The following is a 56,942-nucleotide window of genomic DNA, read 5'->3' as shown; positions in this document are numbered from 1 at the left end:
CATCCTCGGTGCCGAATCTAGTAACTCTTCGTCCGTTATGCACCTACACCGGGCGACGGCACCGGATTACGGTTGCTCTTCGGTACGTACTGGGAATGGAGGCACGCCCCGTTGATGGCCGCACATGCCGCCGCCCCCTTGGATTGGTTGATTGTCGGCTCCGGTTTCGGCGGCAGCGTCGCCGCGCTGCGGCTCGCCGAGAAGGGTTACGAGGTGGCGGTGCTCGAGCAGGGCCGCCAGTTCGACGACACTGACTTCGCCCGTACGGCCTTCGATGTCCGCCGATTGTTGTGGGCTCCGAGCCTGGGGCTAAAGGGAATCCTCGCGTTGACCCCACTGCGGCACGTGTCGGTGCTCAGCGGCGTCGGTGTCGGCGGGGGATCGCTCGTGTACGGCAATACGCTCTACGTTCCGCATTCCGACGCCTTCTACCGTCATCCCCAGTGGGCGAGTCTCGCAGACTGGCGCGCAGTGTTGGCACCACACTTCGCGACCGCTCAACGGATGTTGGGTGCCGTCACGTGTGTGTCGGAGGGACCTAGTGAACGGATGATGCGCACCGTTGCAGCCGAACTCGGTGTCGCCGACGCGTACCACCCGACCGAGGTCGGTGTGTTCCTCGGAACGCCAGGGATTGTCGTCGCGGACCCGTACTTCGGCGGGGCCGGCCCCGACCGCAGCGGATGCATCCGCTGCGGACAGTGCATGCTGGGCTGCCGGCACGGCGCCAAGAACACACTCGTGAAGAATTATCTCCATCTTGCGCAGAAGAAGGGCGCCCGGATCCGCGCCGAACGCACCGTCACCGACATCGCCCCGGCGGGTCGCGCCGACGGAGCCGACGGCTACATCGTGACGAGCGTGCGGACCGGGCGATGGCTGCGCAAGGATCGCCGTTGTGACCACGCGGCCGGAGTGGTCCTCGCGGGTGGGGCGCTGGGAACGACGCGTCTACTCCACACGCTGCGCGATTCCGGGTCGCTTCCCCGGCTGTCGCCACGAATCGGAGATATCGTTCGCACCAACAGTGAAGCGATCGTCGCCGCAACGGCATTTGAACGCAACGCCGATCTGCGGGCGGACCTCGCCATCACCTCCAGCGTGCACCCCGACGAGCAGACCCATTTCACCAACAACACCTACGGCCTTGGCGGCGATCTGCTCGGCCTGATCTTCGGACCCATGACCGAGGGCCGGGGCCGAGCAGGAAAATTCCTGTGGAAGATCGTGCGGCAACCTCAACGCTGGTTGGACCCCGCGCGTACCAGGGGATGGTCACGTCGAACTGTCATCTTCACCGTCATGCAGAGCGTTGACTCGTCGCTCCGCCTGAGACCGGCGCGTTGGGGCAGAAGGCTGGTCACCGAACCCGCCGACGGGCCGGCTCCGAGCAGCTATCTACCCATCGCCAACGAGGTCGCGCGGCGCGCGGCACGCATCATCGGCGGCTATCCGCAGTCCTCCATTTCAGAGTCGCTTTTCGACGCGCCTACCACGGCGCACATCCTGGGTGGTGCCGTCATCGGATCGACGCCAGACGACGGCGTGGTGGACCGGTATCGGCGGGCGTTTGGGTACGCCAACTTGCTGATCACCGATGGATCGACGATGCCGGCCAATGTAGGAGTCAATCCCAGCCTCACCATCACCGCGATGGCGGAAGAGGCACTCAGCCACGTGCCGCCGAAGGCAGGAGCCCGCTCGTGAACCGTTTCGGTCCCGGCCACCATTGCGTCATCACCGGTGGATCGTCAGGCCTCGGGCTTGAGCTTGCCCGCCAACTCGCCCCCCGCGGCGTCGCGGTCACGCTGGTGGCGCGCAACGAATCTCGGCTCGCCGAGGCCGCGGACGCCGTACGGCGCGAAACCCCCGACGCGCAGGTCCGAGCGCTCAGCCTCGATGTCACCGACCCCGACGTCACCCGCTCGGCCTTCGCCGACCTCGCATCTTCGACCGGCGGCATCGACACCCTGATCAATTCTGCGGGCATCCTCATCGAGGGCTATGCCGCGCAGTTGACCATCGAAGATTTCCACAGCGTGATGAACGTCAACTTCTTCGGCACCGTCAACGCGTGCAAGGCAGCTCTCGCAACCTTCGATGGGCACCCCGGGACTATCGTGAACGTGTCATCAGTTGCTGGACTCATCGGTGTATTCGGTTACACCGCATATTGTTCCAGCAAGCATGCCATCGCGGGTTACACTCGTGCCCTCGCGTTCGAGGTCGAGCCCGAGGGTGTTCGCGTCAGTCTGGTCTGTCCCGGCGAGTTCGACTCACCGATGGTCGACTCGCTTGACGCCAGCCGTACCCCCGAGAACCGGGAACACACCCTCACCATTCCGAAACTATCAGTGGCACAAGTCGCGTCGGAAACGATCGCCGGCGTGGCCGCCGGGCGCAGGTTGATCGTCCCGGGCCGGCTAACCCGGGCTGCGGTCCTGGCCAACCGGTTCCTACCTGGCGTCGTCGCGGCTACGGCGCGCAGGCGGATCGCACACGTATACGTCGGCCGCGGGAAGGCTTCATGAAGCAACCGCCGATCGACCTCACCGGTGCCGTGATCGTCATCACCGGCGCTGCAGGTGGTATAGGGTCGGCCGTCGGCGCGTCGCTCCATCAGCGCGGCGCCTGCGTCGTCCTGGTCGACCGCCACCAAGACGCAGTCGACTGCGTCGCGGACGGCCTCGGCCCGGCGCGAACGTTGGCCCTTGCCGCGGATGTCACCGACAAATCGGCGCTCGACGACGTATTCGCGGCCGCCCGTGACCGTTTCACCCGCGTGGACGTGGCCTTCGCCAATGCCGGCATCTCGAGCGGAAACACCGCGCACACCGCGAATTCCGTGCCGGACGGCGTGTTCGAACAGGTGATCGCCGTGAACCTCGTCGGGGTCTGGAACACTGTGCGGGCTGCACTCCCGGCCATTCTCGAATCCCGCGGCCACGTGCTGATCACCTCGTCCACCTACGCCTACGTCAATGGCGTGGCCAACATCCCGTACGCCGCGTCGAAGGCAGCCGTGGAACAGCTCGGCCGATCGCTGAGAGTGGAGTTGGCCGGCCGCGGGGCGAGCGCCGGCGTGCTCTACCCGGGTTGGGTGGCCACACCCATCGCCGACGTGGCGTTCGGTGCTGACGACCTTGCGACCAGGTTGGTTGCGCACGCGTTCCCGGCGCCGCTGCATCGGCCGGTGTCGCCCGTCGCGGTGGCGCGGGCTGTCACGCGGGGTATTGAGCGCCGCTCGCCCAGCATTCAGGTACCGAAGCGATGGAGGACGTTCTCAGCGCTGCGCGGCGTCCTCAATCCGTTGATCGACAGCAAGCTCGCCCGCGACGACACATTTCAAAACCTGTTGCGTGGCATGGAATTGCGATGATCGGGCCATCCTTACCACTGCCAACCTGCTTCACGACGGTCAACGGGTAGGTAGTGGAGTTCGTGGTGGAAGTGCGGGATGCGGTGCCCGCGGATGCACTGGCGGTGGCGGAGACGCACGTCCGTTCCTGGCAGGTCGGCTATGCGGGATGGATCTCCCAGAAATACCTTGATGCCCTGCGGGCGGATGAGCGAGCCGGCCGCTACCGGTTTGAGCGGATGGATCAAGTGAACGGCCCCTACACGCTGGTCGCTGTGGAGCGGAGCGTTGTGTGTGGGCACGTCACGATCGGTCGCCTTCGGGAACACAATAGCGGTGATTGTGGCGAGATTTGGTCGCTTTACGTCGATCCCGCGCGCTGGGGGTCCGGCGTGGGAAGCGCACTCCTGGCGGCCGCCTGCAAGGCTTTGGGTCAGGCGGGCTATGGCGTGGCCTATCTGTGGGTGTCGTCGACCAATGCCGGTGCACGCCGCTTCTACGCGCGGGCCGGCTGGACTATCGAGGGGCGCGAACGAACGGATTTTGTTGGCGGCAAGTATCTCTGCGAGGTCAGGTACAAGTTTGATTTGTCTGGTGAGCTGACGGTTTCCGTCTGATGGTCGTGCCCACCGCACACCAGCATGCGAATCAGCAGTCGGCGCAAAAGCGAATGAACCCGAATCCTCGCACCACGCACCATGCCAGATGGGGCGCCGGTGACGCCAACCGTTGTGGCAACGCGTCGAGCCGGCAGAGAACATCCCCTTGGTTATTCGTCCGTGAACGCAGACGTCAACTCATACAGCGAGTCAAGCTGCAGGTCAGCCACATTGGATGGCGGACGCTGAGAGTGGAGGTACCCCCAGGGGCCTCGGCGAATCAGCGCTGTACGCAGGCCCGCGTCGTGGGCGGGAAGGATGTCGTTGTCGAGGCGATCGCCGATGTACATGATTTCAGGCGCTGAGAGTTGCGCTGCGCTGATGACCCGCCGGAAAAAGTCCGGTGAGGGTTTCACAACGCCCCACTCTGCCGATGAGGCCACGAAATCGACGCTGAACCCGAGGCCGGCGAGTTTGGTGACGATGTTGCGGGGCTGGTTGCCGGCAACGCCGACTATGAACCCGGCGGTTCTGGCCGCGCGCACGCAATCGAGGGCGTCGGGATAGAGGTCAGCGGCGGTGACGTCTGGATGTGTTGAGGGAGGATCGACTCCGAGGATGGGCCATGCCGAACGGTGGTCTTCGCCGCGTTCGATCAAGGCGCCGATGACACCCATCAATGCGAACGGTGTGACGCCGGCGTTGAGCGCGAACTCGGTCCACATGCGTGATTCATCGATGAGGGTTTCGCCGATGTCGAAGACGAGTGCACGCAGCCCTTCTGGCAGCTTCACGCAGTTCACGCCGTCGCCATCGTCGTGTGAGACGGGGTCTGGGTCACGAGGGTGCGTCCTGGCGGGGGTCCGGTATCGCCCGAATGGCGAGAAATCCCGTGGGTTCGCGGTGCAGGCGGTCGTACTTGTCCCGGTCGATGGCAGCCGCCGTCGGGACGGGACGCGGTTCGAGCAGTCGCTCGATGAGAAAGCCTGCTTGGTGGAGTTCGTCGCAGGTCTGCTCGAGTGGCGAAAGCCAATAGCGCACCCGCCATCCGCGGCTCCACGTTTCATCGATGACGCGTGGTCGGAAGTAGTTCCCGCCGTGGCGGAGCCAGTCACCGGTGGGGTGCATCCGTGACAGCACGAGTGCACCGTCGGGGCGAAGAACGCGTCGGAACTCACGCAGTGCGCCGAGCCTGTCGTCGACGTACTCCAACGCCAACGCGAACAACACGCGGTCCACGGAGTGGTCGGCGAGCCACTCGAGGGGATAGGCGAGGTCGTGGATCCTGAAAGTTCCTGTGGGTACTCGTTGCTGGGCCAGCTCGACCATGCGCGGACTCTGATCGAACCCGATCACATGTGCGCCCCGGACAGTCAATTCGTCGGCGTAAAGCCCGGGTCCGCACGCCGCGTCCAGGATCGTCGCGCTTTCGACGTCGCCGAGCAGACCCAGGCACGCAGGACGGTCGTAGTGTGCGTTGAACAGGCCGGCCTGAGCATGGGTGAGGTAGTCATCGGCGAAGACGTCGTACTGGGGATGGTTTCCCACGGCTTCGGTCATCACGCCATTATCGAACAGGCTTACCCGCGGTTGGCGCACCCATGGCGGGTTTAGTTCCTGGATTTCCTGAGTCCTGTCAGTCCGACGACCTGCTGGCAACGCGGGTCAAGATGTCTATGACGGCGGCGATGGCGGGGCGTTGTGCGGTGCCGGTGCGGGTGATCGCGTCGATGCGGCGCGCCACATTGATGCCGTCGACGGGTTTGCGGATGAGTTCTCGAACCGTGGGTGCGTAGCGGGGAAGCAGCGCAATGCCGACCCCGGAAAGCACCAGTTCTTCGACGACGCGAAAGTCATTGATGCGTTGAATGATCCGTGGCTGCACCCCTGAGATGGTGGCGAGGGAGCGCAACACGTCGTCGACCATGCGCCCGATCTCCACGCTGATCCAGGGGCAGTGCGCAAGCTCATGCAAGGCGATGGAGTCGTTGGCGGCCAGATGGTGATCCGGCCGCAGAAGTAGGTCCAGTGGTTCACGCAGCAGAAAGGTCGAGTTGTATCTGGGACCCCACGTGGTGGTGTCGCGTTCGTCGCGGTCGATCACAACAACATCGTGCTCGGCGAGAAGTTCGGGTGTTCGGGCCGCGGAGTGGTCGATATCGCGGGCGATCACCTCCACACCGATTTGGGACGTCTCGGCGATGAGGCCCGGGAGGAGCATCGCCGCTGCAGAGGGAACTATCGCCACCCGCACGGCGCCACGCGGGGTAGTCCGGAAGGCTTCCATCTCGGCGGTCGCGCGGTCCAGTGCGGCGAGAATGTCATCGGCGCGTGTCACGAGTGCCTTACCTGCTTCGGTGAGGCGCACACGTCGGCCGTGGGGTTCGAGCAGCTGCACGCCTGCCTCTCGCTGAAGTCGTTTGAGCTGCTGGGATACCGCCGAAGTCGTCAAAGACAGTGCCTCCGCAGTGGCGTGCACGGTGCCGTGCTCGGCGAAGTTGCGCAGCAGTCGCAGGCGTTCCACATCCATGAAGTGAATGCTAAACAAATCGTCAACAAAGCGTTGCTTGTGTGAACAGTCGTTGTGAGTCCATGCTGGGAACATTCAAAAGGGCAACGCTGCGCCACCGTGAAGCCTTCGAAATACCAGATGGGGCAGTCCTATTCGGCCATCCAGCTGGGGAGCGGCAATGGTCGATGCGGTTGTTGCGATGAGCCTGGCGTCGTCAAGCCGGAAGGAGTCAACGGTGGGGGTAGTGGCGATCAGCGTTGCGGCGCTGCTGTGGGTATGGGCGATCGGCGACGTGTTGGCCATTGAGGCCGAGCATCTGCACTCCGGTGAGAAAGCGGCGTGGGTCGCGACAGTGATGCTGCTATCCGTCGCTGGTGCGATGGCATGGCTGCTGGTCGGACGCCACGCGACACGGACCAGACCTACAACCGACAGACCCCCTGAAATCGATGGTTGGCCTTCTGTGTCTTGCGCGAGGCTTCGGGGTCGCGGTCATCAATGCCTCCGGAACGGCTAGTCGATTTCGGCGCAGTCCAGTGGTGTGGTTGGTGTCAACGATTCCGGCAGAGTCCGGTGGCGCGGACGCCGAGTGGCGGCTGGCTGGCCGCTCGTATTTCGGTTAGGTCGCTAATTGGCGGCTGCCATATCGGGGAGCGCCGTGCTGGCGTACGTATGTCCGCTATATGCGGTCACGGGTGACTACCATGCCGTCATGGAGGTGTTTCGGTACACGTCTTGGGCCGCTGCGGGTCTCGGCTTGCTTCTGGCCATTTGTGGATGTTCCGGAGATACGAATGTTCCGCTGGCCCAGCCTCGTCTGACGCCGACTGCCGTGAGCCCGCCGCTATCGAAGGATTCGGTGGGGGACTGGAACTTAACCGTGTCTGTGGGGGTGTTGAAGTGCTATTCCGAAGACGGCATGGTGACGTTCACTGCAGACGGCGTCGAGTACGGTCTCAGTCTGACGGCAATTCGGTTTGGTGGCTACCCGGACATTCACGAAATTATGCCGCGGCCCACGCCCGGGTGGGTTGAGGTCAATGGCCAGACGCAACCAATGATGGTCCAGAGCGAAATTCCAGCAGGGCTCCTCAGGCGATCCTTGTCGTTGTGCGGATGACTGCCCGGCATGCGCATCGGACCAGTTTGCCGACGGCTGATGAGTCGACAAGTTGATTCACGAAATCTCCAGTCGGGGGACACCGATGACGCGATGGCGGCTAGTGGATGCCGACCCACGTTTGTCTGGCAACTCGGTGGAGGTTGACGCGGCCAACCTGTTCTTCCAGCTGATCGCCTCGAGGTGCGAAATCGGCTCGATCATGGTGACCTCCAATCTGCCGTTCGGGCGCTGGGGCGAATCGTTCTCCGACGATGTGGTCGTGAGGTGAGCCCCCTGTAGTGGTCCAGTCGTTGTGGGACTCTGTTGTCCGAGTGTTCGGGCAGGAAGAATCACCGACGACATGGCAATGAACAAGCGCCGGCGGCACACCCCGGATCAGATCATCCGCAAGCTCGCCGAGGGCAACAAGCTGCTCGGGACCGGCCAGGAGCTGGCCGCGGTGTGCCGGCACCTGCAGGTCACCGAGTCCACGTGGCACCGCTGGGTGGCCCAGTACGGCGGCATGAAGGCCAACGAGGCCAAACGACTCAAGGAACTCGAAGCTGAGAACGCCCGGCTCAAGAAGTTGGTCGCCAATCAGGCCCTCGACATCGACATGCTCAAGGAGATTTCGTCGGGAAACTTCTAACCCCGAACCGCAAGCGTAGTGCCGTCATTGCGCTGCGTGAGCGGTTCGGGGTGTCTGAGCGCCGGGCCTGCACGGTCGTCGGCTTGCACCGCTCCACGATGCGGTTGACGCCGGCGGCGGTGACCACGGAGGAGGCTGAGCTGCGGGCGTGGCTGCGCCGGTTCTCGGTCGACCGGCCGCGGTGGGGCTGGCGGCGGGCGGCGAAGATGGCCCGTCGGGCGGGCTGGGAGGTCAACAACAAGCGCGTCCGCCGGTTGTGGCGCGAGGAGGGCCTGCGGGTGGGATTTTCCTGGCCACGGCGGGAACTTCTGCTTGGCCACTGACAACACTCGGGTAGTCCACTACTCGTGCCATGAGCGAGAAACCAATCAACTATTGAACTGTCCGCACACAGCCCGTGCGGCGACACCTATGGGGGCAGAAAACCTTTGCCCTCAGATTTCCGCTGGGACCTGAGTTTCAATTCAAGGAGAAGCCAATCATGAGCGATGCCAACCCGACCGATCAGCGGCTCGACAGCATCAAGAGGAAGATCGAGGCCACGCCCGAAACCGTCTTCACCATCCAAGGGCCGTTAGTAGCCGGAACATCTCAGTTGACGGATGAGGATATCGAGGTGGTGACCATCAAGGTGCGTGTGCCGTCTTCTGCTCTGCTCGAGAACATCTCCATCTCGAGGCGTAGCGCAAATACCGAGCAAGATAACTACGGGCCGGTGTTGGGCAACAACGAGGGACCAGACCATCTGCATCGCAAGGACGTGACCGACACCATTTAGTCGGCCGCACTCCATCCAGCCATTTATCCGCTGGACGTCGGCACGAACCGCCTGGGCGATGAAGACTGTCCCGGCGGACGGCCGTCACCTCCAGTCTCCCTCAGATCGCCTCGGCGCCTTGACATCGAACACCACAGGACGGCGGCAATGAACATAGTTCACGATTTGGCGCGCCTCATCGCACCAGTCGACCCAGCGACATTCAAGCGCAATTATTGGGAGCAGAAACCGCTCGTCATCCGACGCCAGGATCGCGACTACTATCAGAATCTACTGTCGCTGGCAGACGTCGACCGTTTGTTGACGACATCGAGTATTCGCGCGCCGGGCGTGAGGATATTGCACGACGGCAAGGAGGCCCCACTATCCGACCTCAACGGCCATGGCCGACCGTCGGGGATCGAAGCGGTTTTTGACCACTACCGCCGCGGGGCGACGATTGCGTTGAACTTCCTGCAGGAACGCTCATCTGAACTGATGGAACTCTGCCAGTTCCTGGCTTCCGAGTTCTCGGCGAACGTGCAGGTGAATGTCTATTTGACGCCGCCGAACGAACAAGGACTCGAAACGCACTACGACACCCATGATGTCTTCGTACTGCAGGTTGAGGGCGTCAAGCACTGGCGCCTGTACAAGGACCAGATTCGTCTTCCGCTGGCTGGCCAGCCGCACCGTAAGGACGAGGCTGGGCCCTGGGAACTGTTGGAGGAGTTCGATTTACATCCCGGTGATGCGATCTACATACCGCGAGGATTCGGTCATGACGCGGTTGCGCTTGGCGCGACATCGGTTCACATGACAGTAGGGGTCATGCCGGTCACCTGGGCGACGGTGCTCATCCAAGCCATGGAGGACGCCGCCGAGGGAAACCCCACATTCAGGCAGTCGTTGCCGCCCGGGTTCGTCCACGACGCGCAGATACGAAAAGCAGCCGAACTCCGCTTGCTCGAACTCGTGGATAACTTCGGGCGGGGCCTGCGTCCGGCGCCGATCATCGCCAATGCGGCCGAGATCGCGCTACAGAGCATCAGACCGGCCCTGCGAGGGCACCTTCTGGATCTGAATATTGCCCCAACTGTGGACGGCGAAACGCGGCTAATCCGGCGGGCAGGAATCGACGTGACCCTCGGTACTGACGATGACAAGGTGTCTCTGCGCTTCCATGGCAAAGTGATCCGGCTTCCATCGGTAGCCGAACTGGACCTGAAGTTCGTCATTTCACGCGACGGTGAGTTCACCGCCGCGCATCTGCCGGGTGATCTTGACGATGCCAGCCGACTGACGCTTGTCCGGCGCCTCATCACCGAAGGTCTGGTCACGGTCTGTTCAAGTTCTTGAGGGGGCATCAGCTGGTTCGGCTGTTCGCATGGGCCGGCTCAAGTGCCGTCATCCCAATCGCCCTGTCGCGTAGGAATACCGGACATTCTTCATCGTTCACCGGCAGGCTACGTGATGAACTTCTCAGCTCCTGGCGCTTCGATGCGCTGCTGGAAGCCCGGGTGATCATCGAGGACTGGCGCCGAGACTACAACGCCAACCGACCCCACTCCGCCCACGGTGATCTCACCCCCGCCGAGTTTGCCTTACAGTGGGCCACGACCCACCAACCGAAAGTCGCATAGCAACTGGACCACCAAACGGGTCCCCCTCAGTCGCCGCTGCCATGATCGACAGGCTCATGCACCATGCCGAAGTGCTTACCCTGATCGGGGATTCCTACCGCACTCGAACTCGCCGCGAACTCCTCGGCAAGAACCTAACGAACAACAGCTAAGTAGCTAGCCGCTGTGTTCAGCGAGGACAACGTGCAGCAAACCGGGAAACCGTTCTTCAAGTGCCTCCCGCCGAAGTGTCGGATAACGAGCAGTGCCTACTGACCAACACTCAGTGATACCTGAAGCCACCAACTGCTTCAGATGATAAGAGCACGTCGAGGCCGGAAGGCCGACAAGCTGCGCAATCTCCCCACTGGTCCGCTGAGATCCGTCCGCCAGAAGGGCGACAATCTGGAGTCGCGCTGGTTCGCCCAGAGTGCGCATCACCGTTGCGAGATCAAGCACGGGCGGCGGAGTGCCTCGTTGTCGCTGCGTCAACGTCACAGAGCCATGCTACCTTGCTGCAATACTTCCAAAGTATTGGAAGTATCGTTGCACCTCACTCTGAAGGAGGGTGTCATTGCGTTCCGTTCGACTAAGCCGCCGCGGCTCGATTGCCAACTTGGTAGTCGTTTCCGAGTCTGAACCCGAGCCTCAGCGCGGCGAAGTTCTGATCCGAATCCGCGCAGTGGCATTGAACTATCGTGACTTGGCGATGATTTACGGGCGATACTTCCCCGATGCCCCGGACGGACTGATCCCCGTATCTGACGCTGTCGGCGAGGTCGTTGCGTTGGGGCCTGAGGTAACACGATTCAGCGCCGGGGACCGAGTACTGAACGTCTTCAACCCCAAATGGTTTGCCGGACCCTACCCAGGCACCCTGCAGCATGAGTACGGGACCGCGGTCGACGGATGGTTGACCGAATACAAGGTTGTTTCCGAGGAAAGCCTGGAGTTGGCGCCCTCCGCACTGAACGATGCGCAGGCGGCAACGTTGTCCTGTGCTGGCGTGACGGCCTGGACCGCGCTGACCGGGCCGAATCCCATCACCGCCACCGATACCATCCTCACGCAGGGGACCGGCGGAGTCTCACTGTTTGCAGTCCAGATCGCAAAAGCTATCGGCGCCAAGGTAATTTCCACTACTTCAACACCAGAAAAGGCGGAATTACTACGCACCCTGGGCGCCGATGAAGTACTCAACTACCTGGACAACCCTCAGTGGTCCACCGCCGTGCGCTCTGCTACCGGCGGTCGCGGAGTCGATCGCATCATCGAAGTGGGCGGAGCAGCGACGATGCGCGAGTCTCTCAGATGTGGCCACGACGCCACCGAGATCGACTTGATCGGGTTTCTCGGTCAAGGAAACTGGGGTCTGCAGTTCGCTGAGTTCTTCGACGGATCATACGAATGGATTCGACGGATACGCGTTGGCAGCAGGCAAGACACTCGCTCATTCCTGAAGCTACTCCAGGTCAACACATTCAAACCCGTGATCGACTCGACGTTCGCCTTCGAAGGATTCGCAGAAGCGTTTCATCGACTGGACAACCGCACCAACATTGGCAAGGTGATCATCGCCATGCCGTAAATCCTCCCGATGGTCAACAATCGGCAGGGTTCACAGTCGACAACAACCTAAAGTGGGCGGGTCAATTCTTGAGACCCACAGAGGGTCAATTTTTGAGAGACCGTTGACACGGAGTCTTCAAGATCGACGACCACCGCGATGCGGTCAGTCGAGGTAATTCGTTCGACGTCACCGATGCCGCACGCGAGCTCAAGGTCAGGATGGGCTGTGACCGCGGCGCGGTAGTGCACGAGACAGCCGGCCGACTCTGCCGGGGAAGTCACCCTGCCCGGCGACCGGGGAGGCGGTTTGATTCTGGACCGCTGTTTGGCGACAGTGAAGTCGTGGCTGATGGTTTCACGGTGCGAGCGTTATCCATCGAAGGTGAGCGGGTGCGTTTACGCAAGGCACGCGACAGTGACGCCGACGGGTTCATTGAGACCCAGGTCGATGAGCGGGTACGTCGCTTTCTTGGTGGTCCGCGCCTTGAACGCGATGTCAGAGCCGCTTTTGGGGCCGCAGGTGCTGCGGCACTGCTATCTGGCGCAGGTTGTTACGTGGTGGCACTCAAGGACTCCGATGACATGTTGGGCACGATGGTGCTCAATCGGCATGCGCTCGAGGTTCCAGGCCTCCTCGAAAAGGGAGGCGACGAGTTGGAGTTGGCGTATGTGTTCCGGCGGCATGCGTGGGGTCAGGGCTACGCCTTCGAGTCTGCGCGCATGCTGCTGAAGTGCGCCGCGTCGGAGCTCCCCGATCAACCGGTCGTGGTCGTCACTCAAACTGCCAATCATGCGTCGCTACGCCTCGCGGATCGGCTGGGGTTCAACGTCGTTGGTACTTTCGAGCAGTGGGGATCTGAGCAGACGTTGGCGACTGCCCGTCTGCACGCGTTCAAGGATGGGTGAGCGAAGCAAGGTCGACGCGTGAATTGCGGGTGAGTGAGATCAACGGGACGACCCCTGGCCGGCCTGCATTTTGCGGCTCGCAACGGGGGCATCTCTGAAGCAGGTAAACATGGGCATCGAGATCATGTGGTGACGTCGACGGAAGGCCTGGGTGCGTCGAAGAAGGTGCGCAGAGCGGCTTCGTCTCCGTCGATGTCGACGAGGGCGCGGATATCGTCGAGGGCCAGAACGCCGGCCGAGAGTCCAAGCACAAGTGCCCCGTCGGCGGTGAGCGTGGCGTCGAGCTTCCGGCCGTCGGGTCGGCTGACCTCGACGCCGGCAGCAGTTGCTTGGAGTTGGACCACCACGCCGTCAACCGCGACTCCCACGGCCACGTCCTGACGGGCAGGCACACGGCCTTCGAACAGCGCGGGGAGTGCCACGAAAAGCCCTGTGGCGCGGAAGTCGTCTCCTTCGGGTCCCCGAATCATCAGCGGTGTCGACCAGCGGATCAGCCCATTGATCGGCTGGCGCAACTGGGCACCCCATGGAGTGAGCGCGTAGGTGATCGCGCTGCTGTCCTCGGACAAGCGCCGCTCGATGACACCGGCGGTTTCCAGGTCGCGCAGCCGGTCGGTCAGCAGGTTGGTCGCGATGCCCGACAGGCCTTCGCGTAGCTCGCCGTAGCGCGCGGGCCCGATCAGGAGTTCGCGGACGATCAGCAGATTCCATCGGTCGCCCACGACATCCAGGGCTCGTGCGAGTCCGCAGTATTGGCCGTAGTCTCGACTCATTCCTACCTACTTGCTATTTTAAAGTTCGCTTGATTATATCATCTTAAGGGGGTGGACATGACCGTCAGGGAACGACCCGCGTGGGTGGACGACGAATTGTTCCCGTTCGAAAGTCGATTCATCGACATCGACGGGCACCGCGTGCACTACGTCGACGAAGGATCAGGACACACGTTGCTGTTCCTGCACGGCAACCCAACCTGGTCGTTTCTGTGGCGCGACACGATCCGTGCGCTTCGAGATGATTTCCGATGTATTGCCCTGGACTATCCCGGTTTCGGGCTGTCCACGCCGAAGCCCGGTTACCGGTACCTGCCCGAAGAACACGTCGACGTGGTCACCGGACTGGTGGACGTACTCGGATTAGAGGCCCTTACCTTGGTCGGGCAGGACTGGGGAGGCCCGATCGGCCTGGCGGCCGCGCTGCGACGACCGGGCACTGTCGAGCGCCTGGTGCTGGCCAATACGTGGGCATGGCCCGTCAACGGCGATCTCTACTACGAAGCCTTTTCGCGTATCGGCGGCAGCCTTCCGACGCGGTTCCTGGTTCAACGCTTCAACCTTTTAGTCAACGTGTTCATCCCGACAGGCCATCGAAGACGAAAGCCGACGGCACAGGAGATGGCGCACTACCGATTGGCTCTGGGCACGCCTGAGCGACGACAGGCCTGCGCCGTACTTCCCGGTCGAATCCTGGAGAGTCGCGGGCTTCTCGCTGAGGTCGAGGCCGGCCTTGTCGACCTCGCGCACCTGCCGACGCTGATCGTGTGGGGTGATGCCGACATAGCTTTCCGCGCGCAGGAGCGTCGGCGGCTGCAAGCCGCGTTCCCTGCGCACGAGACCGTCGTCGTCGCAGGCGCCGGCACGTACGTGGAGTCCGATGCCCCGGCAGAGTTTGTCGCAGCGATCCGCCGATGGCACAGCCCATCGGGGGCGTAGTGGCCCACGACGAGGCCGAATCAGTGCAGATCGCGTTCGGACTCGCCATCGACCATCCCGAATCCCTAGCCGGCGTACAGCATTCATTGTGCTACTCCGCTGCCGGTCGAGTGATTCAACACCGGCGTGCGACGGATGTGGCGTTGCGTAACTCCTGGCTCGAGTAATGCGGCGCACTACCAGCAAGATTCGACCAGACGGTTCAGTCCCGCAGGTACATCGAGGCCGGAGAGGATCGCCCGGAGTACGAAGCCGCGGACGTTCCTTCGGCATCCCGCCACCGAATACTAGATGCTCGTCAAGAGCGCGCCTGCGCTATTGAGTGAGGTGGCGCCAACGTTGACGCCGAGAAACAACATCGATCTGTTGCCGGTGACGTTGGCGTTGCGTCTTGCTAGGGCGCGCCGAACGGCGATACGGAATTGGTGCGGCACGTTGACCGGCAGAATGTCGGTGGTGCGTGCGAAGGTGCAGGAATGACCACTTTCGTCATCGATGCGCCGGTAGCCATCGACCTTGCCCGCGGTGGAGTGACGATTCCAGCTCAGCACAGCCTCACGGCTCCCACGCTGCTGCGATCGCAGGTGCTTGCGCTGGTGTACGGAGCGGCGCGGCGCGGCGAGATCGATGAACGGGCGGGTCGCAAAATCCTCAACGATATTCGAAGGCTGCGGATTCGGTTCCTCGGCGACCGATCGCTGGAGGACCACGCATGGCGGGTAGCCGCCAAGCTGAATTGGCCCGACATCGGTCAAGCCGAATACATCGCGCTGACCCAACTGCAGGCTGACGCGTTGGTTACCTCAGACGACGAACTCGCGTCTGCGGCGAGGGAATTCGTCACGACGGCATCCATGGACGATATCCTGCGGCCGTAGATCAACGACCAGATTCAACTCGATCGACTCTGGCGTACGGCGAAGCAGGTCTTCGGGATGGCGCGCGCGGTGTACTGCGTCTTCCCCTCGTCAGAACGCCGAGCCGTTCAGCACGGTGAAGTTTCCACTGATGTCGGTCGCGATCACGAACTTGCCGTCCGCGCTCACCGCCACTTGCTGGTAGTCGCTGCCTGAGTTGTTGATGGTGATGTTGGTGGCGACCGGTGTCGGGTGGGCCACCCGCGTGTCGATGACGTACAGCGCGCCATGGGTGACGACGAAAGCGCGAGTTCCGTCCGCTGTTGTCGCAACGGAGTGCGCGAGGTCACCCAAGCTGAAATAGGTGACTGTCGGTGTGGCCGTGGTGGTGTCGATCATGGCGAGTGTGTTCACGTTGTCGTGCTGGGTGACGAAGGCCCGGCTGCCGTTCTGGCTCAGTGCCATGAAGCCGACGTTGTCGTAGGAGTCGAAATAGCCGGGAACCTGGACCACGGTCGGGCTCGACCCGGTGGTCTTGATGATCGACACGGTTCCGTTCCCGCTGTAGACCACGGCGGTCGAGCCATCGGCACTCACCTTGATCGCCTTCGGTCCGCCCGCGACAGCGACCGTCTGTATTCCACCCGACTTGTCGACGATCGACACGGTGTTGGCCGAGGAGTTGGTGATGAAAGCGCGGCTGCCGGTACTGCTTACCGCCACCGCTCCCGGATTTCCACCGACGACAACGGTCTTCACGACGGGGGTTTTGCCGCTGTTGTCGATGATGGAGACCGTACCGCTGGAGGTGTTGGCCACGTAGGCGGTGCGACCGTCGGCGCTGGTCCCGACACCGGTCGGATTGCCACCGACGGCGATGGTCGTCACGATCGGGGCAATGGCAGTGTTGAAGATGAGCGAGACTGTGCCACTTGAGGAATTGGTGACATAGGCGGTGCCGCCATCGGAGCTGACGGCCACGCCCGTCGGGTTGCTGCCGACGCTCACCGTGGTGATTGTCGGTGTCGGCGCCGACCGGGTGTCGATGATCTTCAGTTGACCGTTGGCGATGACGTAGGCGTAGTTGGCGTTGCCGCTCACTGCGAGGTTGCCCGGCGTGGATCCCAGGCCGACCGAAGAGGTGGAGCCGTAGTGATAGCTGCTTCCGGCGACGATGCCGACGCTGGTGAAGGCCTGTTGCATGGCCGTCATCTGCTTGGTGGTGAAGCCCATCGACTTGGCCGTGGCGAGCACGGCGAACCGGGCATCGACGAAGGTGGCCCCGGGGGACAGGTTGTACAGCGACTTGTAGAACAGTGTCGCCCATTTGTCGCGGGTGACGCCGGTGGTGCCGGCGTCGGTCATCATCTTCTCGGCGGCGAAGCTGAAGATGGTGCTGTCGTCGTAATAGTTGTCGCTGGTGTGGAATTCGCTGTAGTTTTCGTGGTTCTCACCGTAGATCTGGTGATGTGTGACGCCGTCGACGACGCCGGTGTGAGGGTTGAAGGCGAGTGACGGGTCGGCCGTGTAGCGGATTCCGCAACCGAAACTGCTTGACCGGTAAGAGCATCCGGAGATGTCTTCGCCGATGATGTAGCGGTCCGCACCGGTCTTGCCTTCGATGAGGCTGCCCAGAATATCGGCATAGGCCTCGCTGAGCGCCTTGGATTCGAAGCTCGGTCCCAGGCCTGCGCCGGCGCCCACGATCGATCTGACGACGGCGTGGGTGTATTCGTGTGCGGCGATGTCGAGCGCGGCTTCTGAACCGTCGCTGAACACCAGTTGCACGTAGAGCTTGTTCTGCTTGTCTTGCAGGACCGCGCTCCATGCCAGGATGTCGAGACGGTCGACGACGGCGACTCTGATCGGCATGTTGTCGAAGCCGTTGAATCCGAGTGCGTATTTGTAGTAGTCGTAGATGGTTTCGATGTTGGCGTGCGCGGAGATGGTCGACGATATCCAGTTGCCGGGTGCACCGCGCACGATGTCGAGATCGAGGGTGCCTTTGGCGTCCGCCTTCTGCAGGGCGTCATAGGTGTGCGAACCGTACGTCGTGATGTTGCGCGACGTATCGATGAGTCGGTAACTCAAGGTGCCCGCCGGCAGGCTGGCGTCGTGAACGACTTTGAGGATCCGCCGCTTGCCGAGCTCATCGTTGGCGTACATGCTGGCGGCGACGTCGGCACCGTCGAATGGGTCTTCGACGGTGAGGATCGTCGACGCGTGCGCTCCGCTGGCGGCGATGTAGTACGTCTGGTCAACGTAGGGAAGGTCGGGGCCGTCCTCCGCGAACGCCTGGGCGTTGGTCACTGCGACCTGCCAGGCCAGGGTCGGGGGCAGGCTGGCATCCACGGCGTAGATGACCAGTCCGGTGTGGTAGGTCAGGGATGCCGCGAGGGCGGCCGTGGTGGCGGCGTCGAGTTGGTTGCCGAGACCGCTGAGGATGGCGGCTTTGACGACGTCGTTGGCCTGGGTGGCCACGTTGATCCCAGCGGCTGGGGTGGTGTTGGTGGTGGATACCGCGGAGTCGAAGGTGCTGAAGACTCCCGTGACGTGTCCATCGGCATCAGTGGACAGGGTGATCTGGTTGCCCAGTACGGGGACGCCGTTGACCGTCTGAGTCAGCCGGTAGTAGGTCTGGGCGGCTTCGCCTGTGGCGGAGATGGTTTGGCTGGTGATGTTTACGGCGGTAGCGAACCCGGGTGGGGCGCCGAGTAACTTGGCGACCTGGTTGAGTGCGGCGGCGGCATCGGCGCTGCTGTGCACGACGGTCCCGGTGAAGGCGCCGTAGATGGTGCGCACGGTACCGTCATAATTCTCGCTGACGTCGACATCGCCACTGGCGATGAGGTCTTTGAGTTCGGCGGCCTGCAGCGTTCCGCCGGCCGCCGGCGCCAGGGCGAGAACGGGTGCGGCGATGTCGACGGGCGCGCCGTCCTGGCCGTCGGAGGCGTTGATCGTGAATCCGACGGTATCGGCGCCCGGTGTGGACCAGGCGTGCAGCCGCGTTCGGGTGGTCGGGGTGAAGGTGAAGGCACCTGTGCCGGCATTCAGCGTGACGGTGCCGACGGCCGGATCCATGCCGGCATCCAGGCTGTAGGTCAGCGCGCTGCCGTCGGTGTCGGTGACGTGAACGTGGCCGCTCACCGTTCCCGTGGTGTTGTCCACGGTGATGTCATACGGTGATCCGTCGGCCACGGGCACCCGGTTGCCGGTGGCGGCGGGCACGATGCCGACTTTCACGGTGGTGACGGTCTGGCCGCCGTACGCGTCGACCACGGTGACGCTGAAGGAGTCGGTCTTGGCTGCAGTGGTGGCTTTCGCGGCGCCGGCAGCTTCGCGGGCCGCAGCAGTGGGGGTGTAGGTGAAGGTGTTGTCGGCGTTGACGACAACGGTGCCTTTCGGCGTCGTCGGCGCGGCGTGCAGGCTGACGGTGTCGCCGTCGAGGTCGGTGGCGGTGATCGTGCCGCTGACCCGGCCGGTGACCGGATTGGTCGATAGGTTGCTGGCTTTGGCATTGGTCGGTGCAGCGTTCTTGGCACCGACGGTGACGGTGACGGGAATGGTGATGGTCTCACCGCGCCCGTCGGAAGCGGTGATGGTGAAGGAATCCGATTTGTCGGATGCGGGGGCGCCGAGCGCTGCTGCGGCGTGGCGGGCCTCGGCGCTGGGAGTGAAGGTGAAGGTTCCCTTCGCGTTGACCACGACGATGCCCTTACCGGTCACCGATGTGCCGCTGTAGGTGAGGGTGTCGCGATCGGTGTCGCCGGCGATCACGGTTCCGGTGACCACCCCGGAACTTCTGTTGGGTGCGCCGACCTTGACCGTGCTGAGGGTCGGGGCGTGGTTAGGGGTGAGCAATACCTTGACCGTCGTGGTGGTGCTGGCACCGAATCCGTCTGACACGGTGACGGTGAAGGTGTCGGCCTTGCTGGCGGCGCTGGCCGTCGGGGTGATGGCGGCGGCACGGGCCGCGTCGGTCGGGGTGTAGGTGAAGGTGCCGTCGGCGTAGAGGTTGACGGTGCCCTTGGACGGCGGCGTGGAGGTGAACGCGAGGATGTCGGCGTCGCTGTCGGTGGCATCGATGGCACCGGTGATCACCCCGGTGTCATTGTTGGTGTTGAGGATGGTGGCCTTGGCGCCCGCGGGTGCGCTGTTCCTGGGGCTGATGGTGACGGTGATCGGGACATCGATGACGCCGCCATGGTTGTCGCTGACCGTGATGGTGAAGTGATCGGCTTTGTCGGCGGCCGTGGCGTCGAGTGCTGCGGCGGCATGCCGGGCCGCGGCGGTCGGGGTGTAGGTGAAGCCACCCTTCGCGGTGACGGTCACGTTGCCTTTGGCTGCGGTGCTGACGGTGAAGGTCAGGGTGTCTTTGTCCTGGTCGGTCACGGTGACGGCACCGGTGACCACCCCGGTGGTCGAATTCGGCTTGCCGACAGTGTGTTTCTCGGTGGGGTCGGCGTTGGTGGGCACGATGTCGACGGTGATGTCGCGGTAGAGGATGCCGCGCCGGCCGTCGTCGACGCTGATGGTGAAGGTGTCGGTGGTGGCTCCGCTTCCGGCGGCGGCGTGTCGCGCCGCGGCGGTAGGGGTGTAGGTGAAAGTGCCGTCGGCGTTGAGTGTGACGGTGCCGTTGACAGGTTTGGTTGCGGTATAGGTGAGCGGGTCACCGTCGGGGTCGGTGACGGTGAGGCTGCCGGCGACCGTACCGCTGGCGGTCGGCGTGAGGATCGTCTGTGCATCGAGGCTGGGGAACAGGTTGGGTGGAGTCAGTGAGATGAATTGCAGCCCAGCGCTGGTGAGGGTGTAGGCCTGTTGCCCGTCCGGGGAGAGCACGAAGGTCGGGGAGCTGCCCTGGTAATTCGGGTCGGCGGTGAAGTCGCTGTACTGGGTGAAGGTGGCGGCGTCGAAGGAGGAGACGTGTCCGTCGTCCGACTTGACCAGCAGCAAGGAGCCATCTTTGGTCAGCGTGAGGGCATTCGGCGTCACGCCGACGTCGGTTGACCCCACGACGCGGTACTTGCCGGTCTCTACGACATACACAGTGGAATCTGAGCCTGCGACATACAGTTTGGAGGCGTCCGGGCTGACGGTGATCGCGGTGGCGTGTTCGCCCACTCCGCTGATGAGCGTGCCCTTGCCGGCGTTCGAGGCGAAGACGTACACCGCATTGGGTGCGGGGGTGCTCTGATTATTGAGTCCATAGGACACCACGTAGATCTTCTTGCCATCAGGGGCGACCGTGAGGGTGAGCGGGCCGACGCCGACGTTGGTGACGGTGCCGGTCACCTTGTAGCTGCTGGTGGAGATCTTGCTGATGGTGCCGCCCACTGGATTGCCGTTCTTGTCCAGGGCGGGACTGCCGTCGGCGTTCACCGACGCTGATCCGACGTAGGCGGTCTTGCCGTCGACACCGATGGCCACCGAGAGCGGCTGTTTCCCGGCCAGGGTGAGCGTGCGACTGATGGTGCCGGTGGCGGTGTCGATCACCAAGACTTTGTTATCCGTGTAGGACGCGGCGAACAGTTGCTTGCCGTCAGGGGTGACGGCGATACCGGCCACGCCGGCAGGCACGGTGATGGAGGCCAGTGTGGTGCCGTGAATGGTGTCGATGACCGCGATGGACGAACCGGCCGGGTTGCTCACGTAGGCCCGGGTGTTGGTGACGGCGATACCCCAAGGCGTGGATCCGGTTCCGATGTTGCCCGCGCCCGTGATGTGGATGGGGTCGATCGGGATGCTGACCTGCACCGGCACGGTGGTTTTACCGTCGGAGACGGTGACGGTGAAGCCGGCCGTGGTGGCGGTCGAGTCCAGGCCGGCCAGGACCCGCTGCGCGACGGTGGGGGTGTAGGTGAAGGTGCCGGTGGTCTTGTTGAACGTCAATGTGCCGCCGGTAGGCCCACTGATCAGGCTGTAGGTGAGTTTCTTGCCGGTGGCGTCGGTGACGGTGCCGGTCACCGCTCCGGTGACGGGATTGGGCGCGCCGAGGATGGGGGCCGGGATGGCGCGCGGCGCGCCGGTGGCGACCGAGATGACCTGCAGCATGCCATCATCGGCGAGGTAGGTGAGTTCTTTGCCGTCCGGGGACAGCGCGGCCGCGGGGTAGTAGCCGACCGTGCTCACCCCGGCCGCCACGACGCTGATCGGAGTGAAGGCGCCGGAGGTGGTTTCGTAGACGACGACGGCATTGAGGTCGGTGTTGACGGCCAACAGCACTGATCCATCGCCGTTCAAGGTGATACTTCCCAGTGCGCCATCGGAATTGGAGAAGCTGGTGAGCAGGTTGTCGGTCGCGGTGTTGAACACCAGGACCGAGCCGGCATCGACATCGTTGACATAGAGCCGTTTGCCGTCCGGACTGACCGCCGATTCCACGTAGTAGATCCCCTGCGTGACGAGGGTGGCGGTTTTGGCCGAGCCGGTGAAGGTGAACAGGGCGCTGGGGGCGGCATCACCCTCCTGGGCGGGCGCCAGATCGGTGATGACGTAGACCTTCTTGCTGTCCGGGGTGACGACCAGACTGTAGAAGGAGGTGACGTCGAAATTGTCGTCGAACACGACGGTGGCGCCGGGCAGTGCCACCGAGCCGGTCACCTTGTCGGTGGCGGTGGCGATCTTGGTGACCGTCGCGACGGGGGTGGCGCCGGTCTCGTCATCGGTCAACGCGTACAGCGTCTTTCCGTCCGGGCTGACGGTTATCAGGTCGTAGTAGCGGTCCGGGGTCTGGATGTAGGAGGTGATGGCATTGGTGGCGGTGTTGACGACGGTGATGGCGTCGAGCTCTGCCGTCGCGACATAGAGCTTCTTGCCGTCAGGAGTCAGGGCGGTGCCGACGGCTTGGCTGTCCAGGGTGATCGAGCCGATCACGGTGTGGTGCTGGGTGTCGATGACGGTGATGGTGTTGTCGCCGGTGTTGCTCACGTAGGCACGGGTATTGGACACCACCAGCCCTGACCCGCTACCACCGATGTGGAAGGCGCCGGCGTCGGCGATCGATACCGTCGAGATGGGAACATTGAGTTCGGCGTTGGTGGTGTTCACGCCGTCAGAGACGGCCACCGTGAAACCGATAGTGGTCGGGCCGGTGCCCAAGCCTGCCAGTATCCGCTGCGCGGCGGTGGGGGTGTAGGTGAACGCGGCGGTCTTGGTGTCGAACGACAATCCGGCCGGGGCGGGACCGACGACCGCGTAGGTCAGCTTCTGCTTCTCGGGGTCGGTTGCGGTGATCTTCCCGGTCACCGCGCCGGTATCGGAATTGGGTGTGCTCACTGTGGTCGTGACGGCAGGCGGCAGATTCACTGGTGGTGCAACGGCATTGGAGACCGATGTTGTCATCGGCTGCGAGGTCAGGGTCTGCGCCATCAACGGTGCCTCGTTCCCGGTGTCCGAACCGATCTCGCGGCGCGCGGCCGCCAGTAGCACCCATTCGGCCGGGTTCTGCACCGGCACATCGGTGCCGGGCGTCGCCGATGGCCCCGACACCGTCGCAACCGCGGCTCCGCTCGCGTCGGCACTCGCCGACGCCTTCACCTCAGGGGTCGGATCCGGTGTCACCGTCTGGATGGACACCGTGCTGTCGGTGGGCGAGGTGCTGTTCGATGGCTTGGGGGCAAGCGTGGTGTGGCGGGTGGGAGCGGCATCGGCGCTCGGTTCAGGCTTGGGCGGCGCCGATGCGATATCGGGCGTCGACACCCTGAGCGAGGTGGTCGCCGGAGTGTGCGCCGGCTTACGCTTGGGCGCTCGTGCTGGGGTGATCTTGGACCCAGTCGCGGGCGAGCTCGCCGACTTCGGTGCGGAACCGGCCGGCTCCGTCGGTTCCGACGTGCCAGATGTGGTGGTCGCCGCGGTACCGGAATCCTTCGATTCCCCGGTGACCGGCGCGCCGCCGGGGGTCTCGGAATGCGTGCCGGCGGGCGAGCTCGAGGACGTCGAGTCGGTGTCGCCGGGATCAGCCCACGCCACCCCGGGGACAGACGCGACCGCCGTCCCGATCCCGAGGGCTACTGCCAGCGCGCCGACACGGCCGATGTACCTGGAAGATCCCATGACGCCACCCCTCTTGGCGAGCGCGGTGTGACGCGCCGCCCCCAAGGGGAAGCAGCGGCAAGCCGGCCCCGACTTTCACAACGTTTATGAGTCAGGAGCACCGGCTGTGCATTGCTTGGGTATCACCTGATAACCCGCCGAACATAGCAGAGAAAATACGGATGTATTGGGCCAAATCACGTGCAGAATCCGATTGCCGAACTCGCAGCGGCCTGCGTGTAATCCGTTCGTATGACACGCAATGAGTTCGCATGGGACTGGTGCCACCGGCGCGGGGAACCGATGTCACGCAGACGCGAAACCTGCCACCACGGCCGAGCAGAACGCCGGAAGATCCTGCGGGGAGCGGCTGGAGATCAGATTGCCGTCGATGACGACCTCCCGGTCGACCACGTTGGCGCCGGCGTTCACCAGATCGGTGCGCGGGCCGGCATACGACGTCAGCGTCCGGCCCTTGGCGACACCCGCCTCGATCAGGGTCCACGGGGCATGGCAGATCGCGGCGACGGGCTTGCCCGAGGCCACGAAATCGCGCACGAAGCGCACCACGTTGTCGTCGCTGCGCAGTTTGTCGGCGTTGACGGTGCCACCGGGAATCAACAGCGCGTCGAACTGCTCCGGGTCGGCGTCGGCGACCAGACCGTCCACGGCGGAATCGCCCGCGGGTTCCAGATCATGGTCGCGCAGCGAGATCGAGCCGGCCTGCAGGGACAACAGCTGCGTCGAGGCGCCTTCGGCCTCCACGGCAGCGCGGGGCTCGAGCAGTTCGCGCGGCTCGACAGATACGTCATGACGATTCGGCGTCGGCGCGTTCCTCCTGCAGCCGATCCTTACTGCGGAGCAGCCGCAGCAGCGTCACCAGCAGCAGGCCGCCCACCACATTGCCCACCACCGTGTAACCGAACCAGCGCAACCAATCGACGTAGGAGAACGTGGTGTCGCCGGTGATCAGTGCGCCGAAGATGAGCAACGAATCCAGGATGGAGTGGAACATCTGCAGACCGGCAAGCAGGAATGCACCCGCAACCGCGGCGGCGATCTTGCCGAAGATGGCATCTGTGCCGTGCTGCATCCGGGTCATCAGGGTGATGACCATCCCGCCGAGCAGGGACAGCGTCACCGTCTCGGCCGACAGGGGAGCGGCCAGGTAATGCGTCGCCGATTCCACCGCCTGGCCGTGCAGTTTCGGAAACGCCGTCATGATCAGCCACATCAGCACCCATCCACCGACGAGGTTGGCGCTCAACGTGCCGCCCCACAACTTCAGCAGCTGACCCACGCTGGCGCGCTTGGCGGCCACCGTGGTGACCGGCACCAGAAACCCTTCGGTGAACAATTCGCTACGGCCCAGCAGCAGGGCCAGGAAGCCGATCGAGAAGGCCAGGCCTGCCAGCAGCGGGTCGTGGGTGGCAGCGAGCACCGACAGGTAGGCGAGCACTCCCATCGCCACCTCGGTGCCGCCGAAGAAACCCGTGACCAGCACCTCACGCCAGGTGCGGTGCAGTCGCTGGGTGCCTTCGTCGATCATCCTGGTGAAGGCGTCCTCAAGCTCGTCTTCGATAGGACTGTCGGATTCGCCGAGATCGCGTTGCGTCGTCTGTCTCACGTCGAATCCTTAGGCTGGGGGCGGAGGGCAGAAGGGTTGAATACCCGTCCGATGCCCCGATACAAACGCAGGCTCGCCGCGTCGCTGCGGCGCAGAGGAGGGACCACCGGTGACACGGGCGACGAATGACGGCCAAAACGAGGTGCGGCTGGGGATCGTGTTCCGCCCGCAGATCGGGCCCGAGCACCTCGCCGCGGCCGCACGCGCGGCCGATCAGGCCGGACTCGACGAACTGTGGCTGTGGGAGGACTGCTTCCTGGCCGGCGGTATTTCGAGCGCGGCTATTGCGTTGTCGCACAGCGCGAAACTGACCGTCGGGGTCGGGGTACTGCCGATACCCATGCGTAATGTCGCGGTCACCGCGATGGAGATCGCCACGCTCGCGCGGGCCTTCCCGGGTCGGGTCCGGATCGGCGTGGGCCACGGTGTGCAGGACTGGATGGCGCAGATCGGCGAGCGGGTCGACTCGCCGATGACGCTTTTGCGCGAATACCTGACCTGCCTCACCGCCCTGCTGCGCGGCGAGCGGGTGTCCTTCTCCGGCCGCTACGTCCAGCTCGACGACGTGGCCCTGGATTGGCCGCCCATTTCGGACACCGAAGTGCTGGCCGCCGCGACCGGACCGAAAACCCTGCGTCTCAGTGGGGAATTGGCCTCGGGAACGGTGATCACCGGTGGCACCACCCCGGAGGCGTTGCGTGCCGCCGTCACCCAGATAGGGGCGGGTCGTGACCTGCGCCCCGCACCCGTCCCGCACGCGGTGGTCGCCTACGTGCTGTGTGCGACCGGAACGACCGCACACGAGGAACTGTCCGCGGAGATTGCCCATTGGGGCCTGGACCCGGCCGAGGACGTGGGCATCGCGGGGGATGCCGGCGTGGTGGCGGCCGGTGTGGCGCGCTGGGTACGGGCCGGAGCGGACACCGTGGTGTTGCAACCGAGCGCCGGGACCGACGTGGCGGAGTTTGCCCGATTCGTGGGGCAAGACGTCGCCGCCGCTGTTCGGCAGCGCTGATCCGGCTAGGAAGACGGGTGAATGTGGTCCCACCGGAGGCGGACCCGCGTGCCGGCGGGGGTGGCCTCGATCGCGGCGCTGTCGGTGAGCGCATTCATCAGCGTGACGCCACGGCCGCGCGCCGGATCAGCTTGAGCGGCACGGTCTTTGGTGCGCCAAGCGCCTTCGTCGGAAACCGTCACCGTCAGAACTGCCAGCGTCGGGTCGTACACGGCGCGGGTGTGCATCACCCCCGGTGACGCGGCGTCGCGGTACGCGAACTCGGCCGCGTTGGCCAGGGCCTCGTTGACGGCGAGCAGGACGTCACTGGACTTCACCGGGCCCAGACTCAGGTATCGGGCCAGCCAGCTCGAGAATTCGTCACGGATGACAGCCGCTTGACGCGGTGTCGCATCGACCCCGAGCCTGGAAAAGGTTGGGCCGGATTGTTGTTGGTCTGCCATGTCACCGTGATGACTACCCGATCGCGGCTGGTTCTACGCAGTGACGGCGCGCAGGGCGTCATCCAGGGTGGCGAATACGTCGATGACCTCGGAGATGCCGATCAGTTTCATCGGCCGGCTGGTCGCCGGCCCGTCGGCCACGACAGCGAATCGTATCGCCGGGGTGAGGTCGCCGTGTGCGGCCACCAACAGCCCCATGCCGACCGACGCGAGAAAATCCACCGACCCGAGGTCGACCACGACGGCCCGCGGAGCAGTCCGAGCGGCGGCGGCGATGGCCGTCTCCAGGGTGGCGGCGGTGAGCGTGTCCACCGTCCCGGCGACCGACACCACACTCACCTCACCCAGCCTGCGTTCTTCGACGGTGCAGCCGGCTGCCGCACTCTCGTTGCCGATGGCCGGGTCCGGCTGGCTGGTCATCATTACCTCGCAGTTGTTCGATCTGGTCGGACGATCGCCACATGCTACCTGGGGCGCTGACCTGCACCGGGCATCCCGAGGGCGAGCAGCGCCACATCATCCTGGACGCCGAAATCCGGCCGGGTGCTTGCCACGGCGAAGGCCAGCCTCCACGATCAACCGGTGAGCACCACACCTGTCGACGCGGCCACCGGCCTACGGGACCTGATCGCCGCCGAAGCGGCCGACTCGGAGCGGCTGCGCACCCTGACGGCCCCGGTGGTCGAGGCGCTGTGGAGTACCGGCCTGATGACGGCGTTCAACCCTGCCGAGGCCGGGGGCGTCGAGCCATCGTTCGCCGACATGATCGAGACCTGGCTGGAAATGGCTTGGCAGGATGGCTCATTCGGCTGGGTCGGGATCGCGAACCTGCCGTCGTCGTTCGCCGCCGCCAGCTATCTACCGCAGGATGGTTTCGCCGAGGTGTTCACCACGCACGACAATCAGGTGACCATGGGCGGGCAGTTCGCGCCCAACGGGCAGGGCACCGTCATCGACGGCGGCTACCGGCTCACCGGATCCTGGAATTTCGGTTCCGGCACCGGACACGCCGCCTATATCGCCGCCGGTTTCATCCCGATGCAGGACGGCCAGATCCGCTGGGTCAGCGACGGTGTGCCCGAACTGCTGGTCGCGGTGCTGCCCCGGGAGCAGGTCGGTTTCACCGACGGCTGGCACGTGCAGGGGCTCAAAGGCACGGGATCCTACGACTACCACGTCACCGATCTGTTTGTCCCCGAACACCGCACGTTCGCACTGTTCAGCCGTGACCCGTTGCGCGGCAGCAGTGCGGCCGGTCGGATGGGCATGATGCCGGTGACCGCGGCCGGGCATGCCGCGTGGGCGCTCGGCGTGTCCAAGAGCATGCTCGATGACGTGCAGTCGCTGGCCGCCACCAAGTTCCGGATGTCCGACATGGCTTCGCTGGCCAGCCGGGAAACCTTTCAGAAGGCGCTGGCCCACCATGTGGCGGCATGGCGGGCGGCCCGGCTGCTGGTGCTGGACACCTTCGGCGCAGTCGAGGCCGAGGTCGACGCCGGCGCCGAGCTGACGCCGACGATGCGAGCGGACATGCGGGTGGCCGCGGTGTACGCGACGACGGTGGCCAAGGAGGCCGCCGAATGGGCGCATCTGGCCGCCGGTACCACTGCGATCCGGGAGGGCAGCCGGCTGGAGCGGGCGTTCCGCGACATCTACACCGGCACCCAGCACGCCTTCATCAGCGAGAAAGTGGCCATCGACGCCGCCCAGGTATGGCTGGGCGTCATCGATGACCACTTCGGGCTATAGCGCGCCGGCGCTCAGTCCTCCTTGCGGATCAGCCTGCCCAGTGCCGCGCGGTCGCTGGTCAACAGCTCGTCGATGCGGGCCTGGTTGACGTCGGCGACGATGATCTCGCCGACCTCCTGATAGACGTTGCTGAAGATGCCGTGCTTCTTCATCTTCTCGGTCTGGTAGACGTTGTCGTCGGTGGGTGTCACGTAGTAGACGATCTCCGGCTTGAACCGGTGGATCAGCCACAGGTGGATCACGTCCATCAGCCGCTTCTTGCGTAGCTTCTCGGCGTAGGTGTTCTGGTCGCGCACCGTCAGGATGTTGCGGCCGTGCCGGTCCTTGATGGGGTCGACCACCACATCGGCAAGTTTTTCGTCGCCGTCGCCGTAGATGCCGAGTTCCAGCACGTCGGAACCGGCGCGGCGGGGACGCAACTGCACCCGTAGCGTCTCGCCGAGCTGGTAGTGCTCGCCCCACAGCGCCAGCCACTCCTCGAGCAGCTTCTTGGGCACCTCGGTCTGCACCAGATGCTGATGCTGAGTGGAACCCTTGCCCATGGACTTGGTGGTGGCGGTCCGGCCTGACGACGCGGCCAACGCGGCGTCGCTGCGCGGTCCGCCGACCAGCGTTTGCGGTGTGCGATAAGGGGACTCGACCAACCTCATCTTGCGCTGCAACCGGGCCAGGGCGAGCATGCCGTCCTGGCGCAGGGCGGTGGCGAATTCCTCGGCCGCCACGCCGTCGATCTGGTGCCCGCCGTAGGTCATGAAGTTGAAGACGAACCCGAGCTTGCCGATCTCCTCGGGGAAGGCTCGCATCTCGTCGTCGGTCATCCCGGTGGTGTCCCAGTTGAACGACGGCGACAAGTTGTAGGCCAGCATCTTGTCCGGGTACACGGCGTGGACGGCATCCGCGAACTCCTTGGCATCGGCCAGATCCGCGGTCTTCGTCTCCATCCAGAGGATGTCGGCGAACGGCGCGGCGGCCAGTGACTTGGCGATGGCGTAGGGAATGCCGCCACGAATCTGGTAGTAGCCCTCCGGGGTCTTCACCCGCTCGGGATCCCAGACCACATCGGCGCCGAGTTCCTTGGCCTTAGCGCGGGCCACATACAACGAGGCGGTCTTGGCGAACTTGCGCCATTCCTTGGCGGTGGTGGCCGGCGGCTCACCTTCGCGTTCCCGGAACTCCAGCAGTTCGGCCACGGCGTCGCCGTAGGTCTGCAATCCGGCGTCGTTCTGCCAGGCATCGACGAACGCGGACTCGACCCCGTCGAACAACTTGTCCAACGATTGGCGCGGGTTGTCCTTCCACGACGCGGCGGCATCGGCGACCAGGCGCAGGATGCCCTGTTGGTCCAGCCACGCCTCGGCGGTGGCGTACTCACCGTCGGGCAGCGCATAGAGCTTGTGGCCGTTGAGTTCGGTGACGCCCAAGTCGTAGAAGCGCCGGGTGAGCGCGAGGAAACAGGACTTGTACGGCGGGATCTTGACGTTGGTGACGCCCAGCAGGAATGGCTGATCGCGCTCGTCGGCGCGGCTGTCGATCAGGTTGGCCGCTTCGGCGTCGGTGCGGGCGACGATGATGCCCGGCACCCGCATGATGTCGAGCTGGAAGCGGGCGGTGTTGAGCCGCTTGATCTGTTCGTCCGAGGGCACCAGCACCTTGCCGCCCTGGTGGCCGCATTTCTTGGTACCGGGACGCTGATCCTCGATGTGGTAGCCGGGGACGCCGGCCTCGACGAAACGACGGATCAGGTTGCGCACGTGCGGATCACCGCCATGGCCGGTGTCCGCGTCGGCGATGATGAACGGCCGGTAATCGACCTCGGGCGTCGCACTGCGTTGTTCGGGGGTCATCTGCAGGCGCAGGTAGTGCTGGTTGCGGTCGGCGGTCAGCAACGCGCGCACCAGCCCGGCCGCCTCGTCGGGCACCTGGCTCAGCGGATAGCTGGCCAGATCGGGTCCGGGGTCCTCGCTGATGGACCCCTTCGCCGAGGTGGCCCAGCCGCCCAGATAGATGCCCTTGATGCCCATCCGTTTCATCACCACGGCTTGGCCGGGGGAGTAGGGGCCGAAGGTGGTGATGCTCTTCTTCTGGGAGTACAACTCACGCAGCAGCGGGAAGAAGGCGGTGGCGGCCTCCCGGGCGACGGGATAGTCCGCCGGGATGGTGCCGCGCTGCTCGGCAACCTGACGGGCCGAGTACAGCCGGGTGATGCCCTCGAAACGCGGGCTGTCGAAATAAGCCTGGGTGGCGGCGACGTCGTCGTCGAATGCCGAGGTGGAACTGACGTTGTTTTCGATCGCGGTCATATCGTGCGCTCCTCGTCGAGCTCGGGTCTGAATCCATCATTGCCGCCCGAGCGGGCCGTCGGACCGGGTTCGCTGAATTCCCTGCGGAGTCTGGATCACGCGTACCCGGGTCCCGGTTACCCGTCCAACATAGGAGGGCTCAGCTGGCCCTGGACTGCCGGGCGGGCTCGGCCAGGCCCAGGTGGTCGCGCAGGGTGGTGCCCGCGTAGTCGGTGCGAAAGACGCCGCGTTCCTGCAGCAGCGGCACCACCTGGTCGACGAACGGGTCCAGCCCGCTGGGTGTCACGTGCGGGACCAGGATGAACCCGTCGCTGGCATCCGACTGCACCAGATGGTTGATCGACTCCGCGACGGTGGCCGGTGAGCCCACGAAATTCTGCCGTCCGGTCACCTCGACGATGAGCTCGCGGGTGCTGAGGTTCTCGGCCTCGGCCTTGGCCCGCCATTCGTTGGCGACCGCGATCGGGTCCCGGTGCATGCGCACACTGGCCCGGCCCTTGGCGATGGTGTTCTCCCCGACCAATGGGTCGACCGTGGGCAGCGGGCCATCCGGGTCGTGATCGGACAGATCGCGGTTCCACAATTGCTCGAGGAATTTGATCGCGGTGGCGGGGGAGACCTGAGCCAGCCGCACGTCGTGAGCGATGTCGGCAGCCTCGGCGTCGGTGTCGCCGAGTACGAACGTGGCCGCGGGCAGGATGAGCAACTGGTCATGGCGCCGGCCGTACTTGGCCAGCCGGCCCTTCACGTCGGTGTAGAACGCCTGCCCGTCCGCCAGGGTGCCGTGCCGGGAGAAGATGGCATCGGCGGATGACGCGGCGAACTCGCGGCCATGATCGGAGTCGCCGGCCTGGAAGATCACCGGCCTGCCCTGCGGGCTGCGCGGCACGTTGAATCGCCCGCTGATATCGAAATGCTGGTCCTGATAGGAGAATGCGCCGGCCTGGGGATCGGACAGGAACACCCCGCGTTCCTTGTCCGCGACGATCTCGTCGCCGCGCCACGCGTCGAACAGCGTGTGGGCCGCGGTCAGGAAGCTCTCCGCTCGCGAATACCGCTGATCCTCGGCGAGATAGCCGCCGCGGCGGAAGTTCTCACCGGTGAAGGCATCCCAGGAGGTGACGACGTTCCAGGCGGCACGCCCCTCGGACAGATGATCCAGCGACGCGAATTGCCTTGCCACCTCGTAAGGTTCGTTGAAGGTGGAGTTGATGGTGCCGGTCAAACCCAGCCGCTCGGTCACCGCGGCCAGCGCGGCCAGCACGGTGAAGGTGTCCGGCCGGCCCACCACGTCCAGGTCGTAGATCTGACCGCCCTGCTCGCGCAGTCGCAGCCCTTCGGCCAGGAACAGGAAGTCGAATTTGCCCCGCTCGGCGGTCTGCGCGAAATGCGCGAACGAACTGAACTCGATGTGGCTGCCCGACGCCGGGTCGCTCCACACGGTGGTGTTGTTCACGCCGGGGAAGTGGGCAGCCAGGTGAATCTGCTTGACGGGTTTGGTCATCACTGAACTCCTGCGTACCGATTGGTGGGGCGGGACAGGCCGAGCAGGTCACGCAACGTGCTGCCGTGATAGTCGTCACGGAACACGCCGCGCCGGCGAAGCTCTGGCACCAATGCGTCGGTGATCTGTTCCAGATCGTGCGGCAGGGTGGCGGGACGCAGCCGGAACCCGGCCGCACCGGCCGCGTGCCACTGCTGCAGGAGGTCGGCCAACTCGGCCGCGGTGCCCACGAATATCTCGGCGTCACTGCGGTATTCGCCGCCGAGCCGCTCATCCAGACGCGCCTTGCGGGCACCCGCGGCGTCGGCGGTATCGGCGAGGAACACCACCAGATCGGCGAACACCCGCACCGGGGCAAGCCCGGCGGGGCGCTGTGCGGCGATGGTGCCGACCAGTGCGGTGGTCTCCTCGGCGCTGTGCGGGGTGACGAAACCGATGTCGGCGCCTTCGGCGATGAGCCGGTACACCGGGTCGACGTGTCCGAGTGCGGCGACGATCGGCTGCCCCTGCGGGGGGCGCGGGGTGATGGACGGGCCCTTCACCGAGAAGTGCTTGCCCTCGAAATCGATGTAGTGCAACTTGTTCCGGTCGATGAACCGCCCGGTGGCGACGTCACGGATCTCCGCGTCGTCCTCCCAGCTGTCCCAGAGCCGGCGCAGCACCTCGATGTAGTCGGCGGCCTCGCCGATCAGGTCTTCGGTGAGGGCGGTGGAGCGCTCACCGATCGCGCGCCGGCCGAAGTGCCCGGCCGCCTCGGGGCCCGCGGAGATCTGCACCCGTACACCGGCCCGGCCGGTGCTGACGTAGTCCAGCGTGGCGATGGCCTTGGACAGGTGGAACGGTTCGGTGTGGGTGGCGATCGCGGTGGGGATCAGCCCGATGTGACGGGTGATGGGGGCCACCCGGGATGCGATGAGTACCGCGTCGAGTCGGCCGCGCACCCGGTCGGTGCGTTCATCGGAACGCCAGGGATGGTCGGACTGCATGGCCAGGCCGTCCTCGATGGTGACCAGATCAAGGCGGCCACGTTCGGCGGTGCCCACCAGGTCGGCCCAGTACCGGGGCTTGAGCAGGTCGGCTGCGCGGGCTTCGGGTTCACGCCAGGCGGCCGGATGCCATCCGGTGCCGTCCAGGGCGACGGCGAGATGGATGAGGTCGGGATCGGGCATGGAGTCTCGCTTTCCTACGCGGTTCTCACCGACAACGTGCGCGTCGCGGTCACCATTCCGCGGTACGTGCAACCGGCCGGTCCAGTGTCCGGCGTTGTGCTGTGCGTTCAAGAGATCGGCGCACGGTGATGCCAAGTGATCGAGCAGGCGAGATCAGGCGGCGCCACCGCCGGCGGCGGCGATCACATCGTCGAGCACGGCACGGGAGGCCGCCAGCTCCCGCATCGCCTTGTCCAGCTTGTCGCGCTCGGCATTGAGTTCGGTGACCAGCCGCGGGGTCGCCTGCGGCGCCGGGCCGCCGTCGGTGTCGCGCATGCACGGCAACAGGCCGGCGATGGTTGCGCTACGCAGCCCGGCGGCGAACAGCTCCTGGATGTGGATCACCCGGTCGACCGCCGATTCGGCATATTCGCGCTGCCCACTCGGCGTCCTGCCGGCGGCCAGCAGACCCTGCTGCTCGTAGTAGCGCAACGACCGCTCGCTCACCCCGGTCCGGCGGGCCAACTCCCCAATTCGCATACGGCCGTTATACCGAAACGGGCTTGCGCCTGACATCGGTGTCAGCCCTTACCGTGCCGCCATGACCACAGTTCCGTTCGATTACCACCCCATCACCGAGCGCCCGCCGTTGTCCTGGCCCGATGGCGCCCGGGTCGCGGTGTACCTCGGCCTCAACATCGAGTACTTCCACCCGGGACGCCCGTCCACCAGCATCTGGCCCGGCACCGCCGAGCTCACCCCCGATGCGCTGAACCACGGCTGGCGCGACTACGGGGCCCGGGTCGGAATCTGGCGCACCATCGACGCCCTGGACCGGTACGACATTCGCGCCAGTGCCCTGCTCAACTCCGATGTCGTTGCCCACCATCGGCAGATCGTGTCAGCGGGCGTGGAACGCGAATGGGCCTGGCTGGCGCACGGGCAGACGAACTCCGCACTGCACACCGGGCTTGCGGTCGATGAGGAACGGCGAATCCTCGCCGAGATCACCGCCACCATCGGCGGCGCGACGGGCCACCCGCCGCGCGGCTGGATGGGGCCTGGCCTGACCGAGACAGCCCACACCCCGGCGCTGCTGGCCGAACTGGGCTATCAGTATGTGCTGGACTGGACCAACGACGACCAGCCCTACCCGCTGACCGTGCCGGGCATGCTCAGCGTGCCCTATTCCGTCGAGCTCAACGATCTGCTGATCTTCGGAAAGGGTTACACCGGAGCCGAATTCGTTCAGATGGTGATGGACCAGTACGAGCAGTTGCACCGCGACGCAGGCACCGGCGGGCGGGTGCTGGCGCTGGCGCTGCACCCGTTTGTGATCGGTCAGCCGTTCCGGCACAAATACTTCGAGCAGGCGCTGGAGTTTCTCGCAGGCGCCCCGGACGTGTGGCTGACCACCAGCGACGAGATCGCCGCGTGGTACCGGGAACAGGTGCGCGTCGACCCGGAGGTCACTTCGCCGAACAGGTGATGAGCGGGCCAGCTACGCTTCGCCAATGGCAGATACCGACAAGTCGCGAGGTTATTCGGCTTTGCGGGCAGGCGTATATGGGTTGGGTCTTGCATGCCTGTTGGGCGCCGGGGCCCTGGGCATCTATAGCGCTGTGGCGGTCAAGCCCGATTGCGCAGGGTTCTACACGTGTGTCCGCGTGGTCGATCGCACCAACTTGTTGGGCTGGACCGTCACCGCGGTGGCTGTCGCCGTGTTCGTGGTGTTACTACTGCTGAGGTCGGTGGTGAGAGTTGTACCCGGCTGGCTGCCATGGCTCATCCGCGCAGGACTCGGGCTCGTAGCGATCGGGCTGGCTGCCTGCTACCAGGTGACCCGATTCGCCTCATTGCGAAGCGCCATGATGGAAGTCATGCACGTTCCACCGTCCATGTGGACCGCCAGCGCCGCCGTCTGGCTCGCGGTGCCGGGTCTGGCTTTGACGGCCGTGGGTTTCACCAACACGGCGGCCAGACGCAACTGACCCTGCGGGTCGTGTCAATTTGCCAGCAGCAGGATCAGCTGAGACTGGATCTCACCGCAGATGAAGCCGAGCGCGGCGCCCAGCACGACGATGATCCATTCGTCGTCCTTGAACGCCGGGCGCAACAGGTTCTCGTAGGACTGCGAGTCGAGCACCATCATCTTCTCGACCATGACGTTCTCCAGGTCGAGACGCTCCGCGGCGTACTGCTCGATATAGGCCGAAGTCTCCGGCAGCCTCTCGATGATGGAGTCGGCGATCTGGCGTTTCATGTCCTGGTATTGACGGCCGCCGACGGCGCTGATCACCCGGCCCGCGAAACCCATCTGACTGTCGATGGTCTTGCCGATCTCAATCTGCACGATGTCGAAGAACTTGTCCGACATCGGCCCGGTGAGCAGGCTTTCCATGATGGCCTTCGGCGTGAAGATCTCCCGGGCCATCAGGGCCGCGTAACCCTTGATGACCTGTTCGCGTTCGGCCTGGAAGACGCCCTGCCATTTGACGCCGGGGAAGACCGTCTTGCGTTCCAGCGGCCGGAAGATCATCTGCAGCGCAACGTAATCGGTGAGACCACCGGTCAACAGACCGAACAGCGGCAGCGCCAGGTGCCAGCCGGTGACACCGAACACCAGCATCTGCACCAGTCCGATGATGAAGCCGAAGTACAGTCCGGATTTGATCAGGAACTTGAATGCCGGCCGGCCGATGTCCTGGAAGACGTTGTTGAGGGTGGCCTTGTCGCGCACCAGGTTGGTGATGACCATGTGCTTGATGTCGAAGATCTGGTCGACCTGACCGCGGAACTCGGTGAACATCCCACGGGCCGCCGACGGGATGCGGCCCTCGACGTTCTTCACGATGAGGTCTTTGACCTGGTCCGGTGTCGCACGCCAGACCTGCGGCTGGAACGACATCATCATGGTGTCGACGAGTTCGCGGGCGGCATCGCGCAGCGGCTCGCCGAGTTCGGCCACCAGTTCGTCGGGGTCGATCTTGTCGAACAGTTCCTCGGGTTTGAGGATGCCGGAGGTGAGCGAATCCACCGCGACCGCAGCCATTTTCGGAGCTCGTTTGGGGATCTGACCCTGCCAGCCGAGATACGGCTTGATGCCGACGAACTCGACCGGATGGAACATCATCTTCAGGGCGAGGATCTTGGTGACCCAGCCGACGAACGCCGCACCCAGCGGGATGGTGACGTAGACCCACCACGGGTAGGAGAAGGCTTGGTGCATGATCGCGCTCATTTGGCCGCCTCCCACAGTTCGAGCCCCAGATCGCTGATGGCCACGGTTCGGCGGATCACCCGTGCGGCACGCATGCCGCGCCTGGCCCGGCCCAGTGCAATGGTGACGGTGCTGTCGGTGAGCAGCATCTCGTACTCGTCGTACATCGATGAGGCCTCGGGGCCCAGGCGGACCAGACCGAGTGCGAGCATCCGGGTGAGATAAAGCGGCGTGTGTTGGGGAAGCGCGACACCCGATTGCCGTCCCACCGTGGAGGCGTTCTTCAGCACGAACGACGGGGTATTGCCGACCCCGGGTTCGGCGATGTGCAGCGCCGGGTACGGCGAACCGTCCGACAGCGCGGCCAGAATGCGGGCCTCGTCGGGCACCAACGAGTGCAGCAAATTCAGGTAGAGCCCGTCACGGCTGTCGTCCGGGCTGGTGTACATCGACCGGTCCAGCAACGAACGCAACAGCAGCGTCGGGGTGGACGAGGTGTCCTGCTCGGACTGCTCGCTGCCGTTGTCCGACGGCGGATCGAGCTCTTCCAGGTGTTGCCGGACGGCCCGCACGACGGTGCGTTCCACGTCCGCGAGCAGGGGCAAGATCTCATCGGCCCGCGGCGCCTCGTTGACGGTGCGCCCGACCAGCGCCAGCCCGCCGCCGACGAATTGCAATCCGCCGCCCACCAGTTGCCGGCCGGCGGTGAACAGGCCACCCAGGCTCATCCTGCGCACCCCTCCCGCCGTTGCCGCCCGCCGTGTACGGCAGGGCCGCGCGCAACATTGCCAGCAACCACGGGCGAAAGCCTAATTGCCCGCCGTTATCGCGGCGCGTGAATGCACGCACTAATCACAATGCTTATGTGCAGGTCAGGGTGGGGAGCGAGACCGGGTGTGGCTGTGGCCGCTCATTGGGTATGGAGTACCGATGCGGGTTGCCACTTTCAACATTCTTCATGGGCGCACACCGGGCGGCGGTGTCGACATCGACACCTTCGCGCGTTGCATCCGGGCGCTCGATGCCGACCTGCTGGCCCTGCAGGAGGTGGATGTCGACCAGCCGAGATCCGGGCGGGCGGACTTGACGGCCGTCGCCGCCGAGGCGATGGGCGCGGTGGCCCAGCGCTTCGCGGCCACCATCTCCGGCACCCCGGGCGCGGTCTGGGCGGCGGCCACCGGCGTCGAGCAGCCGGGCACCACCGCCTACGGCGTGGCGTTGCTGTCGAGGTATCCCGTGCACGAATGGCATGTGGCTTATCTGCCCCGCATCCCGTTCACGTTCCCGATGTACCTGCCCGGACCGAATCGAGTGATGATGGTGGACGAGGAGCCGCGCGCCGCGCTCGCCGGCTGCTTCGACACCCCGATGGGGCGGTTCACCGCGGCCAGTACCCACCTCAGCTTCGTGCCCGGCTGGAATCGCTATCAATTGCGACGACTGTCCCGCGACCTCGCGGTGTTCCCGGGGCCGAGGCTTCTGATGGGCGATCTCAACCTCGCCCCTTCTCCGGCGCGGAGATGGTCCGGACTGCGCCCGCTGGGCACCGGGCAGACCTTCCCGGCGGGTCGGCCGTCGCGGCAACTGGACCATGTGCTGACCGATCACCCGTACCTGCGGGCCCGCGAGTGCCACACACCGGAAATGGCGGTGTCCGATCACCGGCCACTGGTGCTGGACCTCGAACTGACGGCAAATCCGTTGTCCGCATGCCGAACACGCGAAACCGAAGGGGAAAACTGACGGGCCGAGGCCGCCGGCGGTGAAAGTCAGTGCGGGAAGGTGAGAATCAGTACGATCACCGCCACCGCGATCACCGCCCAAGCGGCCAACGGGACCAGCACGCCACCGCGTCGGCGGGCGGTGACGAATGACGCCACCACCGCCAGTCCCGCGACGGCGGGCACCCCGTACTGAATGAGGGTGAACCCTAGTGTGTTCAGACTTGCGCAATCGGGCGCGCTGCAGCCCGCGGTGCCGAGTATCTGCATATATGCGAACCCGACCACCGCGGCCGCAGCCGGGATGGTCGCCACGGCGAGCACCCAGTTGAGGACGGGTGACTTGTCGGTCGACCTGGTCGACGTACTGGATGACGCCATGGCTCCCTCCCTAGCTGACGAAATTACTTCCAGACCAACAGATCCTGGCCACCGTCGTTGTAGACCACACTCTCGGGTGCGGGACCGGTGACATCGAAGTAGATCTTGCCGGTATTACTGGCCCCGGCCTGTAGCGGCGTCGGATTGACACCGGACGGGGTTGGCGCGGGCACCGCACGGTAGTTGGTACCGGCGGCCGAACGCGCGTTGAAGTCGGTCACCACGGGCGTCGCAGTGCCCGCAACGGCCTGCACCGTCGCGGTGGCTTCATACAGCTTTCCGGTCACCGGGACAGGCAGGGTGTCGGTGCTGGGATGCAGGCCATCGACGGTCCACGCGGTCACGGTGCCGCCGGCGTCGATCTTCTGCTGGTTGCCGTAACTTTCGCTGGCCGGCGCGGCCCCCGCCGACGCGGCAGTCACGACTGCAAGCGACACGGTGGCGAAGGTGGTTCCGGCGACTCCGGCGATTGTTTTGGCACGCATGATTTTCCTCTCCGTTTGGGGTTCGGACAGCACAGGACTACCCGGGTCCACGAAGAGGGAAACGTCAGAGGTCGCGTTCCCAGGTCCAGTGGGTGATGGCCGGGTCGTCCTCACCGTGCTCGCGGGTATAGCGGGTGGCGGCCAGGCGTGCGTCGACCATCTCCTGGCGCAGTTCCGCGGCGGCACTGCCCAGACCGGGTACCCGGTCTATGACATCGATCACGAGGTGGAACCGGTCCAGGTCGTTGAGCATCACCATGTCGAACGGTGTGGTGGTGGTGCCGCGCTCTTTGAAACCGCGCACGTGCAGCTGGTCGTGGTTGGCGTGCCGGTAGGTCAGCCGGTGGATCAGCCATGGATAACCGTGATAGGCGAAGATGATCGGCTTGTCGGTGGTGAACAATGCGTCGAACTCGTGATCGGGCAGCCCGTGCGGGTGCTCGGATTCGGGTTGCAACCGCATGATGTCGACGACGTTGACCACCCGGACCCGCAGATCGGGTAGGCGGCGGCGCAGGATGTCGGCGGCGGCCAGGGTTTCCAGCGTGGGGACGTCTCCGGCGCAGGCCAGCACCACGTCGGGTTCGCCCGAACCGCTACCGGCCCATTCCCAGATGCCCGCCCCGCGGGTGCAGTGCGCGATCGCCTCATCCATGGTCAGGTACGTCGGTGCGGGCTGCTTGCCCGCCACGATCACGTTGACGTAGTGCCTGCTGCGCAGGCAGTGCTCTGCAACCGACAGCAGCGTGTTGGCGTCGGGCGGCAGGTACACCCGGACCACCTCGGGCCTCTTGTTGGCGACGTGGTCGATGAAGCCGGGATCCTGATGCGAGGCACCGTTGTGGTCCTGGCGCCAGACATGCGATGTCAGAAGGTAATTGAGCGAGGCCACCGGACGACGCCAGGGCAGACGCGAACTGCTGCTCAACCATTTGACATGCTGATTCAACATCGAATCGACGATATGCACGAAAGCCTCGTAGCAGCTGAACAATCCGTGCCGGCCGGAGAGCAGATAGCCCTCCAGCCAGCCCTGGCACAGATGCTCGGACAGCACTTCCATCACCCGTCCGGTCGGTGCGAGGTGCTCGTCGTCCTCGGTGGTCTCGGCCAGCCAGGCCTTGTCGGTGGCCTCGAACACCGCCGACAGTCGATTGGAGGCCGTCTCATCGGGACCCATCAACCGGAAATTGTCCGGGTTGCGGGTGATCACATCGCGCAGATAGGTACCCAGCACCCGGGTGGCCTCCGCGGATTCGGTGGCCGGCTGCGGTACCTCGACCGCGTAATCGCGTATCGACGGCAGATCCAGATCCCGTAGCAGCACACCGCCGTTGGCGTGTGGATTGGCGCCCATTCGGCGGGTGCCGAGCGGGGCCAGGGCCCGCAGTTCGGGCCGCAGCGCGCCCGCGTCGTCGAACAACTCCTCCGGCCGGTAGCTGCGCAGCCAGGTTTCTAGCGCGGCCAGGTGGTCGGCGTTGGTCCGGGTCTCGGACAGCGGCACCTGATGGGCGCGCCAGGTGCCCTCCACCTTCACCCCGTCCACCTCGGCGGGTCCGGTCCAGCCCTTGGGCGTGCGCAGGATGATCATCGGCCACACCGGCCGGCCGGTCTCGCCGTCGATGCGTGCGGCCCGCTGGATGGCCGCGATCTGGTCGAAGGCATCGTCCAGTGCGGATGCCAGTTGCTGGTGCACATTTGCCGGATCGTCACCGGCTACGGTGATCGGCAGATAACCGTATCCGGTGAACAGTGATTCCAGTTCCTGCTGCGGAATACGGGCCAATACCGTCGGATTGGCGATCTTGTAGCCGTTGAGGTGCAGGATGGGCAGCACCGCACCATCGTGGACCGGATCGAGAAACTTGTTGGAGTGCCAACTCGCCGCCAGTGGCCCGGTCTCGGCCTCACCGTCGCCGACGACGGCCGCGACCACCAGATCCGGATTGTCGAACGCGGCGCCGAACGCATGCACCAGCGCGTACCCGAGCTCGCCGCCCTCATGGATCGAGCCGGGCGTCTCGGCCGCCACGTGGCTGGGAATGCCGCCGGGAAAAGAGAACTGCCGGAACAGTTTTCGCAACCCTTCGGTATCCTCGCCGATCCCGGTGTACACCTCGCTGTAGGTGCCCTCCAGATAGGTGTTGGCCACCAGACCCGGACCGCCGTGCCCGGGACCGGCGACGAACACGACATCGCAGTCTCGATCCCGGATCACCCGGTTGAGGTGCGCGTACAGCAGGTTCAGGCCCGGCGTGGTGCCCCAGTGTCCCAGCAACCGCGGTTTGACGTGTTCGGGGCGTAGCGGTTGGCGCAGCAGCGGATTGTCCAGCAGGTAGATCTGGCCCACCGACAGATAATTGGCGGCGCGCCAGTACGCATCGAGACGCGCGAGTTCGGCATCGGAGAGCGGGGCGATGGTGGTCATAGATACCGGTGTACCCGTTTACCCAACGCAGGCGAAAGGGGATTACGTCCCTACGTTCACCGGTCCGACACCCCAGATGTCGTCGCAGTACTCCGTGATCGCCCGGTCGGAGGAGAACTTGCCGCTGCGGGCGGTGTTGAGGATCGACATCCGGGTCCAGCTCGCGGTGTCCTGCCAGGCGGCACCGACCCGGTCCTGGCACGCCACGTACGCCGTGTAGTCGGCCAGCACCAGGAACGGGTCGTCGTGGCGCAGATTGTCCACCAGCGGGCGGAACACGTCGGTGTCGCCGTGCGAAAACCGTCCGGAGGCAATCAATTCCAGGGCCGCCGCGAGTTCGGGGTCGGCGCAAAGATAGTCGCCGGGCCGATACCCGTCGGCCTTGAGCCGGGCGACCTCGGACTCATTGCACCCGAACAGGAAGAAGTTCTCCGCGCCCACCTCGTCACGCATCTCCACGTTCGCACCGTCCAGCGTGCCGATGGTCAGCGCGCCGTTGAGCATGAACTTCATGTTGCCGGTGCCCGAGGCCTCCTTGCCCGCGGTGGAGATCTGCTCGGACAGATCCGCGGCCGGATAGATCAGGTGGGCGCTGCGCACGTTGAAGTTCGGGATGAACGCGACCTTGAGGAAGCCGTTCACCTCGGGGTCGGCGTTCACGGTCTCGGCCACGGCGTTGATCAGCTTGATCATCCGCTTGGCCATGAAATAGCCGGGCGCGGCCTTGCCGCCGAAGACGAAGGCCCGCGGGGTGATCGACAGCCCCGGGTTCTGCTTGAGCCGCTGATACAGCGTGATGATGTGCAGCACGTTGAGATGCTGGCGCTTGTACTCATGGATGCGCTTGACCTGGATGTCGAACAACCAGTCGGGGTTCAGGTCGACACCGGTAGTGGACCGGACATAGTCCGCCAGCCGGGCCTTGTTGGCGCGTTTGACCGCATGCCAGCGGTCCTGGAAGGCCGCGACATCGGCGAGGGGTTCCAGGCCACGCAGCCGGTCGAGGTCCGTCAGCCAGCCCTGTCCGACGGTCTCGTCGAGCAGTGCGCGTAGGCCGGGGTTGGCCAGTGCCAGGAAGCGGCGCGGCGTCACTCCATTGGTCTTGTTCGAGAAGCGTTCCGGCCAGAGTTCGTAGAAGTCTTTGAGCACACTGGATTTCAGCAACTCCGAATGCAGGGCGGCGACACCGTTGACGGCGTGGCTGCCGACGGTGGCCAGATGCGCCATCCGCACGCTTTTGCCGTTGTCCTCGCCGATCAGCGACATCCGACGCAGCCGGTCGGGGTCGCCGGGGAACTTGTCGGCGACCTCGTCGAGGAACCTGCGGTTGATCTCGTAGATGATCTCCAGGTGCCGCGGCAACGACTCGCCGAACAGGGTCAGCGGCCAGGTCTCCAACGCCTCCGGCAACAAGGTGTGGTTGGTGTATCCGAACGTGGCGACGGTGATCTCCCACGCCGCGTCCCAGTCCAGATGGCGCTCGTCGACCAGCAGGCGCATCAGTTCGGCGACGCCGATGGACGGGTGGGTGTCGTTGAGTTGCACGGCGAACCGCTCGGGCAGCTCGTGCACCGAGACGTCGGCGAGGTCGTCGACGATGTGCAGGATGTGCTGCAGCGAGCAGGATACGAAGAAGTACTGCTGCAGCAGGCGCAGCCGTTTGCCGACATCCGGCTCGTCGTTGGGGTAGAGCACCTTGGTGACGGTCTCGGAGTTCACCTCGTCCTCGACGGCCTTGTAGTAGTCCCCGGTGTTGAAGGCATCCAGCGCGAAGGACTGCACGGCTCGCGCGCTCCACAGGGTGAGTACGTTGCAGGTCTTCACGCCGTAGCCCTGGATCGGGGTGTCGTAGGCAACGCCCTTGATCACCCGGCCCGGCACCCAGCGCACCCGGCCGTCACCGGCGTCGTCGCGGTAGTGCTCGGTGAACCCACCCCAGCGGACCAAGTAACTGACATCGGGTTTGGCGATCTCCCAAGGGTTTCCGGCGGCCAGCCAGTTGTCGGTCTTCTCCACCTGCCAGCCGTCGTGGATCTCCTGGTCGAAGATGCCGAACTCGTAGCGGATGCCGTACCCGATGGCCGGGCGCGCCAAGGTGGCCAGCGAGTCGAGATAACAGGCGGCGAGCCGGCCCAGGCCGCCGTTGCCGAGGCCGGGTTCGGACTCGCAGGCCAGCACCTCCTCGATGTCCTGGCCGAGCTCGGTGAGCGCGGCGCGGGCCGCGGACTCGATGCCGAGGTTGAGCAGGTTGGCACCCAGTTGCGGGCCCATCAGGAATTCCGCGGACAAATAGCAGGTGACCTTGCGGCCGAGATCCAGCGAGGTCTGGGTGGAGGCAACGCGGTTGTCCTGCATGCGGTCCCGCACCGCCAGTGCCAGCGCCCGGTAGTAGTGTTCCGGCCGCAGCGCGGCGGCCGGCCGGCCCACCGAATAGCGCAGGTGATCGTTGATGGCCCGCCGCAGGGCGTCGGCGGACAGGCCGGTGCGGCTGTGTTCGTAACTGGGCGCGGGCGCGACGACGTCGGTCATGGGCCGAAGTCTGGCATCCGTGTGCGCGCAATGGGCGTCGGCCCGGTGAACGGATATGAGACGCTGCGGGTATGTCCGGTGTACCCGAGCTTGTCGACGTCCTGCCGCAACACCGCATCGACGAAAACGCACTGGCCCGGTACCTGAGCGCGCACGGTATCGAAGGGCCGCTGGACATCCACCAGTTCCAGGGCGGGCAGAGTAATCCGACCTTCCACTTGCGCACGGCGGCAGGGGAATTCGTGTTGCGTAAGAAGCCGCCCGGGGTTCTGTTGCCGCGCGCGCACGACGTCGGGCGGGAGTATCGGGTGATGGCGGCGCTGGCCGGTTCCGATGTGCCGGTGCCCGCGATGCGGCTGATGTGTGAGGACGCCGAGGTGATCGGCACGCCGTTCTTCGTGATGGACCATGTGCCCGGCCGGGTCTTCCCCGATCGGGTGCTGCGCGACGGCACTCCGGCCGAGCGGGCAGCGGTGTACGAGGATCTGGCCCGGGTGCTGGCCCGGTTGCACGGCGTGGACTGGCGGGGGGCCGGCCTGGGTGATTTCGGGCGGCCCGACGGTTACCTGGCCCGTCAGGTCGCGCTGTGGACCCGGTCGTGGGAGGCGGTCAAGGTCGAGGAATGCCCGGACATGGACCGGCTGGCGAGCTGGCTGCCCGCACACCTGCCGCCCGATGAGCGGGCCACCATCGCACACGGCGACTATCGGCTGGGCAACGTGCTGCTCCATCCGACCGAGCCGCGCATCGTGGCGGTGCTGGATTGGGAGCTGGCCACCATCGGGCATCCGCTGGCAGACCTGGGCTATGCCGCGATGACGTATCACCTGCCGGGTGACGATGATCCGTTGACCGGGGTGGCCGGCGAAGAGCTGGCAGGCACCGGCATCCCGACCGAAGCCGAGTTCGTGGCGAGCTACTGCCGGCACGCCGGCATCGAGGTGCCCGCAGAGCTGAACATCTACGTCGTCTTCTCGATGTTCCGGCTGGCCTCGATCGTGGCGGGGGTGTGGCGACGCGGTTTGGACGGCAACGCCGCCGACGCCAGGGCCGGGACCGACCTGTTCCGCAATCGGTACCGCGGCCTGGCCGAACGCGCGTGGGCGCTGGCCGGCGGGGTGTGAATTCAGCCCATCTGGTAGTAAAGTTCTGGCCTAACGAGAATTGCATTCTTCAAAACGGATAGGGTCCTCTCATGGATGTTCGGCTCACGACTGAGCAGCAACAGCTCCGGGATGCGGCCGCCAAGCTGGCCGACGATCTCGGGCCTGGTGCGGTCGGCGAGCTGGACGACGCCGGACGGGTGGCGCGGCTGGAGAAGACCGTCGCGGCCACCGGCTGGCGGTCGCTGCGCTCTGACGGCGCCTCCGGTGTCGAGGTGGCCCTGGTGGCCGAGGAGTTCGGCCGCCGCCTGGTCGACGTGCCGTTCCTGGGCCCGGTGCTCGCCGACGACCTGGCGCAGCAGGACGCGACCATTGTCGTCGGCGGCGCCGCCCCCGATGCGCGCGGCGCGGAACGGGGCGTGCTGCTCGACGGCACCGCGATCTCCACCGTGGCGCTCGACGCCGCGGCCCCGGGCGTGGATCTGACCCGCTGGCGGGCGCCGGTGACCGGCGTGGCCACCCCGGCAGGCGAACTCGACGACGACAAGGCCGCGCGCGCACATGCGCTGGCGCTGACGGTGACCGCGGCCGACATCCTCGGCGCCGCCCGCGGCGCCTTCGATCTGGCGACCGATTACGCCAAGGTGCGCGAACAGTACGGCAAGGCGATCGGCTCGTACCAGGCCGTCGCACACCTGCTCGCCGAGAGTCTGGTCCTGATCGAGGGATCCATCAGCATCCTGCGGTACGCGGCCTGGGCGGTGGACGAGGAGGACCCGCAGGTGGCCCTGGAGGCGGCGAAGGTGGCGAAGGTGTACTGCGCGAAATCCGCCCACACCGTGTGCGAGACGGCCATTCAGGTGCACGGCGGTATCGGCAACACGTGGGAATGCCTGGCGCACGTGTACCTGCGCCGGGTACTGGTGTCCACCGGTCTGTGGCCGGTGTCGTTGAAGGAGATCTCCGTTGGACTTTCGTGACTCGGCCGACGAAGCGGCCTTCCGTGCGCGGCTGCGCGCCTGGCTGACCGAACAGGCACCGAACTTCCCGAAATCCACCGAGGAGTACTGGGCCCGGCAGGGGGAGTGGCACCAATCGCTGCATGCGGCAGGGTTTTTCGGCGCCACCTGGCCCAAGGAGTTCGGCGGTCTGGAGCTGCCGCCGGTCTATGACGTCATCGTCGACGAGGAACTGGCCCGTGCCGGCGCCCCACCGCGGCCCAGCCTGGGCTACCTGGTGACCGGTTTGGGAAGGCACGCCAGCAAGGAAGTCCAGCAGCGTTTCCTGCCCGGCATGATCGACGGCACCGAACGCTGGTGCCAGGGTTTCTCCGAACCGGGCGCCGGCTCGGATCTCGCGTCGCTGACCACGACGGCCACCCTCGACGGCGACGAGTACGTGATCAACGGTCACAAGATCTGGACAAGTTACTCCGACGTCGCCGACTGGTGCCTGCTGCTGGCCCGCACCGACAAGACCGTGCCGCGGCACAAGGGTATTTCGGCTTTCCTGGTCAACATGCACCAGCCCGGTATCGAACAGCGGCCGCTGAAGATGATCAACGGTGTCAGCAACGAGTTCGGCCAGGTGCTGTTCGACGGCGCCCGGGTACCGGCCGGCCAGATGGTCGGCAACCCCGGTGACGGCTGGGCGCTGGCGATGACCGTCGTCGGTCACGAACGCGAACCGTCCACCCTCGGTTACGCCGCGCGGTATGAGAAGACGGTGAACCAGCTGGCCCGCCGCAGTGCCGGCAGCGACGAATTGGCTTGGGCCACAGTGCAGGTACAGGTGCTGCGCCAGCACGTGCGGCGCCGGTTGTCCGAACAGCTCGACGGTATCTCGCACGGCCCGGAAGGCTCCATCGACAAGCTGCTGATGACGTGGGTCGAGCAGTCCGTCGGGCATGCGGTGCTGGCACAGACCGGAACAGAGGATCCCGACCTGTTCAGCACCTATCTCTACAGCCGGTCCCAGAGTGTCATGGGCGGCACCTCTCAGATCCAGAAGAACATCATCGCGGGCCGAATCCTCAGAATGGCGGTTTGACATGTACGACATGCCCAACGAGATCCAGGTCGAGGCCGACGGCCCGCTGCGCATCATCACGCTGAACCGGCCCGAGGAACTCAACGCCGTCAACGACGATCTGCATGTGGGTCTGGCGCGGATCTGGAATCGGCTCAGCCTGGATCCGACCGCCAGGGTCGCGGTGATCACCGGTGCAGGTAAGGCGTTCTCGGCCGGCGGCGACTTCAACTACATCAAAGAGCTCAGCGAGGACGTCGAGCTGCGCACCAAGACCATCATCGACGGCCGTGAAATCGTGATGGGTATGGTGCGTTGCCGGATCCCGGTGCTCGCGGCGGTGAACGGCCCCGCGGTGGGCTTGGGCTGCAGCGTGGTCGCGTTGTCCGACATCGTGTACATGGGGGAGAAGGCCTTTCTGGCCGATCCGCATGTGCAGGTGGGACTGGTGGCCGCCGACGGCGGCCCGCTGGTCTGGCCGATGCAGATGAGCATTCTGCAGGCCAAGGAGTACGCGCTGACGGGCGCCCGGATCCCGGCGCAGAAGGCCGTCGAGCTCGGCCTGGCCAACCACGTGGTCGCCGACTCGCTCGCGGAGGCACTCGGTGCGGCCAAACGGATCCTGGAACTCCCGCAGAAGGCCGTCGAGAGCACCAAGCGCATCCTCAACATGCAGTTGGAACGCCAGGTGCAGATCACCCTCGATTACGCGACCACCGCCGAAGAGCTGACGTTCGGCACCCCCGAGCTGAAGGCCAACATCGAACGGCTGCTGCAAAGCAAGTAGCGCATAACGTCTTTCGGCGCGGCCTATACTCACGCGATGAGCATCAGATTGTGGTTCGCGTGCGTGGGTGTGACCGGTGCGCTCGCCGCTCCGATGCTGGTGGCCGTTCCGGCGCACGCCGACGTGTGCGGCAGCGTCGGCGGTAGGCGCGGGCATGTCAGCGTCGGCGGGTGCACCGATATCGCCGGGGCCATCGCGGACTGGGCGCCACCGCCGTCGGAATATGCGCCGCTGCCCGAGGACTTCGATGCGCCGCCACCGCCGCCACCGATCGGGTCCAACGTCAGCGTGTGTGGCAACGTCGGTGGACCGCGCGGCCGGGTCAGCGTGAGCGGTTGCACCTGAGCCCCGGCTACACGGCCGACAGATATCGCTTGGTGATGATCCGTTGCGCCACAGCGGTGATGGGCCCGCCGAGCTTGCTCCACCAGGTGCCGTGCCGGGAGAAGGCGATGACTTCCGCGTACACGGTGTCGGTGCCCGGGTCGTAGCGCACGGTGAACAATTCCTCGCCGGATTCGGGATGCCCGGGCAGGGTGCCGTAGGCGAACCCCCGGCGGTTCTGCTCGGCCAGGAGGTACACCACCCGGCACGGTGCGCGCAGCGGGCCGAATCCGACGACCACTTCGGCGCCGACGGTGGCGGTATCGCCGTCCGCCCGCACCAGCACCCCGGCTCCGCGCTGCATGCCCCAGTGCATGACGGCATCGGCGGCCTCATCGAAACGGGCCCGGCCGTGACCGATCGGCGCCACCACGTGCACGTGGTGATAACCGGCGGGCAGCGGGCCCTTCGTCGCGCCGATCTCGGAATAGGTCAGGTCCGCCACCGCACCACTATGGCAGTCAGGTGGGTGCGGCGGTACGGAACCTGTCGCGATACGCCTTCGGCGACAGTCCCAGCTGGGTGACGAACACCCGCCGCAGCGTCTCCGCGCTGCCGAACCCGGCGATCTGCGCGGCGTCGGCCACGCTGTGACCGGCATCCAGCGCACCCCGCGCGGTATCGATCCGGACCTTCTCCACATATCGTGCCGGCGTGGTGCCGAGCTCGGCCTGGAACAGTCTGGTCAGCTGCCTGGTGCTCAAAGCCGCCACGGCCGCAAGGTGTTTCACGCTGTGGTCGGCGCCCGGGTCGGCGGCGATGGCGGCGGTCACCGCCCGCAACGCCGACTCCTGAGGTGGATCGGCCTCGACCAGTGCCGAGAACTGCGACTGGCCGCCGGCACGTTTGAGATAGACCACCAGCGAGCGTGCGACCGAGCGCACGAGCCCGGCGCCATGATCCTGTTCGACCAGGGCCAGCGCCAGATCGATCCCCGCGGTGACGCCCGCGGAGGTGTACACGTCCCCGTCCCGCACGAAGATCGCATCGGGTTCGACACTGATCTGCGGGAATGCGTGGGCCAGCAGCGTGACGTGCCGCCAGTGGGTGGTGGCCCGCCTGCCGTCGAGCAGCCCCGCGGTCGCCAGGATGAAGGCGCCGGTGCAGATCGAGGCCAGCCGGCCGGTACGAGCCGGCACCTTACGGACGGCATCGACCAGTGCGGGATCGATGGGTCGTCCGACCAGGTTGTCCCCACCCGCGACCAGCACGGTGTCGGCGGATTCGACGGCGTCCAGCCGGTCGGTGACGGCGAACGGAGTGCCGATCGAGGTGGTCACGTCCTGACCGTCGGGTGAGGCGATCCGGATCTTGTACCGGGCGCCGAATCTGTTGGCTTCGGCGAACACCTCGGCGGGACCCACGGCATCGAGCAGCTTCACACCGTCGAAGACGACGATGACCACCTCGCGCGCTGCCACCCCTCCATTGTGTCGCATTCTGTGGGAAAGACGGCAGAACGGTCAGGTCCGCGGCCGCTCCGTCGGGCCGAGACTCGAGGGCAGAGAGCCAGAAAGGCTCGCAGATCAAGGAGTTTCGACCATGACCGACTTCATCGCAGAATCCACCGCCGGCACGATCGCCGACATCGTCATCCCCGATACCGCACTGGTTCGCGACGTCACCGCCTATATCCGCGATACCGAGGACGACCTGCTGTACCACCATTCGCGCCGGGTGTACCTGTTCGGCGCCCTGCACGCCCGACGTCGTGGCCTGGCGCCAGATTTGGAGCTGCTCTACACCGGCGCGATGTTCCACGACATCGGCCTGACCGACGGCTACCGCGACTCGCAGCTGCGCTTCGAGGTCGACGGGGCCGACGCGGCCCGCGACTTCCTGCTGCAGCGCGGCATCGACGCGGCGTCGGCCAAGCTGGTGTGGCTGGCCATCGCGTTGCACACCACGCCGGGGGTGCCGGAATTCCTGGACCCCGAGGTCGCCTTGGTCACCGCGGGTGTCGAGACCGACGTGCTCGGTATCGGGCGTGAGCTGTTATCACCGGCACAGATCGCGGCCGTCACCGCCGCGCATCCGCGGCCCGATTTCAAGAACCGGATCCTGCAGGCATTCGCCGACGGCAACCTGCACCGGCCGGAGAGCACGTTCGGCAATGTCAACGCCGACGTGCTCGCGCACTACGACCCGTCGTACTGCCGCGGCGACTTCGTGGAGATCATCCGCAACAACACCTGGCCCGAATGACGGATCTTGACGGGTGCTGGCGGCAACCGTATTGTTGCCGCCATCACATTTTGAAACGTTTCAACAAGGATGGCCATGGCGGAGAACCGGACGCAACGGGTGTGCTTCCTGCTGCAGCTGCGCCGTGACCGGGTGGCCGACTATCTCGACGCCCACCAGGTGGTGTGGCCCGAAATGCTCGACGCGCTCAGCGATGCGGGCTGGCGCAACTACTCACTGTTCGTCCGGCCCGAAGACGGTCTGGTGGTGGGCTATCTGGAGACCGACGACTTCGCCGCGGCCCAGGAACGGATGGCCCGCACCGACGTGAACGCGCGCTGGCAGGCCGGCATGGCCCAGTTCTTCCAGGCCGGAAGTCCAGATGCCGGTATCGCCCCGCTCACCGAGTACTTCCACCTCGTCTGACCAGGAGTCACATGAAAATCGGAGCACGGTCCACCACCGGCTGGCGCGCGACCATCTCGGTCGCCATGTCCAACTACATCGAAGCCGGGTCGATCATCGCCATCGCGACGAGCCTGGGCTTCTGGCAGACCGAGTTCGGCCTCAGCAATTTCGCCGTCGGCCTGCTGGCGGCGTTGAGCGCCAACGCTTTCGGCGCGGCCATCGGCGCCGTGCTGGGCGGCCCACTGTGCGACCGATTCGGCCGCAAGGCGATTTACACCTACGACCTGCTGGTGTACATGGCCGGAGTCTTGCTGGCCGCCTTCGCGGTGAACTTCGCGATGCTGCTGACCGCCTTCGTGATCACCGGGATCGCGGTGGGCGCCGGGGTGCCGGCCTCGTGGACCTACATCGCCGAGCAGGCGCCGTCGGCCGACCGCGCCAAACACGTCGGCACCGCACAGCTGGCCTGGTCGGTGGGGCCGTTGATCGGCTTCGCGCTGGCCGCCGGGCTGGCGCCGCTGGGCCTGCTGGGTTCCCGACTGATCTTCGGCCACCTGTTCGTCGTCGCCGCGGTGGTCTGGTGGGTCCGGCAAGGTCTGGCCGAATCGCAGATCTGGAAAGATGAGGGCGCCGGCGAAACGTCTTCGCTGGCAAGCACCGTCGGCAGCCGCGGCCTGCGTGGCCTGTTCTCCCGCAAGGTCAACATCACCGCGCTGCTCTTCCTCGGCGGCATCTACCTGTTCTGGAACACGGTGGCCGGCCAAGCCGGCATCTTCATGCCGCGGGTGTACGACACCGCCGGCCTGCACAGCCCGATAGCGCAGAACCTGTTGCAAGTCCTGGTCTGGGGCGCCACCGTGGCCTCGACCTACTTCGGCTTCATGCGCTACGCCGACCGGATGAGTCAGCGGTTGCTGTATGTGATCGGTGCGGCGCTGGGCATCATCGGCTGGATCGTGCTGGTGGCCTTCACCGACGGTGGTGTGCCGACCATGCTGGTGTTCGCGGTGCTGTGGGGTGTCTCGTCCGGCATCGGCGCGCAGGCCTTCTACAGCCTTTGGGCCAGTGAGCTTTTCGCCACCCCGTACCGGGCCAGCGCGCAGGGCGTGATGTTCTTCGTGGTGCGCACCGCCACCGGTCTGCTGAGCTACTTCTTCCCGACCCTGCTGGCCGCCACCGGGTTGACCACCGTCGGCATCCTGCTGGTCGTGCTGCTCACCGTCGCCCTGCTGATCGGCGCCGTCTGGGCTCCGCAGACCCGCGGAAAGACCTTGCAGCAGATCGAGGTCGAGCGCTACGGCGCGCACATCTGCCCGTCCGCCCCCGTCGAGAGGACCGCGGTATGAACCTGCACCCACTGCTGGACAACCTAGCCATCGAGCTTCCGTCCTGGGCATTCGGCAACTCCGGTACCCGGTTCAAGGTGTTCGGTACCCCGGGCACCCCGCGCACCATCGAAGAGAAGATCGCCGACGCGGCGACCGTGCACCGGCTGACCGGGCTGGCGCCCGCGGTGGCCCTGCACATCCCGTGGGACACCGTCGACGACTACACCGCACTCGGCGCTCATGCCGCCGCGCAGGGGGTGCGGTTGGGGACCGTCAACTCCAATACGTTCCAGGATGACGACTACAAGTTCGGCAGCCTCACCCACACCGACAAGTCGGTGCGGCAGAAGGCCATCGATCATCACCTGGCCTGTATCGAGATCATGGACGCCACCGGGTCGCGGGACCTGAAGATCTGGTTGGCCGACGGCACCAACTATCCCGGCCAGGGCGATATCCGCGGCAGGCAGGACCGGTTGGCCGAATCGCTGGCGACCATCTACCAGCACATCGGTGCAGATCAGCGAATGGTGCTGGAATACAAGTTCTTCGAGCCCGCCATGTACATGACCGACGTGCCGGACTGGGGCACCTCCTATGCTCAGGTGAGCGCGCTGGGGGAGCGGGCGATGGTGTGCCTGGACACCGGGCATCACGCGCCGGGTACCAATATCGAGTTCATCGTCGCCCAGTTGCTGCGGCTCGGGAAGCTCGGATCGTTCGACTTCAATTCCCGGTTCTACGCCGACGACGACCTGATCGTCGGCGCGGCCGACCCGTTCCAGCTGTTCCGGATCATGTACGAGGTGATCCGTGGCGGCGGGCTGGATCCGGGCTCGGGCGTCGCCCTGATGCTGGATCAGTGCCACAACGTGGAGGCCAAGATCCCAGGCCAGCTGCGGTCGGTGCTCAACGTGCAGGAGATGACAGCCCGGGCCCTGCTGGTCGACACCGAAGCGCTGACGGTCGCCCAGGAGGACGGTGATGTACTGGGCGCCAATGCGATCGTGATGGACGCCTTCTACACCGACGTGCGTCCCGCGCTGGCCCAGTGGCGTGCCGACCGTGGCCTACCCGGCGACCCGATGGCCGCCTTCGCCGCCTCCGGTTACCAGGACACCATCAACGCCGACCGCATCGGCGGAACCCAATCCTCGTGGGGAGCATGAGCATGACCAACAGCACAGTCGCGGATCTGATCGCCCGGTCCAACCGGCTCGGCGCGGACCCCAAGAACACCAACTATGCCGGCGGCAACACGTCGGCCAAGGGGCTGGACACCGATCCCGTCACCGGCACGCCGGTGGAACTGTTGTGGGTCAAGGGTTCCGGCGGTGATCTCGGCACGTTGACCGAGGACGGACTGGCCGTGCTGCGGCTGGACCGGGTACGGGCACTGGTCGACGTCTACCCCGGCGCCGACCGCGAGGACGAGATGGTCGGCGCCTTCGACTACTGCCTGCACGGCCGCGGCGGCGCCGCACCCTCGATCGACACCGCCATGCACGGCCTGGTCGAGGCCGCGCACGTCGACCACCTACACCCCGACGCCGGCATCGCGCTGGCCACCGCCGCCGACGGCGAGGCACTGACCAAGCAGATCTTCGGCGACCGGGTGGCCTGGGTGCCGTGGCGCCGCCCCGGATTTCAGCTGGGCCTGGACATCGCCGAGATCCAGAAGCGCAACCCACAGGCCATCGGCACCATCCTGGGCGGCCACGGCATCACCGCATGGGGCGCGACATCGGCCGAGGCGGAGGACCATTCGCGGGAGATCATCGAGACCGCCGAACGCTATATCGCCGAACACGGCCGGCCCGCCCCGTTCGGCCGGCAACTACCGGGCTTCGGCGCCCTGCCCGCAGGGGAGCGCCGCGCCAGGGCCGCCGCGCTGGCCCCGTTCATCCGGGGGCTGGCCTGCACCGACCGGCCCCAGGTCGGCCACTTCACCGACGATCCGCGGGTGCTGGAATTCCTTGCCGGCGACGAACATCCGCGGCTGGCGGCGCTGGGCACCAGTTGCCCCGACCACTTTCTGCGTACCAAGGTCAAACCCATGGTGCTGGACCTGCCCACCGAGGCGCCGCTGCAGGACTGCAAGGACCGGCTGACCGAACTGCACGAGGCCTACCGCGCCGACTACCAGGCCTACTATGACCGCCACGCTGATCCCGCCACGCCCGCCATTCGGGGCGCCGACCCCGCCATCGTGCTGGTCCCCGGAGTGGGCATGTTCAGCTACGGCAAGGACAAGCAGACCGCCCGGGTGGCCGGCGAGTTCTACCTCAACGCCATCAACGTGATGCGCGGCGCCGAGGCGATCTCCAGCTACGCCCCCATCGATGAATCGGAGAAGTTCCGCATCGAATACTGGGCGCTGGAAGAGGCCAAGCTGGCCCGGATGCCCAAACCCAAGCCGCTGGCCACCCGTATCGCCCTGGTCACCGGTGCGGCCTCGGGCATCGGCAAGGCCATTGCCACCCGGCTCGCGGCCGAAGGTGCGTGCGTGCTGATCGCCGACCTGGATGCCGAAAAGGCAAGCGCGGCAGCGCAAGAGATCGGTAACTCCGATGTCGCGATCGGGATCGCCGCCGACGTCACCGACGAAACGGCCGTGCAGGCCGCGGTCGACGCATGTGTACTGGCGTTCGGCGGTATCGACCTCGTCGTCAACAACGCCGGACTGTCGCTGTCCAAATCCCTGCTGGACACCACGGTCGCCGACTGGGATCTGCAGCACAACGTGATGGCCCGCGGGTCGTTCCTGGTGTCCAAGGCCGCCGCCCGCGCGCTGATCGAGCAGAAGCTCGGCGGCGACATCCTCTACATCTCGTCCAAGAACTCGGTGTTCGCCGGGCCCAACAACATCGCCTACTCGGCGACCAAGGCCGATCAGGCGCACCAGGTCCGGCTGCTGGCCGCCGAACTCGGCGAGCACGGCGTGAAGGTCAACGGCATCAACCCCGACGGTGTGGTGCGCGGCTCCGGGATCTTCGCCGGTGGCTGGGGCGCCAAACGTGCCGCGGTATACGGGGTCGCCGAGGAGGATCTCGGCCAGTTCTACGCACAGCGCACCCTGCTGAAACGGGAAGTGCTGCCCGAGCACATCGCCAACGCCGCTTTCGCGCTGTGCACGTCGGACTTTTCCCACACCACCGGTCTGCATGTGCCGGTGGACGCGGGCGTCGCCGCCGCCTTCTTGCGGTGATGAAGGGTCAGGTCGCCGCCGTCGATCTCGGCGCCACCAGTGGCCGGGTGGTCCTCGGCGAGGTGGCGGCCGATCGGCTTCACATGCGCACGGTGGCCCGGTTCAGCAATGATCCGGTGACCATCTGGAATGGGGAACGACTGGCCCTGCACTGGGATCTGCCCGGGCTCTACGGCCATGTGCTGGACGGGCTGGCCCGGGCCGGGCGCGAATCCGACGGGCTGGCCGGTATCGGCGTCGATTCCTGGGCGGTCGACTACGGGCTGCTGCGCGAGGGCCGGTTACTGTCGGTGCCGCATCACTACCGGGACACCCGCACACAGCGGGGCGTCGCCCTGGTGCACGAACAGATCGGACCGGCCGAACTGCACGCCCGCAACGGGTTACAGTTCCTGCCGTTCAACACCGTCTACCAGCTGGCCGAGGAACGGGCGCACGGGTTGCTGGATCAGGCCGACACCGTGCTGCTGATCCCGGATCTGCTGACCTACTGGCTGACCGGGCAGCGGGTGGCCGAGCGCACCAACGCCTCGACCACCGGGCTGCTCGGCCTCGACGGAAGTTGGGATACGCCCCTGATGTCCCGGCTCGGGTTGTCGCCCAGCCTGTTTCCCGAGATCGTCGACGCCGGCAGCAGCCGCGGTCGGGTGCTTCCCGGTCTGGGCTTCGATGCCGAGGTGGTGTCGGTGGCCTCCCATGACACGGCATCCGCCGTCGCCGCCATCCCGATGGATGCCTGCGGGTCCGCGTACATCTCCTGCGGCACCTGGGGATTGGTCGGGCTGGAACTGGCCGGCCCGGTGGTCACCGAGGCCGCCCGCGCGGCGAACTTCAGCAATGAGGCCGGTGCGGACGGCCGGAATAGATTCCTGCACAACGTGATGGGATTGTGGCTGCTCAGCGAGACCCTGCGGCAGTACGAACGGGACGGCCACGGTGCCGATCTCGTCGAACTGCTGGCCCGGGCCGCCCAGGCTCCGGCGCCCCGGCAGGTGTTCGATACCGAGGATCCGGGTTTCCTGCCGCCGGGGGACATGCCCGCGCGGATCGCCGGGTGGTACCGCGAGCGCGGGCTGCCGGTGCCCGACGGCCCGGCCCAGACGGTGCGGGCGATCCTGGAAAGCCTGGCTGCGGCGTTCGCTTCGGCGGTGCGCACGGCGGCGCACCTGTCGGGGACCCGGGTGCACACCGTGCACATCGTGGGCGGCGGATCGCAGAACGACCTGCTGTGCCAGCTGACCGCCGACCGGCTCGGTCTGCCGCTGCTGGCCGGGCCCGTCGAGGCGAC

General features: G+C 65.6%; 50 protein-coding genes and 4 pseudogenes (1 of these 54 running past the window's edge). 32 read left to right on the top strand and 22 right to left on the bottom strand.

Annotated features, from left to right (window positions below; all coding sequences use genetic code 11):
• The first annotated feature begins 114 nt into the window (after window positions 1–114).
• The 4 genes from ACXPWS_RS19050 to ACXPWS_RS19035 are packed head-to-tail and all read left to right on the top strand — an operon-like array spanning window position 115 to window position 3,975.
• Window positions 115–1,707, top strand: a complete 1,593-nt coding sequence (locus tag ACXPWS_RS19050) for an FAD-dependent oxidoreductase (protein ID WP_458708155.1) — start codon at window positions 115–117, stop codon at window positions 1,705–1,707.
• Window positions 1,704–2,531 carry an SDR family NAD(P)-dependent oxidoreductase gene (locus ACXPWS_RS19045; protein WP_458708154.1) on the top strand — a complete coding sequence of 276 codons (828 nt, stop codon included), beginning with the start codon at window positions 1,704–1,706 and terminating at the stop codon, window positions 2,529–2,531. The genes ACXPWS_RS19050 and ACXPWS_RS19045 overlap by 4 nt, the downstream gene beginning before the upstream one ends.
• On the top strand, window positions 2,528–3,379 hold the full coding sequence (locus tag ACXPWS_RS19040; RefSeq protein ID WP_458708153.1) for an SDR family NAD(P)-dependent oxidoreductase: 852 nt from the start codon (window positions 2,528–2,530) through the stop codon (window positions 3,377–3,379). Before ACXPWS_RS19045 ends, ACXPWS_RS19040 begins: the two co-directional genes overlap by 4 nt.
• Window positions 3,380–3,432: 53 nt before the next feature.
• On the top strand, window positions 3,433–3,975 hold the full coding sequence (locus ACXPWS_RS19035) for an N-acetyltransferase family protein (RefSeq protein ID WP_458708152.1): 543 nt from the start codon (window positions 3,433–3,435) through the stop codon (window positions 3,973–3,975).
• Between the two features lie 152 nt (window positions 3,976–4,127).
• Here the strand turns inward: ACXPWS_RS19035 and ACXPWS_RS19030 are convergent, their stop codons facing one another.
• The 3 genes from ACXPWS_RS19030 to ACXPWS_RS19020 all read right to left on the bottom strand — a co-directional run bounded on the left by ACXPWS_RS19030 (window position 4,128) and on the right by ACXPWS_RS19020 (window position 6,487).
• Window positions 4,128–4,751 (bottom strand): HAD family hydrolase, encoded by a 624-nt coding sequence (locus ACXPWS_RS19030; protein ID WP_458708151.1) that lies wholly within the window; start codon window positions 4,749–4,751, stop codon window positions 4,128–4,130.
• A 43-nt stretch (window positions 4,752–4,794) separates the two neighbouring features.
• Window positions 4,795–5,517, bottom strand: a complete 723-nt coding sequence (locus ACXPWS_RS19025) for a class I SAM-dependent methyltransferase (protein WP_458708150.1) — start codon at window positions 5,515–5,517, stop codon at window positions 4,795–4,797.
• Between the two features lie 76 nt (window positions 5,518–5,593).
• Window positions 5,594–6,487 carry a LysR family transcriptional regulator gene (locus tag ACXPWS_RS19020; protein ID WP_458708149.1) on the bottom strand — a complete coding sequence of 298 codons (894 nt, stop codon included), beginning with the start codon at window positions 6,485–6,487 and terminating at the stop codon, window positions 5,594–5,596.
• Window positions 6,488–6,647: 160 nt separating this feature from the next.
• On the opposite strand from ACXPWS_RS19020, the gene ACXPWS_RS19015 reads away from it, so the two are divergent.
• The 7 genes and pseudogenes from ACXPWS_RS19015 to ACXPWS_RS18985 all read left to right on the top strand — a co-directional run.
• On the top strand, window positions 6,648–6,986 hold the full coding sequence (locus ACXPWS_RS19015; RefSeq protein ID WP_458708148.1) for a PLD nuclease N-terminal domain-containing protein: 339 nt from the start codon (window positions 6,648–6,650) through the stop codon (window positions 6,984–6,986).
• A gap of 742 nt (window positions 6,987–7,728) precedes the next feature.
• Window positions 7,729–7,851, top strand: a pseudogene (locus ACXPWS_RS19010) (ATP-binding protein); the annotation flags it as partial.
• 81 nt (window positions 7,852–7,932) lie between these two features.
• A pseudogene (locus ACXPWS_RS19005) lies at window positions 7,933–8,501 on the top strand (transposase); the annotation flags it as partial.
• A 200-nt stretch (window positions 8,502–8,701) separates the two neighbouring features.
• On the top strand, window positions 8,702–8,998 hold the full coding sequence (locus tag ACXPWS_RS19000) for a hypothetical protein (protein WP_458708147.1): 297 nt from the start codon (window positions 8,702–8,704) through the stop codon (window positions 8,996–8,998).
• Window positions 8,999–9,163: 165 nt separating this feature from the next.
• The gene (locus ACXPWS_RS18995; protein WP_458708146.1) at window positions 9,164–10,336 is read left to right on the top strand and encodes a cupin domain-containing protein; all 1,173 of its coding nucleotides are present in this window, start codon (window positions 9,164–9,166) and stop codon (window positions 10,334–10,336) included.
• A 92-nt stretch (window positions 10,337–10,428) separates the two neighbouring features.
• Window positions 10,429–10,620: pseudogene (locus ACXPWS_RS18990) on the top strand (integrase core domain-containing protein); the annotation flags it as partial.
• 17 nt (window positions 10,621–10,637) lie between these two features.
• Window positions 10,638–10,772 (top strand): annotated as a pseudogene (locus tag ACXPWS_RS18985) (ATP-binding protein); the annotation flags it as partial.
• 4 nt (window positions 10,773–10,776) lie between these two features.
• On the opposite strand, the gene ACXPWS_RS18980 reads toward ACXPWS_RS18985, so the two are convergent.
• A complete protein-coding gene (locus tag ACXPWS_RS18980) occupies window positions 10,777–11,037 on the bottom strand; it encodes an ArsR/SmtB family transcription factor (protein WP_458713599.1) in 261 nt (86 codons plus the stop codon).
• Window positions 11,038–11,281: 244 nt separating this feature from the next.
• On the opposite strand from ACXPWS_RS18980, the gene ACXPWS_RS18975 reads away from it, so the two are divergent.
• Both ACXPWS_RS18975 and ACXPWS_RS18970 read left to right on the top strand, forming a co-directional pair.
• Complete coding sequence (locus tag ACXPWS_RS18975; RefSeq protein WP_458708145.1) at window positions 11,282–12,187, top strand: zinc-dependent alcohol dehydrogenase family protein; 906 nt, start codon at window positions 11,282–11,284, stop codon at window positions 12,185–12,187.
• Window positions 12,188–12,510: 323 nt separating this feature from the next.
• A complete protein-coding gene (locus ACXPWS_RS18970; RefSeq protein WP_458708144.1) occupies window positions 12,511–13,074 on the top strand; it encodes a GNAT family N-acetyltransferase in 564 nt (187 codons plus the stop codon).
• A 122-nt stretch (window positions 13,075–13,196) separates the two neighbouring features.
• Here the strand turns inward: ACXPWS_RS18970 and ACXPWS_RS18965 are convergent, their stop codons facing one another.
• Window positions 13,197–13,847, bottom strand: coding sequence for a winged helix-turn-helix transcriptional regulator (locus ACXPWS_RS18965; protein ID WP_458708143.1), 651 nt, complete (start codon window positions 13,845–13,847; stop codon window positions 13,197–13,199).
• Window positions 13,848–13,904: 57 nt separating this feature from the next.
• Here ACXPWS_RS18965 and ACXPWS_RS18960 point away from each other — a divergent pair, with 57 nt between their 5' ends.
• Together ACXPWS_RS18960 and ACXPWS_RS18955 are read left to right on the top strand one after the other, a co-directional pair.
• Complete coding sequence (locus ACXPWS_RS18960) at window positions 13,905–14,786, top strand: alpha/beta fold hydrolase (protein ID WP_458708142.1); 882 nt, start codon at window positions 13,905–13,907, stop codon at window positions 14,784–14,786.
• Between the two features lie 476 nt (window positions 14,787–15,262).
• Window positions 15,263–15,664 (top strand): type II toxin-antitoxin system VapC family toxin, encoded by a 402-nt coding sequence (locus ACXPWS_RS18955; protein ID WP_458708141.1) that lies wholly within the window; start codon window positions 15,263–15,265, stop codon window positions 15,662–15,664.
• 90 nt (window positions 15,665–15,754) lie between these two features.
• On the opposite strand, the gene ACXPWS_RS18950 is transcribed toward ACXPWS_RS18955, so the two are convergent.
• Window positions 15,755–22,918, bottom strand: coding sequence for an Ig-like domain-containing protein (locus tag ACXPWS_RS18950; RefSeq protein ID WP_458708140.1), 7,164 nt, complete (start codon window positions 22,916–22,918; stop codon window positions 15,755–15,757).
• A 46-nt stretch (window positions 22,919–22,964) separates the two neighbouring features.
• Between ACXPWS_RS18950 and ACXPWS_RS18945 the strand changes: the two genes are divergently transcribed.
• The gene (locus ACXPWS_RS18945; protein WP_458708139.1) at window positions 22,965–23,726 is read left to right on the top strand and encodes a hypothetical protein; all 762 of its coding nucleotides are present in this window, start codon (window positions 22,965–22,967) and stop codon (window positions 23,724–23,726) included.
• Window positions 23,727–23,980: 254 nt separating this feature from the next.
• On the opposite strand, the gene ACXPWS_RS18940 is transcribed toward ACXPWS_RS18945, so the two are convergent.
• Window positions 23,981–24,523 (bottom strand): type 1 glutamine amidotransferase domain-containing protein, encoded by a 543-nt coding sequence (locus ACXPWS_RS18940; protein ID WP_458713598.1) that lies wholly within the window; start codon window positions 24,521–24,523, stop codon window positions 23,981–23,983.
• The gene (locus ACXPWS_RS18935; protein WP_458708138.1) at window positions 24,483–25,301 is read right to left on the bottom strand and encodes a formate/nitrite transporter family protein; all 819 of its coding nucleotides are present in this window, start codon (window positions 25,299–25,301) and stop codon (window positions 24,483–24,485) included. Before ACXPWS_RS18935 ends, ACXPWS_RS18940 begins: the two co-directional genes overlap by 41 nt.
• Window positions 25,302–25,410: 109 nt before the next feature.
• On the opposite strand from ACXPWS_RS18935, the gene ACXPWS_RS18930 reads away from it, so the two are divergent.
• Window positions 25,411–26,316 carry an LLM class flavin-dependent oxidoreductase gene (locus ACXPWS_RS18930; protein ID WP_458708137.1) on the top strand — a complete coding sequence of 302 codons (906 nt, stop codon included), beginning with the start codon at window positions 25,411–25,413 and terminating at the stop codon, window positions 26,314–26,316.
• A gap of 5 nt (window positions 26,317–26,321) precedes the next feature.
• On the opposite strand, the gene ACXPWS_RS18925 is transcribed toward ACXPWS_RS18930, so the two are convergent.
• Both ACXPWS_RS18925 and ACXPWS_RS18920 read right to left on the bottom strand, forming a co-directional pair.
• The gene (locus ACXPWS_RS18925) at window positions 26,322–26,759 is read right to left on the bottom strand and encodes an ATP-binding protein (RefSeq protein ID WP_458708136.1); all 438 of its coding nucleotides are present in this window, start codon (window positions 26,757–26,759) and stop codon (window positions 26,322–26,324) included.
• A gap of 33 nt (window positions 26,760–26,792) precedes the next feature.
• Window positions 26,793–27,179 carry an STAS domain-containing protein gene (locus tag ACXPWS_RS18920; RefSeq protein ID WP_458708135.1) on the bottom strand — a complete coding sequence of 129 codons (387 nt, stop codon included), beginning with the start codon at window positions 27,177–27,179 and terminating at the stop codon, window positions 26,793–26,795.
• Between the two features lie 162 nt (window positions 27,180–27,341).
• On the opposite strand from ACXPWS_RS18920, the gene ACXPWS_RS18915 reads away from it, so the two are divergent.
• Entirely contained in the window at window positions 27,342–28,508 is a 1,167-nt protein-coding gene (locus ACXPWS_RS18915) for an acyl-CoA dehydrogenase family protein (protein ID WP_458708134.1), read from the top strand.
• An 11-nt stretch (window positions 28,509–28,519) separates the two neighbouring features.
• Here ACXPWS_RS18915 and aceA read toward each other — a convergent pair whose 3' ends face one another.
• The 4 genes from aceA to ACXPWS_RS18895 all read right to left on the bottom strand — a co-directional run bounded on the left by aceA (window position 28,520) and on the right by ACXPWS_RS18895 (window position 34,000).
• Window positions 28,520–30,808, bottom strand: coding sequence for an isocitrate lyase ICL2 (gene aceA, locus ACXPWS_RS18910; RefSeq protein WP_458708133.1), 2,289 nt, complete (start codon window positions 30,806–30,808; stop codon window positions 28,520–28,522).
• A 139-nt stretch (window positions 30,809–30,947) separates the two neighbouring features.
• Window positions 30,948–32,312, bottom strand: coding sequence for an NtaA/DmoA family FMN-dependent monooxygenase (locus ACXPWS_RS18905; protein WP_458708132.1), 1,365 nt, complete (start codon window positions 32,310–32,312; stop codon window positions 30,948–30,950).
• On the bottom strand, window positions 32,312–33,481 hold the full coding sequence (locus tag ACXPWS_RS18900) for an LLM class flavin-dependent oxidoreductase (RefSeq protein WP_458708131.1): 1,170 nt from the start codon (window positions 33,479–33,481) through the stop codon (window positions 32,312–32,314). The genes ACXPWS_RS18905 and ACXPWS_RS18900 overlap by 1 nt, the downstream gene beginning before the upstream one ends.
• Window positions 33,482–33,634: 153 nt before the next feature.
• Window positions 33,635–34,000, bottom strand: a complete 366-nt coding sequence (locus ACXPWS_RS18895) for a MerR family transcriptional regulator (protein WP_458708130.1) — start codon at window positions 33,998–34,000, stop codon at window positions 33,635–33,637.
• A gap of 61 nt (window positions 34,001–34,061) precedes the next feature.
• On the opposite strand from ACXPWS_RS18895, the gene ACXPWS_RS18890 reads away from it, so the two are divergent.
• Together ACXPWS_RS18890 and ACXPWS_RS18885 are read left to right on the top strand one after the other, a co-directional pair.
• Entirely contained in the window at window positions 34,062–34,949 is an 888-nt protein-coding gene (locus tag ACXPWS_RS18890) for a polysaccharide deacetylase family protein (protein WP_458708129.1), read from the top strand.
• 25 nt (window positions 34,950–34,974) lie between these two features.
• A complete protein-coding gene (locus ACXPWS_RS18885) occupies window positions 34,975–35,451 on the top strand; it encodes a hypothetical protein (protein WP_458708128.1) in 477 nt (158 codons plus the stop codon).
• 14 nt (window positions 35,452–35,465) lie between these two features.
• Here ACXPWS_RS18885 and ACXPWS_RS18880 read toward each other — a convergent pair whose 3' ends face one another.
• Both ACXPWS_RS18880 and ACXPWS_RS18875 read right to left on the bottom strand, forming a co-directional pair.
• On the bottom strand, window positions 35,466–36,701 hold the full coding sequence (locus ACXPWS_RS18880) for a DUF445 domain-containing protein (RefSeq protein ID WP_458708127.1): 1,236 nt from the start codon (window positions 36,699–36,701) through the stop codon (window positions 35,466–35,468).
• Entirely contained in the window at window positions 36,698–37,408 is a 711-nt protein-coding gene (locus ACXPWS_RS18875; RefSeq protein ID WP_458708126.1) for an Abi-alpha family protein, read from the bottom strand. Before ACXPWS_RS18875 ends, ACXPWS_RS18880 begins: the two co-directional genes overlap by 4 nt.
• 202 nt (window positions 37,409–37,610) lie before the next feature.
• Between ACXPWS_RS18875 and ACXPWS_RS18870 the strand changes: the two genes are divergently transcribed.
• Window positions 37,611–38,423, top strand: coding sequence for an endonuclease/exonuclease/phosphatase family protein (locus ACXPWS_RS18870; protein WP_458708125.1), 813 nt, complete (start codon window positions 37,611–37,613; stop codon window positions 38,421–38,423).
• Window positions 38,424–38,449: 26 nt separating this feature from the next.
• Here the strand turns inward: ACXPWS_RS18870 and ACXPWS_RS18865 are convergent, their stop codons facing one another.
• The 4 genes from ACXPWS_RS18865 to ACXPWS_RS18850 all read right to left on the bottom strand — a co-directional run bounded on the left by ACXPWS_RS18865 (window position 38,450) and on the right by ACXPWS_RS18850 (window position 44,224).
• Window positions 38,450–38,782 carry a hypothetical protein gene (locus ACXPWS_RS18865; RefSeq protein ID WP_458708124.1) on the bottom strand — a complete coding sequence of 111 codons (333 nt, stop codon included), beginning with the start codon at window positions 38,780–38,782 and terminating at the stop codon, window positions 38,450–38,452.
• A 23-nt stretch (window positions 38,783–38,805) separates the two neighbouring features.
• On the bottom strand, window positions 38,806–39,267 hold the full coding sequence (locus ACXPWS_RS18860) for an MPT63 family protein (protein WP_458708123.1): 462 nt from the start codon (window positions 39,265–39,267) through the stop codon (window positions 38,806–38,808).
• Window positions 39,268–39,331: 64 nt separating this feature from the next.
• The gene (locus tag ACXPWS_RS18855; RefSeq protein ID WP_458708122.1) at window positions 39,332–41,695 is read right to left on the bottom strand and encodes a phosphoketolase family protein; all 2,364 of its coding nucleotides are present in this window, start codon (window positions 41,693–41,695) and stop codon (window positions 39,332–39,334) included.
• Between the two features lie 42 nt (window positions 41,696–41,737).
• Entirely contained in the window at window positions 41,738–44,224 is a 2,487-nt protein-coding gene (locus ACXPWS_RS18850) for a glycogen/starch/alpha-glucan phosphorylase (protein ID WP_458708121.1), read from the bottom strand.
• 71 nt (window positions 44,225–44,295) lie between these two features.
• On the opposite strand from ACXPWS_RS18850, the gene ACXPWS_RS18845 reads away from it, so the two are divergent.
• The 5 genes from ACXPWS_RS18845 (at window position 44,296) to ACXPWS_RS18825 (ending at window position 48,487) form a co-directional block, all read left to right on the top strand.
• A complete protein-coding gene (locus tag ACXPWS_RS18845) occupies window positions 44,296–45,348 on the top strand; it encodes a phosphotransferase family protein (RefSeq protein ID WP_458708120.1) in 1,053 nt (350 codons plus the stop codon).
• 71 nt (window positions 45,349–45,419) lie between these two features.
• Window positions 45,420–46,307, top strand: a complete 888-nt coding sequence (locus tag ACXPWS_RS18840; protein ID WP_458708119.1) for an acyl-CoA dehydrogenase family protein — start codon at window positions 45,420–45,422, stop codon at window positions 46,305–46,307.
• Entirely contained in the window at window positions 46,294–47,376 is a 1,083-nt protein-coding gene (locus ACXPWS_RS18835; protein WP_458708118.1) for an acyl-CoA dehydrogenase family protein, read from the top strand. Before ACXPWS_RS18840 ends, ACXPWS_RS18835 begins: the two co-directional genes overlap by 14 nt.
• Before the next feature lies 1 nt (window position 47,377).
• Window positions 47,378–48,142 (top strand): enoyl-CoA hydratase/isomerase family protein, encoded by a 765-nt coding sequence (locus ACXPWS_RS18830; protein WP_458708117.1) that lies wholly within the window; start codon window positions 47,378–47,380, stop codon window positions 48,140–48,142.
• A gap of 36 nt (window positions 48,143–48,178) precedes the next feature.
• Complete coding sequence (locus ACXPWS_RS18825) at window positions 48,179–48,487, top strand: hypothetical protein (protein WP_458708116.1); 309 nt, start codon at window positions 48,179–48,181, stop codon at window positions 48,485–48,487.
• A gap of 7 nt (window positions 48,488–48,494) precedes the next feature.
• Here ACXPWS_RS18825 and ACXPWS_RS18820 read toward each other — a convergent pair whose 3' ends face one another.
• Entirely contained in the window at window positions 48,495–48,971 is a 477-nt protein-coding gene (locus ACXPWS_RS18820; protein ID WP_458708115.1) for a DUF1990 domain-containing protein, read from the bottom strand.
• Window positions 48,972–48,987: 16 nt separating this feature from the next.
• Window positions 48,988–49,965: a GlxA family transcriptional regulator gene (locus ACXPWS_RS18815; protein WP_458708114.1), complete on the bottom strand. Its 978-nt coding sequence runs from the start codon at window positions 49,963–49,965 to the stop codon at window positions 48,988–48,990.
• 103 nt (window positions 49,966–50,068) lie between these two features.
• On the opposite strand from ACXPWS_RS18815, the gene ACXPWS_RS18810 reads away from it, so the two are divergent.
• The 6 genes from ACXPWS_RS18810 to ACXPWS_RS18785 form a co-directional block, all read left to right on the top strand.
• Window positions 50,069–50,731, top strand: a complete 663-nt coding sequence (locus tag ACXPWS_RS18810) for an HD domain-containing protein (protein WP_458708113.1) — start codon at window positions 50,069–50,071, stop codon at window positions 50,729–50,731.
• Window positions 50,732–50,806: 75 nt separating this feature from the next.
• Window positions 50,807–51,136 carry an L-rhamnose mutarotase gene (locus ACXPWS_RS18805; protein ID WP_458708112.1) on the top strand — a complete coding sequence of 110 codons (330 nt, stop codon included), beginning with the start codon at window positions 50,807–50,809 and terminating at the stop codon, window positions 51,134–51,136.
• Window positions 51,137–51,147: 11 nt separating this feature from the next.
• Entirely contained in the window at window positions 51,148–52,464 is a 1,317-nt protein-coding gene (locus ACXPWS_RS18800) for an MFS transporter (RefSeq protein ID WP_458708111.1), read from the top strand.
• Window positions 52,461–53,615, top strand: coding sequence for an L-rhamnose isomerase (gene rhaI / locus ACXPWS_RS18795; protein WP_458708110.1), 1,155 nt, complete (start codon window positions 52,461–52,463; stop codon window positions 53,613–53,615). The genes ACXPWS_RS18800 and rhaI overlap by 4 nt, the downstream gene beginning before the upstream one ends.
• 2 nt (window positions 53,616–53,617) lie before the next feature.
• Window positions 53,618–55,654 carry a bifunctional aldolase/short-chain dehydrogenase gene (locus tag ACXPWS_RS18790; RefSeq protein ID WP_458708109.1) on the top strand — a complete coding sequence of 679 codons (2,037 nt, stop codon included), beginning with the start codon at window positions 53,618–53,620 and terminating at the stop codon, window positions 55,652–55,654.
• A protein-coding gene (locus tag ACXPWS_RS18785) for a rhamnulokinase (RefSeq protein ID WP_458708108.1) crosses the window boundary here: on the top strand, window positions 55,654–56,942 show its 5' portion. Its footprint extends 142 nt past the window's final position; the window shows 1,289 of its 1,431 coding nt (coding positions 1–1,289); its start codon is at window positions 55,654–55,656; the stop codon falls past the right edge of the window. The genes ACXPWS_RS18790 and ACXPWS_RS18785 overlap by 1 nt, the downstream gene beginning before the upstream one ends.

The sequence above is a fragment of the Mycobacterium sp. BMJ-28 genome (genome assembly GCF_054404835.1).
The sequence above is the reverse complement of the archived record's forward strand: the minus strand, read 5'-3'. Positions and strand labels throughout refer to the sequence as shown.

Bases quoted from the DNA above. Each gene is read 5' to 3' on its own strand.
- ACXPWS_RS19040 (WP_458708153.1), top strand. From the start codon at position 2,528: ATGAAGCAACCGCCGATCGACCTCACCGGTGCCGTGATCGTCATCACC.
- ACXPWS_RS18900 (WP_458708131.1), bottom strand. From the start codon at position 33,481: ATGCCCGATCCCGACCTCATCCATCTCGCCGTCGCCCTGGACGGCACC.
- ACXPWS_RS18870 (WP_458708125.1), top strand. From the start codon at position 37,611: ATGCGGGTTGCCACTTTCAACATTCTTCATGGGCGCACACCGGGCGGC.
- ACXPWS_RS19025 (WP_458708150.1), bottom strand. From the start codon at position 5,517: ATGACCGAAGCCGTGGGAAACCATCCCCAGTACGACGTCTTCGCCGAT.
- rhaI (WP_458708110.1), top strand. From the start codon at position 52,461: ATGAACCTGCACCCACTGCTGGACAACCTAGCCATCGAGCTTCCGTCC.
- ACXPWS_RS18905 (WP_458708132.1), bottom strand. From the start codon at position 32,312: ATGACCAAACCCGTCAAGCAGATTCACCTGGCTGCCCACTTCCCCGGC.
- ACXPWS_RS18980 (WP_458713599.1), bottom strand. From the start codon at position 11,037: ATGCGCACTCTGGGCGAACCAGCGCGACTCCAGATTGTCGCCCTTCTG.
- ACXPWS_RS19000 (WP_458708147.1), top strand. From the start codon at position 8,702: ATGAGCGATGCCAACCCGACCGATCAGCGGCTCGACAGCATCAAGAGG.
- ACXPWS_RS18845 (WP_458708120.1), top strand. From the start codon at position 44,296: ATGTCCGGTGTACCCGAGCTTGTCGACGTCCTGCCGCAACACCGCATC.
- ACXPWS_RS18800 (WP_458708111.1), top strand. From the start codon at position 51,148: ATGAAAATCGGAGCACGGTCCACCACCGGCTGGCGCGCGACCATCTCG.
- ACXPWS_RS18925 (WP_458708136.1), bottom strand. From the start codon at position 26,759: ATGGCAGACCAACAACAATCCGGCCCAACCTTTTCCAGGCTCGGGGTC.
- ACXPWS_RS19015 (WP_458708148.1), top strand. From the start codon at position 6,648: ATGGTCGATGCGGTTGTTGCGATGAGCCTGGCGTCGTCAAGCCGGAAG.
- ACXPWS_RS19020 (WP_458708149.1), bottom strand. From the start codon at position 6,487: ATGGATGTGGAACGCCTGCGACTGCTGCGCAACTTCGCCGAGCACGGC.
- ACXPWS_RS18810 (WP_458708113.1), top strand. From the start codon at position 50,069: ATGACCGACTTCATCGCAGAATCCACCGCCGGCACGATCGCCGACATC.
- ACXPWS_RS18790 (WP_458708109.1), top strand. From the start codon at position 53,618: ATGACCAACAGCACAGTCGCGGATCTGATCGCCCGGTCCAACCGGCTC.
- ACXPWS_RS18855 (WP_458708122.1), bottom strand. From the start codon at position 41,695: ATGACCACCATCGCCCCGCTCTCCGATGCCGAACTCGCGCGTCTCGAT.
- ACXPWS_RS18955 (WP_458708141.1), top strand. From the start codon at position 15,263: ATGACCACTTTCGTCATCGATGCGCCGGTAGCCATCGACCTTGCCCGC.
- ACXPWS_RS18895 (WP_458708130.1), bottom strand. From the start codon at position 34,000: ATGCGAATTGGGGAGTTGGCCCGCCGGACCGGGGTGAGCGAGCGGTCG.
- ACXPWS_RS18890 (WP_458708129.1), top strand. From the start codon at position 34,062: ATGACCACAGTTCCGTTCGATTACCACCCCATCACCGAGCGCCCGCCG.
- ACXPWS_RS18830 (WP_458708117.1), top strand. From the start codon at position 47,378: ATGTACGACATGCCCAACGAGATCCAGGTCGAGGCCGACGGCCCGCTG.
- ACXPWS_RS18965 (WP_458708143.1), bottom strand. From the start codon at position 13,847: ATGAGTCGAGACTACGGCCAATACTGCGGACTCGCACGAGCCCTGGAT.
- ACXPWS_RS18825 (WP_458708116.1), top strand. From the start codon at position 48,179: ATGAGCATCAGATTGTGGTTCGCGTGCGTGGGTGTGACCGGTGCGCTC.
- ACXPWS_RS18880 (WP_458708127.1), bottom strand. From the start codon at position 36,701: ATGAGCGCGATCATGCACCAAGCCTTCTCCTACCCGTGGTGGGTCTAC.
- aceA (WP_458708133.1), bottom strand. From the start codon at position 30,808: ATGACCGCGATCGAAAACAACGTCAGTTCCACCTCGGCATTCGACGAC.
- ACXPWS_RS18860 (WP_458708123.1), bottom strand. From the start codon at position 39,267: ATGCGTGCCAAAACAATCGCCGGAGTCGCCGGAACCACCTTCGCCACC.
- ACXPWS_RS18865 (WP_458708124.1), bottom strand. From the start codon at position 38,782: ATGGCGTCATCCAGTACGTCGACCAGGTCGACCGACAAGTCACCCGTC.
- ACXPWS_RS18920 (WP_458708135.1), bottom strand. From the start codon at position 27,179: ATGACCAGCCAGCCGGACCCGGCCATCGGCAACGAGAGTGCGGCAGCC.
- ACXPWS_RS18815 (WP_458708114.1), bottom strand. From the start codon at position 49,965: ATGCGACACAATGGAGGGGTGGCAGCGCGCGAGGTGGTCATCGTCGTC.
- ACXPWS_RS18885 (WP_458708128.1), top strand. From the start codon at position 34,975: ATGGCAGATACCGACAAGTCGCGAGGTTATTCGGCTTTGCGGGCAGGC.
- ACXPWS_RS18850 (WP_458708121.1), bottom strand. From the start codon at position 44,224: ATGACCGACGTCGTCGCGCCCGCGCCCAGTTACGAACACAGCCGCACC.
- ACXPWS_RS18805 (WP_458708112.1), top strand. From the start codon at position 50,807: ATGGCGGAGAACCGGACGCAACGGGTGTGCTTCCTGCTGCAGCTGCGC.
- ACXPWS_RS18840 (WP_458708119.1), top strand. From the start codon at position 45,420: ATGGATGTTCGGCTCACGACTGAGCAGCAACAGCTCCGGGATGCGGCC.
- ACXPWS_RS19050 (WP_458708155.1), top strand. From the start codon at position 115: ATGGCCGCACATGCCGCCGCCCCCTTGGATTGGTTGATTGTCGGCTCC.
- ACXPWS_RS18960 (WP_458708142.1), top strand. From the start codon at position 13,905: ATGACCGTCAGGGAACGACCCGCGTGGGTGGACGACGAATTGTTCCCG.
- ACXPWS_RS18875 (WP_458708126.1), bottom strand. From the start codon at position 37,408: ATGAGCCTGGGTGGCCTGTTCACCGCCGGCCGGCAACTGGTGGGCGGC.